This is a genomic window from Hwanghaeella sp. LZ110 (assembly GCF_048892525.1).
Lineage (GTDB): Bacteria > Pseudomonadota > Alphaproteobacteria > UBA8366 > Aestuariispiraceae > Pacificispira.
In genome coordinates, this window is sequence record NZ_JBLZHT010000006.1 from 170735 (window position 1) to 228405 (window position 57671).

Here is a 57671-nt window from a genome sequence, read left to right on the forward strand (position 1 = left end):
TGTCGGGTATTTTTGGGGTCGGGGGCGGCTTTCTTATGACCCCCCTGCTGATTTTTCTGGGCGTCCCAGCCCCGGTGGCTGTCGGCACGGGCGCAAATCAAATTATCGCCTCTTCCGTGTCGGGCGTTCTGGCGCATTGGCGGCGGGGCAATGTTGATCTGATGATGGGCCTGATGTTGCTGTCAGGAGGTGTGGTCGGATCGACACTGGGTGTTTTCGTTTTCAAATTCCTGCAAACGCTGGGTCAGATCGACCTGGTCATTAAGTTATCCTATGTGATTTTCCTGGGCATCATCGGCGGCCTGATGATGGCGGAAAGCCTGCGGTCCCTGCTGCGGTCCCGCAAGAAATCCGGCGGTCGCATGCAGCGCAAATTGCACCAGCACAATTGGATGCATGGCCTGCCGCTGAAGTTCCGATTTCGAAAGTCAAAGCTGTATATCAGCCTTCTTCTGCCCATCGGGATTGGCTTCCTGGTAGGAATCCTGACCGCAATCATGGGGGTCGGCGGGGGCTTTGTCATGGTGCCGGCAATGATTTACCTGTTGGGTATGCCGACCAATGTTGTGGTAGGGACATCCCTGTTTCAGATTATCTTCGTCAGCGCCAATGCGACATTCTTTCAGGCCACATTAAATCAGACCGTGGATGTGGTTCTGGCGATGTTGCTGTTAATCGGCGGAGTCATTGGGGCCCAGTTCGGAACGAAGATAGGGGCCAAACTGAAAGGGGAGCAGTTGCGCAGCCTGTTGGCCGTAATGGTGCTGATGGTCTGTGGTAAGTTGCTGTTTGATTTGGTCATCACGCCTGATGACGTGTATTCGATTGTCGCGGTTAGCGACAAGGCGGGGCCGCAATGATCGCAGTCCCGTCTCCCCCTGCCTTTCGATTGCGCCTGTCCTGGCCGCGCTGCATTCTGAGCCTGTTTTTATTGATCCCAGCATCACTCAGCGCGGATGAGCCTTTGGTCGCAGACCTGGACAACCATCTGGTCGCGATAACCGCAGGTTTCACCGGCGAGGAATTGTTGTTATTTGGAACGATGCAGGGCGATGGTGATATTGTCGTTGTCGTCCACGGGCCAAAACAAGATATCGTGGCGCGTCGGAAAGACCGAGTGGCCGGTATCTGGATGAATACAGAATCTGTTGAGTTCAAAGGTGTTCCGTCCTTCTACAGCGTCGCCACGACTGCAAAATCCGGACTGGATTTACCTCCCAGCGCATTGCGACGGCACCAGATCGGCCTGGAAAACATTCGCCTGCAAACCGATGATATCCTCAGTCAGAAGGACTATGACCAGTTTGCCGCCTCCGTCTTGCGAAACAAGGTCGCCATCGGCCTGTTCAGTCCAGATGCGGGCGTGGTTGAACGTCGGGGCCGACAGTTGTTTCGAGCCTCGGTCCTGATCCCCACCAATGTGCCTGTTGGGACCTATACGGTCGAAACATTGCTGGTGCGCGATGGTCAGGTCGCCGCAGCCCAGACAACGCCCCTGTTTGTGAACAAGGAAGGTTTTGGGGCGCAAGTCTACAGAACAGCTTACATGCAACCGGCCTTATATGGCCTGGCCGCGATCTTCATTGCCGGATTTGCCGGATTGGCTGCCAACTGGATCTTCCAGAAACTGTAACCGCGACGTCAGTATCAATTTGTTAAGGTAGGATAATGTCAGGACCCTTTACGACCGTTCAAGAGCAGGTGGATGTTACCCCAAACGCCATTGATCGGACCGAATACACAACATGCTATATGTGTGCCTGTCGCTGCGGTATCCGCGTCCATTTCAAAAATGATGAAGTCCGCTATATCGACGGCAATCCTGATCACCCGATCAACAAGGGGGTCTTGTGCGCCAAAGGGTCCGCCGGGATTATGAATTACAAATCCCCGGGGCGTTTGACAAAGCCCCTGAAACGCGTTGGTCCGCGCGGATCCGGGGAGTTTGAGGAAATTGAATGGTCCGAGGCGATGGACCTGGCGACAGACTGGTTGTCAGATGTCCGCAAAACAGACCCCAAGCGATTGGCTTTCTTTACCGGGCGTGACCAAAGCCAGTCGCTGACCGGCTGGTGGGCCGGGCGGTTCGGGACCCCGAACTTTGCTGCCCATGGCGGATTCTGTTCGGTCAATATGGCCGCGGGCGGGCTGTATTCCATCGGCAGTTCCTTTTGGGAATTTGGCGAGCCGGATTGGGAACGCACCCTGTATTTCATGATGTTTGGCGTCGCTGAAGACCATGACAGCAATCCAATCAAAATGGGCCTGGGCCATCTCAAAAGCCGCGGCGAGGCAAAGTTTGTTTCGGTAAACCCGGTAAAGACAGGCTATTCCGCGATTGCCGATGAATGGGTTGGCATTCGGCCTGGGACAGACGGCCTGTTCGCCGGGGCGCTGATCCATGAATTGCTGGCGGCGGAGAAGATCGATTGGGATTATCTGGCACGCTATACCAATGCCCCCTGGCTGGTCATTCAGGCACCAGGCACAGCCGATGACGGCCTGTTTGCCCGTGACCGCGATGGAAACCCCCTGATCCTGGACGGCAAAACCAACAAACTGGTCAGCGCCCTGGAAGCAGGCGGTTCCCCGGTGATGAGCGGCAGCGTCGATATTGCCGGTCAGCGGGCGGTCCCCGCCTTTCACCTGATGGCGAAACGGTTTCTGGATAAAAGCTATTCACCGGAAGAAGCGGAAAAATCCTGTGGCGTGTCCGCTGAAACGATCCGACGGATTGCCGCTGAATTGGCCCATGCCGCGTTTGAGCGCAGCATAGAACTGGATGTCGATTGGACCGATTGGGCCGGGCGCAAACAGACCAAGATTATTGGTCGACCCGTCTCCCTGCATGCCATGCGCGGTGTCTCCGCCCATTCCAACGGGTTTCATACCTGCCGCATCCTGCATTTGCTGCAAATGATCCTGGGCACGATTGATGTGCCAGGCGGTTTTCGCTCCAAGCCACCCTTCCCACGCCCGGTCCCGCCGGGACCAAAACCGGCCGGCCATAAATCAGAGGCCAACAAGCCCCTCGAAGGGATGCCATTGGGCTTTCCCACCGGTCCGGAAGACCTGCTGATCAATCCGGACGGCACGCCCAAACGCATCGATAAGGCCTATAGCTGGGAACATCCGCTGGCCGCCCATGGCCTGATGCAAATGGTCATTCACAATGCCTGGAAGGGCGACCCCTATCCCATTGATGTGCTGTTTATGTATATGGCCAATATGGGCTGGAACAGCTCGATGAATGTGCCAGGCGTGCTGCATTACCTGACCGATACCAATGAGGATGGCAGCTATAAGATTCCCAAGATCATCTATTCCGATGCCTTCTATTCGGAAACAGTGCCCTATGCCGATCTGGTGTTGCCCGATACGACCTATCTGGAGCGGTGGGATTGTATCTCTCTGCTGGACCGCCCGATCTGCAGTGCTGAGGGACCAGCCGATGCGATCCGCCACCCGGTCGTCCCGCTGGACCGCGATGTGCGGCCCTTTCAGGATGTGCTGATCGAATTGGGTGCACGCCTGAAACTGCCCGGTTTCGTCACAGCCGATGGTACTGCCGCTTATCCCGGCGGCTATCCAGATTATATCACCAATCACGAACGCGCGCCCGGCATTGGGCCGCTGGCCGGATGGCGCGGTGAGTTTGGCACGGATCAAGGCCGGGGCGCGCCCAATCAAGGCCAGTTACAGCGCTATATCGACAATGGTGGATTTTGGGAGGACCCCTTTACGGAATCCGAATCCTGGATGAAGCACGGCAATAAGGACTATCTGACCCGCGCCCATAAAATGGGCTGGATTCCGTCCACGGACCGCATTGTCATGCAGATATATTCCGAACCTTTGCAAAAGTTCCGACTGGCAGCCCAGGGATTTGGCCCCGCCGTGCCGCCAGACCGCCACAGGCACCGCGTCGAAACCTATTTCGATCCAATCCCCTTCTGGTATCCGCCGTTTGAAACTACGGCCACAGCACAGGACTATACCCTGCATGCCATCACCCAGCGCCCGATGCATATGTATCACAGTTGGGGGGGGCAAAATGCGTGGCTAAGACAGATCACCAATCAAAATCGCCTGTATCTGCATCCCGAAACCGCCGCGACCATCGAGGCCGGCGATGAGGATTGGGTCTGGATCATCAGCCCCCAGGGCCGCGTGAAAGCCCAGATCAAAACCATGCATGGCGTTGAAAAAGGCACCATCTGGACCTGGAACGCGATTGGCAAGCGTAAGGGGGCCTGGGGCCTGAAACCCGGTGCACCAGAGACGGAGAAAGGGTTCCTGCTGAACCACATCATACCGGAATTGCTGCCTGCCCAGGGCGACGGCTTCCGCTATGCCAATGCCGATCCGGTGACGGGCCAGGCTGCCTGGTATGATTTGAAGGTGCGCCTGGAAAAATGCCCCGAAGACGAGGCCGGGGCGACAGAACCTATGTTTGAGCGGTTTGAGGTGCCTGAACTGGCCCCAAGCGCAGTCTCCGCTGACGGCGTCTTGCGCTATGGCAAGGATCTGCACCCCGATCCATCCGGCAAACCCGCCGCCCCAATGGCGGAATGGATCGGCAATCAAAAAGGCCATAAAGAGGGAGGAAATCAATGACCGCCCCAATCCAACCACAAAGTGCCGTCATTCCCGCGAAGGCGGGAATCCAGAGCCGCATCGCACCAGTCTTCGGGCCGCTCTGGACCCCGGATCACGTCCGGGGTGACGAAGATAGGGGCCGGTGGGTTCCTCATAAGCGTAACACCACGGGAGGGACACAGTGACCGCCCCAATCCAACCACAAAGTGCCGTCATTCCCGCGAAGGCGGGAATCCAGGGCCGCATCGCACCAGTCTTCGGGCCGCTCTGGACCCCGGATCACGTCCGGGGTGACGAAGATAGGGGCCGGTGGGTTCCTCATAAGCGTAACACCACGGGAGGGACACAGTGACCGCCCCAATCCAACCACAAAGTGCCGTCATTCCCGCGAAGGCGGGAATCCAGGGCCGCATCGCACCAGTCTTCGGGCTGCCCTGGACCCCGGATCACGTCCAGGGTGACGAAGATAGGGGCAGGCGGGTTCCTCATAAGCGTAACACCACGGGAGGGACACAGTGACCGCCCCAATCCAACCACAAAGTGCCGTCATTCCCGCGAAGGCGGGAATCCAGGGCCGCATCGCACCAGTCTTCGGGCCGCTCTGGACCCCGGATCACGTCCGGGGTGACGAAGATAGGGGCAGGCGGGTTCCTCATGGGCGCAGGATCACGGGAGGAAATCAATGACCGCCCTTCCCTCTCAGACTCAGAAAAAGCTGGGCCTTGTGATCGATCTGGACATTTGCGTCGGATGCCATGCCTGTGCGGTGAATTGCAAGGAATGGAATACCGGTGGGCACAGCGCGCCATTGCCGGACAATGACCCCTATGGTGCGGATGCGTCGGGCGTATGGTTCAATCGCATCCACAGTTTTGAAGTCGTCCCGGAAGACGGTGGCGACAGTCGCATGGTGCATTTTCCGAAATCCTGCCTGCATTGCGAGGACGCGCCCTGTGTCACCGTCTGCCCGACCGGCGCGTCTTATAAGCGCGAAGAAGACGGGATCGTTCTGGTCAATCCCGATACCTGCATCGGCTGTAAGCTGTGCAGTTGGGCCTGTCCCTATGGGGCGCGGGAATATGATGACGATGCCGGGATCATGAAGAAATGCACCCTGTGCGTGGACCGGATTTATAATGAAACCCTGCCAGCGGACATGCGGGTTCCGGCCTGTGTATCGACCTGTCCGGCCGGGGCGAGGTCCTTTGGAGATTTTGGCGATCCCGACAGCGCGGTTTCCAAACTGTCTGCGGCCCGTGGCGGCTATGCCCTGATGCCGGAACAGAATTGCAAGCCCGTGAACCGATATCTGCCGCCGCGCCCGCGCAAATCCGTGGCGGAAGAGGCCATGGGCGGCGCAGGCCTGACCCCCGTGGCCGACAGCAGTGCCGGCGTCATGGCCCGGTGGCTCGATAAAATTCTTTCCTTATGAGGCGTTGTTATGCATCCGGCTAAATCGGTCATCTTTTTTACCACCGCATCGGGCGCAGGGTATGGCGTGTTGATTCTGTTCATCCTGATGGACATTGCAGGCCTGATTCCCGGTGGATGGGATGTCACGCTGATCAGCCTTGGTGTCGCCCTGGGTCTGATCACAGCGGGACTGTTATCGTCTACCGCCCATCTGGGTCATCCCGAACGGGCCTGGCGGGCCATGAGTCAATGGCGAACATCCTGGTTAAGCAGAGAGGGCCTGTTCGCCCTCATTACCTTTCTTCCCGTCCTGATCTATGGCGCAGGGCGGTTGGTCTATCCCGATATGACCACCCCCTGGCAGCCTGCAGTCGCTGCGCTGTCGGTCGCCCTGGCCCTTATCACGGTCTATTGTACGGCGATGATCTATGCCTCCCTGCGGCCAATTCCGGCCTGGTCCAACGGATGGACGCCGGTCTGTTACCTGACCCTATCGCTTTCCAGCGGGGCGGTCCTGCTAAATGCGCTGTCCTTCTTTCTGGGCTTTGCCAGCGTATTTTTGATTTTATTCAGCATTGTTTTGTTGTTGGCGGGGCTGATCGCGAAAGTGATGTATTGGCAGTCCATCGCATTGGCCAGCCCCCGATCCACTGCCGAAAGTGCGACGGGACTGGGCGGCATGGGCTCGGTGAAACTATTCGAGGCACCCCATCAGGGGGATAATTACCTGATGACGGAGATGGGGTTTAAGGTCGCCCGCAAACACGCCGCACGGCTGAAGCGATTGGCGATCCTGTGGGGCTTTGTCTTCCCCATCATCGCGATCTTTCTGACTCGCTATAGCGAAGGCGCGATCACCATTGGCCTGTTGGCGATATCCGTTCTGACCGCCGCGGTCGGCCTGATCGCGGAACGCTATCTGTTCTTTGCAGAAGCGAAACATTCCGTGACCCTGTTCTATGGCGAAAGCGCGGTCTGATAGTGTGGTGCGTGATTATTTGGAAGCACCACACTACTCCGTCTCTGACGTGCCGCCGATGCGGGCAATGCGCAGCAGATTGGTTTTGCCCGGTGTGCTGAAAGGCACACCCGCCGTGATCACGATGCGGTCCCCGATATTACCAAAACCGTCAATTTTCGCCTGATGGGTTGCGGTTTCCGACATATCGTCCAGGCTGGCGGCATCGGGCACCCGGGCAGGATGAACTCCCCAGACCAGCGCCAGACGCCGGGCGGTATCATCGCGCGGTGTCAGCCCCAGGATCGGTGCCATCGGGCGTTCCCGGGCGATGCGCAATGTCGTTGATCCTGATGTCGTATAGGTCGCGATTGCATTCACATTCAGCGTTTTCGCCATTTGTGCAGCGGCCGTCGCCACCGCGTCTGCGGTGGTTGGCTCCGGCTTCTGGCGCTGTGCCTCCATCCCTTCCCGATAGACCGAATCCCGCTCCACCCGTTCAATGATACGGTTCATCATCTCAACGGATTCAACGGGATAGTCCCCCACTGCCGTTTCTGCCGACAGCATCACAGCATCGGCCCCGGAATACACCGCCGTTGCCACATCGGACGCCTCTGCCCGGGTCGGGACCGGCCGTTCGACCATGGAATCCAGCATCTGGGTCGCAACCACAACCGGCTTCCCGGCCATACGGCACGCATTGATAATGCGCCGCTGCAGCACCGGCACGTCTTCCGGCGGCATTTCGACGCCCAGATCACCCCGCGCGACCATGATCGCATCCGCTGCGGCCACAATTGCATCCAATTCCGTGATGGCAGACGGCTTTTCCAGTTTCGCCAGAATACCAGCTTCCCCTTTGATCAGGGCGCGGGCTTCTTCGATATCTTCCGCACGTTGGACAAAGCTCAACGCAACCCAATCCACCCCCAGGCTGAGACCATATTTCAGATCGATCAGATCCTTTTCCGTCAGAGGCGACAGGGGCAACAGCACGCCTGGTACATTGACGCCCTTGCGTTCCGATAATGGCCCACCAACAGCGACGCGACATTCGGCAAATTCCGGCCCACAGGACGTCACCACCAGCCGGATGCGGCCATCATCCAGCAACAGTTCCGCATCCTTCTCCAGAGCCTGGAAGATTTCCGGATGGGGCAGGGTCACGCGGTTGATATCGCCGGGTTTGTCTTCCAGGTCGAGGCGGAACTGCATCTCCTCAACCAATTCAATCGGGCCATCCTTGAAGGTCCCGATCCGCAGTTTTGGGCCTTGCAAATCCATCATCACCGCAATGGGGCGGGCAAACTTCTGTTCCAATCCCCGAATGATGTCCAATCGGGCCTTATGTTCCGCATGGGCACCATGACTGAAGTTCAGCCGGAACACGTCCACGCCGGCTTCAAACAACGCCTGAATGGAGGCTTGGTCCCCGGTTCCAGGACCCAATGTGGCGACAATCTTGGTACGGTGCTGACGGCGCATGGCTGCGCTTCCCCTTTTTCGTGCTGAACATTCATAAGTGTCGTGTCGCCGCACTATAAGAGAGCGACGCGGTGTTTGCTTGCAAAAACCGCAGCCTTGGGTCAAATCATTTTATCGCCATTTCCACAGGGTGGAAAATAAGGAAATATCTGCCTTTATCCGGTTGGGTCGCTTCAGAGGGATATGCACGCATGGAAGAGAATGCCAAAGATCCGGACCACAAACCCAGGCGGGGGCGACCTGCCACAGGCCGGGATAGCGGAGGCGTAAAATCCAATGACAGTGATACCGGCGTCCGGTCTTTGAACCGCGCCTTGTCCCTGTTGGAAGATGTTTCGACCCAGCCCGAAGGGGCAGCGCTTGGGGATTTGGCGCATCGCGCCGGTCTGGCCCCGTCCACCGCACACAGGCTTTTGAAAAGTCTGGAACTGCGCCGGTTTGTTACCCAGGATGCGGAACGCGGACTGTGGTTCACCGGGGTTCAGGCCTTCATCACCGGCACTGGATTCCTGCGCAATCGGGATGTTGTCGCCATCGCGCGCCCCTATATGCATCGCGCCATGGAAGAAAGCGGTGAATCGGTGAACCTGGCCATTCTGGATGGGACCGAAACGATCTATCTGTCCCAGGTTGAAAGCCGCCAGATGATGCGCGCCCTTGCGCCGCCGGGTGGTCGCGCCCCGTTGCATGCCTCTGGCGTTGGCAAAGCGCTGTTATCCGGATTGAACCAACAGGCGGCGGAACAGCGCATCGCCAATCTGACCTTCACCCGATACAGCGATAAGACCATTCGGGAACCCGCTGCGCTGATGGCCAGTATCAAACAGGCAAAACTTCAGGGATACGCAGTGGATGACGAAGAACATGCTGTCGGGCTGCGTTGCCTTGCGGCCCCGATTTATAATGAATTTGGGGAACCGGTGGCGGCAATTTCCATATCCGGGCCTCTGGCACGGATTGAGGATTCGCGACTGCCGGTATTGGGCGAGCTGATCCGCAGCATCGCGCAGGACATCACCGCCGCCTTTGGCGGGGGGACGCCAGCTGGTCGGAACTGATGCCTGTTCCCTACTATCTTTCGGATTGAGCCGCCGATACGTCTTCGGTTTTCCACCGTCGCACCAGATCCGACTGGATGCCAAACAGATCCAGGACGCGCCCGACCGAATGATCGACCATATCGTCCAGACTGTCGGGCTTTGCATAAAAAGCCGGAACGGGCGGCGCGATGATGCCCCCCATTTCCGTCACGGTCGTCATATTGCGCAGATGAACCAGGGTCAGCGGCGTTTCCCGTGCCATCAGGACCAAACGGCGGCGTTCCTTCAAGACCACATCGGCAGCACGGCTGAGTAGATTTGCCGTCACACCGGTAGCGATTTCCGCCAGGGTCTTCATGGAACAAGGCGCAATCACCATGCCATCAGAGGGGAAGGACCCACTGGCACAAGGAGCCCCGACATCCCCGATAGCATAGGAAACATCGGCCAGTGCGCGCAAATCGCGCGGCTTCAGGTCGGTTTCATATGCCAGCGTCATCTCCGCTGCTTTGGACAGGATCAAATGCGTCTCAACCCCTGCGGTTCGCAGTGCCTGCAACAGCCGGATGCCATATACGACGCCAGAGGCGCCGCTGATTCCGACAACTAATTTGCGCTGCACCATCGATTTTCCTTCACATTCAAAGTGACTGTAGTAGGCTATTACATACCGCGTCTGGCGAATTATTCCAGTAGGGAGTGTTCGTCATCAAGAGTGCGGGACGGCGGGTTCCACTTGCCATTTGCAATGAGGCGCCTCGCCACAGGCCCAATCCCTTGATAACCGGCACGGTAACGTGAGGTAACGCATTCTCAGTAATGGGTTGCCGGGCGAGTGCTGAATCTGGCCTCAGGCATATAAGCCTGATTGGATTCGACACGCATCATTGATTGCTTTGCTCAAGGCGTCAGGAAAGGAGGCTCACTTCATCAGAAGAACCAGAACCCACCAATTTGGTGCATATGATTATGCTCTCTGCCTGGAAGTCAGGCGATTGGTGTTTCGGGTTTCGCCTTGGTGTCTTCCAATCGTTGATCGTGGCTTCGCTAACTCTGAACACTGGACCGTTATGGTCTTAACGTATGGGAGATTAGTCAAAAATGAGCACAGTTCACCGTATTGAAAGCCTGAAATCCAAACATGCTCAAATTGATAAGCGTCTTTCGGATGAAAGCGCGCGCCCGATGCCCGATGAAACAACCGTCCTGGCGCTCAAACGGCAAAAACTTCAAATCAAAGATGAAATCCAATCACTGACGGCGCATTGACGCCTGCATTTAAGGGTAAACACCCTTAAATGCGTGTATGATCGACGATGCGGTCGGTCCAATGACCTTTCAATTTGGACCGACCAACCGTCCCCCAAACGACGATGTTGGCACCTATGTGTCAATTTGCCACAGGCTTTTTTACAGCCACTTCGTGTTCTGGCATACCATATGCAACTTTTCAAAAAGCCCGTAAAAGGTGAATACCCGAATATTCACCGATTCAATTCTCTTTTTACGCGGTATTGCTGTCGGCAGCATCATTGTGATGGTATTTTTTGAGGAGGCTGGAACTTCTGGATCAAGGCGATTATTATAAAAAATGAGTAAAAAGCCGGCAATTTATTTCTCGCAAAGGTTTATAAATTTCTAAATTGATATACATATATAGTAAAGGTTGTCATTCTGCTTCTAAAAATAGTGTTTTGTAGAAGTATTTAATTTTAGATATTTTTTACTAACTAATAAATAGTGAGAAAAAAACTTAAACAATTTGAAAAGAAACAGAATCCTTGACTGAATGGCGTTTAGACATTTTGTAACAGCGTGAAGCAAGATCTGCTTCGTAAGTGTGGCGTGGATTGTGCATCCATGTTGCTGTGGTTGGTTATCAATAGTTCGCACAGCACCCGACCCCGGTGTAAGCAACTTAGAAAAGGTGGACAAATGCCTCATCCTGTAGACGTAACGGTTGGCAACCGTGTTCGCGAAATGAGAATTCGCAAAGGCCTCTCCCAGCAAGCCTTGGGAGAACAAGTCGGTGTAAGCTTTCAACAGATTCAAAAATATGAACGGGGCACGAACCGAATGGGGTCGTCACGACTGATTCAAATCGCCGATGTACTGGACGTGCCCGTATCGACCTTCTTTGAAGGCCTGGGCAAGTCCGAAGCGACCAATGTAAGCAGCGCCAGTGAAGAAGGTCCATTGAATGTCAAGGCGTCCAAAGTTGCCCGTGACTGGCAGCGCATCGGGGACGAGCGGTTACAAACCAAAGTCGCCGAGATGATGCGGGCCTTATCCCGGGGCTAGAGCCCTCTGCTGATTATCTAGATCCGTCTCCCATTTATACTGTCGGATATGAACCAACGGCGCGCTGGCTGAATTGATGTCGTAATCAAAAGCCGGTGCGCGTGGTTCCCGAACGCAAATGGGCGAGATACTGTGCCGCATAATCACACCCGACCAATTCAGTGAAAAGACCCATCAGACGTTTGGTGACCGGACCCGCATGGCCCAGGTAACTGCGTCCGTTCAGGCTTCTGACGGGGCACAGACATAAGCTGGTCGACGTGAAAAAAGCCTCTGACGCCGTCGCCGCCGTGTGGAGCGATACATCCTGTTCTGAGACATCGATCCCGTTATCGCGGCACAGGTCCAGCACCACGGCGCGGGTGACACCCGGCAAAATATTGTCTGCCTTGGGCGTGATGACACGGCCATCCCGGACAAAGAAGACATTGCACCCAACGCCTTCTGCCAGATTGCCATTCATATCCAACTGCAAAGCCCAGGCGCCAGGCTTGATCGCCGTGACCTCCCGCTGGGCCAGCATCGGATTCATGTAATTATTGATCTTCGCATTGGGGCTTAACGCGTCCGGCGGCACCCGTTTCAGGGGCGCTATGACGGCTTCAATCCCATCCCGAAACATTGCGGCCCTGGCCCGCAGAGGCAACGGGGTACATTCAATCACAATTGTTGCACCGTCTTGAATGGGCGGCTCTCCATCCAGGCCTATGACACCGTTGGAGATACGCTGCGATACCCAGTAATCCTCATCGGGCCCCAGCAGGGCACGGTTGCGAGCCACGACTTCTTCGGTCGTATCCATAATCTCCTGCCGGTCCATCTGAATTTCGATACGGGTATAGGCCAGGCTTTGAAACAGTCGATCCACATGCTGTTCCAGTCGGAAAATTTTGCCCTTGAACGTGCGCGCCGTATCAAAAACGCAATCGCCATAGACAAAACCGGAATCCCGAAAGGACAACAAGGCCCGGCTTTCCGGTAAAAAAGCCCCATTCAGGTAGACACAGCGTTCATTCGCGCGGGTTTCCATATCAACGCCCCCCTAAATCTCAGCCGTGCGGTCGCGCAGGGCAAATTTCTGCACCTTACCCGTGGACGTCTTTGGCAAAGGGCCAAAGACAACATGCCGGGGACATTTAAAATGTGCCAACCTGTCTCGAGCGAAAGCAATGATTTCCTCTGCACTTGCTGTTTCTCCGTCCTTCAAGGTCACAAAGGCGCAGGGCGTCTCCCCCCATTTCTCATCAGCCTTGGCGACCACAGCGGCCTCCAGGACCTTTGGATGGCGATACAGCACCGTTTCCACCTCGATGGTGGAGATATTCTCACCCCCGGAAATGATTACATCCTTGGATCGATCCTTTAGTTCGATATAGCCATCGGGATGCCAGACCCCCAGATCGCCCGAATGGAACCAGCCGCCGGCAAAAGCCTCCCGCGTCGCCGCTTCGTTCTTCAGATAGCCACGCATCACCACATTGCCCTTGAAGAAAACCTCCCCCATGGTGACGCCATCCTTAGGCACCGGCTCCAGCGTTTCTGGATTGGCAACCATCAAGGCCTCCAGCACATGATAATTCACACCCTGGCGGGCCTTCAGCCGCGCGCGCTCCTCCGCATCCAATACATCCCAGTCAGAGTTCCACTCACACACAACCGCCGGACCATAGACCTCTGTCAGGCCATAGACATGGGTGATGTGAAATCCTTCCTCCTCCATTCGTTGCAGGACGGAGGCGGGTGGCGGGGCCGCTGCGGTCATCGCTTCCACCGTTTGCGGCAGGATGCGCTTATCCTCCGGCTTTGCATTGACCACCATGTTCAGCACAATCGGCGCACCACAAAAATGCGTTACCCCCTGATCCGCGATGGCATCAAATATCGCCTTTGCCGAAACCTGCCTCAGGCACACGCTGGTCCCGCCAATCGCCGCCAAGGTCCAGGGGAAGCACCAGCCATTGCAGTGGAACATCGGCAGGGTCCATAAATACCGTGCCCCCGACCCCATCGTCCAGGTCACCACATTGCCCAGCGCCAGCAGATAGGCCCCCCGGCTGTGATAGACCACGCCCTTTGGGTTGCCTGTCGTGCCACTGGTATAGTTCAGACTGACCGCCTGCCATTCATCCGCAGGCGGGCCATAGGCAAACTCGGGATCGCCGGTTTCCAGAAACTGTTCATAAGTCATCTCCCCCAAGAACGGGCCAGGATTCCCGGCCAGGGGATCATCGATATCGATGACCAGAATATCGCGCCCTGCCTCTTCCAGTGCCGGCCCAACAATAGCGGCGAAATCCCGATCCGTGATCAGGACCTTGGCCTCCCCATGATTCAGGATGAAGGCGATGGTGGCGGAATCCAGCCGCGTATTCAGCGCATTCAGCACCGCCCCCACCATCAGCACCCCGAAATGCGCCTCATACAAGGCCGGGATATTGGGGGCCATGACAGCGACCGTATCGCCCAGACCAATGCCGCGCTGGGCCAGGGCGGACGCCAACCGGCAGCACCGCACCTCTGTCTCTGTCCAGCTATAGGACAGCGCACCGTGCACCACCGCTTCACGGTCCGGAAAAACCTGGGCCGCACGCTTTAGAAAACTCAGCGGTGACAAGGGCGTATGATTCGCCGGGTTCCGATCCAGCCCGGTCTCATAGATGCTCGGCTTTTCCATGCCCATTGGTCCGTTCCTCACCCTGGATTCTTATGCCACAAATTGCGGTCCCAAACAGTGCCCGATACGCCCCGTCCCTGCCAATCTCTTTCAGCAAGGCACCCCAAACCAGCCGCCTTGAGCCCACCGCATGACTTGGCTAATCCAACGCATAGGAATTGATCCCTTCCGCAGGATCCTATCTTGAGGCACGCCTTTAAGATGTGTATTCTCCAACACGGCGCATCCGCGATGACAACCGGGAAATCGCACGTCCGGTTCAGTTTGCACCAATGGTGCCATCTGCTACGTGGAGAGTGGCGTACCACCTTCGCGGATGCGCTACCCTCGCACCTGCGGTGCCTCTCAAGACATTTCAAACATACAAACGGCGCCACCATAACTTGAAACATTGCCCCGTTTAACCTAAGCTGAACCCCGGCGCATCCGCGATGACAACCGGGAAATCGCACGTCCGGTTCAGAGCGCATGGTTTTGCCATGCCGTCTGCTACGTGGAGAGTGGCGTACCACCTTCGCGGATGCGCCAGCCAATCACGACCGCTCTATAAAAGGCATCATATTTCTGTTCGATATCATTTTCCTTGAGCGTGCCTCCTACCCTGCATAGAGTCTCGCAACCACGGGGTGTACTGAAAGGACGCGGCGCATGGCGGTGGCAGAGGCGGCGAAGGTAGTGTTTCAGACAGCGCTGGCGGGCACTTTGGAGAGCAAGGGCTTCCGTCGGGTTTCTGACACCAATTATGTGATCGAAGGCGACGGCATCGAATGGCGCGTTGTCTTCGGGCCAGAATACAAGGACGCGCCCGGCACCTTTCTCGACGCGACCGGCATCTTCATTCCTGAGATCGACCGGCTCAATCTCGCCCTTCCAAACCAGACCAAACCTCTATCAGAGCCGATGGCCCGCACGAAGTACCGGGCGCATTTCAAAGATTACCTTAGTGGATTGACAGATCATCGCTTAAGCTCAGTCGACGACAAGAACTTCGATCCATGCTTTGTTAAGCTCGGGCAATCTCAAGAGAAACAAAGTCACTGGGATGCAGAAGATCAAGACTGGGAGGCATTGGGACATCGTATCGACAACTACTGGAAACTGGAAACTTGGCCCTGGTTGGAACACCGCCTTAGCCTGGAAACAGCGTGTGGTCCCTTGCCGAAAGAAGAGTGGCGGGCGAACGGCTTTCGGGGCTCCTGGGGTGATATATTAGGATGGTGGGTTTGCGGTCATAAAGACTATGTCATCGAGGAACTTGAAACGATCGAGCGGGATGCGAGACTCAGTGATGATGAAATCCGTCCCCTGATACGAGAACGCCTTCGGAGAAATAGTATACTGCCATTTGACTTGGTTCTTCGGCGCGTAAGACAAAGTGAGATCGATGAATGGCGAGATTATCGAGTTCGAGAAATGAGGCTCGCTCAAGATATTAAACGGGTTATTGGCTTGATTTAGCAAAAACTTAGTCTAGGAAAACCCAACAACGCCCACAATCCAATACTATAATCCAAGGCCTCCAGCGACCGTCTGTTACAATCACTGGAGGCAAGGATAATCTTATTCGGACTTAGAAGATGGCAATGTGGCACCTAGCATTGCTGACAATGCCAATAAGGGGATTGGATTGGACTTGCTACTCTGAGCTCGATAAGCCATCGCCCTTTGTAAAATTGTATCTGCTTCCTCCTTCGATAACTTTCCTTTTTTGACAACATTGCCAAGACGTTCAGTTAAGGAATCTTGTAGATACTTTGGATCAATTTGATCCAATCTAACACGAAGATACTTAACATCTTGAACACTGAATTTTTCGGCTTCTTTACCAATTAAAGCTCTTTTTTCCTTTGTACCAGTATCGTTAAACTTTTGGGATGGTTTCAACTCCGCCTTACCAGATTTCACTTCTATTGCAGTGCCTAGTTTCCTCTCATCAGGACGCCAAAAAATGCCCAACAAGTTATCGACACCTTCAGGCGTTGCTGCGTCATAAATTCTAGCACTCTCAGCAAGGTCATGCTTTTTACCCACAGCAAGGTATTTTCGTTCATCGACCACATTAAAACCTGCATCCTTCATTGCCTCAACAACCTCTCGCTCAGAACTGTCTCCCATAACACCATTCAGTAAGTTTTGTATTTTCTGCTTATTGGCTTCAGGTATTCCCTGAATCAGCTCCTTGGTATCGAAGGATTTGAACTTCTTGGGAAACTGACGTTCAAACTTTGCAAGGCGCACGCCCGCAACCAGTTTTCGGCCGCCTGCGGTGGTGCGCAGGCCGCGAACCAGGGCGGTGCGGGCGAGTTTGGCGACTTTCCCGACGCCTGGCGCGGCCCCCGCAACGGCCAATACGGCAAACAGACCGTTCTGACCGGCCAATTTCCAATCGCCCGCCTCAATTGCCTTGGTCATGGCAGCAAAATCAGTCACGGCATCCTGGGCGGAGCGGACCTCCCCGATGATGGGCAGCATGTCCAACAACAGGTCCCGCGCCAGCGCCAGATCCTCCGCACCGTCCAGCGCGGAACAGCAGATTCTTTGGTTCTACCTTGAGGTGCGACGCCTATTGGATTAATCTAAATTTTGGCGCATCCGCGATGACAACCGGGAATATCGCCGGTCCGGTTCAGTGCATGTGGGTTGCCGCATGGTCTGCTACGTGGAGGGTGGCGTACCACCTTCGCGGATGCGCCACCCTCGCACCTGCGGTACCTCTCAAGACATTTCAAACATACAAACGGCGCCACCATAACTTGAAACATTGCCCCGTTTAACCTAAGCTGAACCCCGGCGTATCCGCGATGACAACCGGGAAATCGCACGTCCGGTTCAGTGCATGTGGGTTGCCGCATGGTCTGCTACGTGGAGAGTGGCGTACCACCTTCGCGGATGCGCTGTTCATCTGCGGATGCCGAACTCTCCCTCGACATGAGTCATCAAACTTCTAATAGGGCTCATTTTCCTTGAGTGCATCCCCTGCCCTGCTTAGAGTTTGGCAACCACGGGGTGCATTGAAAGGATGCGGCGCATGGCGGTTGCTGAGGCGGCAAAGATTGTATTTCAGACGGCGCTGGCGGGCACGCTGGAGAGCAAAGGGTTTCGCCGGGTTTCCGACACCAATTATGTGATCGAAGGCGATGGCATCGAGTGGCGGGTCATCTTTGGACCGGAATACAAAGACGAGCCCGGCACCTTTCTCGACGCGACCGGCATCTTCATTCCAGAAGTCGACCGGCTCTGCCTCGCCCTGGAAAGCCAAAGCGCCCCGCTATCATTGCCTATGGCCCGTACCAAGTACCGAGCGCACTTTTCTTTTGAATGCAGTTCCATCATCGATCCTAAAAAACCCTACAATGAAAGAGAACATGACCCCTGTTACATTCCGGAACAAATCGGCAGCGATCGGCGTGGTCGTTGGGCGACTAAGGGAAAGGATTTGGAAGCACTGGGACAGAGAATAGATCATTATTGGCAACGAGACACTTGGCCTTGGCTAAGAGACCGCATGACCTTGGGAACCGCCTGCGGCCCCCTGCCTTCGATGGAATGGATTCCCGGAGACAGAAGGGGCACCTGGTTTGAGTTGTTACAATGGTGGGCCTGCGGTCACAGGGATTTGGTCATAAGCAAATTTTCAGATATGGAACGCGACGCAGCTCAGGATGACCACCAGATTTTTCAAATTCTTAAAGAAAAAAAACAAGTTGGTAGAAGTCTGTTCCTTGGTCAATTCATTCCATTTCTTTTTGGTGTTAAGGAGCAAAAAATTCGAGACTTAAGGCATCTTTACATGCAAAAGAATGAGCACATGCAGGAGATCATTGATTTGTTGAATGTAAGGCAAAATGTTGAAGAAAAAATGCGCGATTGGCGCTAAGCACCAACCGCGCACAACCAATACTACTCTAAAGTTTCAGCGGATATTGCGCCTCTGATCATTGCTGCAAGACCAATAACAGGAATTGGGTTCCTTTCACTGCTTTGAGCTTGATATGCCATTGCACGCTTAAGAATTATTTCCGAACTATACGGAGATAATTTCCCATTCCGAACGGCTGTATCCAGTCTTTTCTGTATAGCCAATTCAAGATGACGTGGACTGATCTGATCTAGTCGAACTCTCAGATATTTAACCGAATGGAGTGTGTACTCTTTTGCATCATGCGGCCTTGCCGTTGGCATCTCAAGAGGAATTGGTCCATCGTTTTTCCTTTGAGCAACATCCAATTTCGCGCTGCCTGACTTAACCTCATACGCGGTTCCAAGCTTATCTCTATCAGGTCGCCAAACCAGACCAAACAGATTATCAACCCCCTCAGGCGTTGAAGCATCATATATACGACTTCGTTTGGCAGTCTTATCAATTTTGCCGACAGCTCTCGCACCATAGTCATCATAGACATGAAACCCTGCCTCTTTCATCGCTTGCACCACCTCCCTTTCAGTCGCGTCCCCCATGGACATATTTAACAGAAGTTGGACTGCCTTCTGATCCGCCTCAGGTATTCCCTGAATCAGCTCCTTGGTATCGAAGGATTTGAACTTCTTGGGAAACTGACGTTCAAACTTTGCAAGGCGCACGCCCGCAACCAGTTTTCGGCCGCCTGCGGTGGTGCGCAGGCCGCGAACCAGGGCGGTGCGGGCGAGTTTGGCGACTTTCCCGACGCCTGGCACGGCCCCCGCAACGGCCAATACGGCAAACAGACCGTTCTGATCGGCCAATTTCCAATTGCCCGCCTCAATTGCCTGGGTCATGGCGGTGAAATCAGTCACGGCATCCTGGGCGGAGCGGACCTCCCCGATGATGGGCAGCATGTCCAACAACAGGTCCCGCGCCAGCGCCAGGTCCTCCTCGCGATCCGGCGCGTAAGCATTGACCAGAGTTTCGGCCATATCAGCCTTGCTGGCCCCTGATGCCTGCCCTTCGACAACGTCCAGCAGGGCAAGTTCCCGATCAATGGCTCCCTGATTACGGCTCCGACGGCGCGGCCCAAGCGACGTCTTATCGAACGCCCCTAATTCAGCCAGGCGACCTTCTATATCTTCGACACTCAGATCACCGGAAAGTACCTTGCGGATATCGTCTGCAATCGCCGGGTCTTGGGCCATGGCTTCTGCCAGGCGTTTGGTGCCAGTTGTGTCCAGGCCTTCCAGACGCACCCCGTCCCCAAAGTCCAGTACGGGCTCGGCGTCTGGCGCGCGCGTGATGGTGACCCCGGCTTTTTCTTTGGCCGCGGCATAGGTTTCCGACCCTTCGGCAAAGCGGCGCTTCTCAGCGGCTTCCTGATCCTGGGCGATGGCTCTGGCGATGCGGGCCTGGGCGGTGGGGTAATCTTCATCCTTCCGCTTTTGATAGCGCGCAGGATTATACGCCCCCGGATCACCAAGGCCGATCTTGGCCTGGCTAGACTCCAGTCCCCCCTTTTCCCCATCATTTGCCCCCGCATTCGCCCCCGCATTCGCCCCCACACTCGCCTGTTGCTCAGCGGCTTGCGCCCGATAGGCAGCAATTTCCCGATTGATGCCCGCATCAAACTGTCGGGCTGCCTGTGGATCGCTTTTGCCAACAGCCAGGCTGTGCAGGCGGGCAATTTCCCGCAATTCTGGAATGGCCGCCTCTCCACCGTCCTGCAAGGCGCGGCGGGCGTGATCGTAGTAATCATCATAGCGGGCGACCCTGGCCACGGCATCGGCCTCCCGTTGCAGCACCGCCTGGTCCTCTGCGGAGCGCGCCGGGCGCGGTGTCGCTGTGGAACGGATTGCCCCAGATACCGGTCGATGCGCCTGATCCAGGGGCTTATGGGCAACCTTGTCCACAGATCGCCCGGTTTCCTCAGGACGCGCACTATACCCATAGGGGTTCAGCACAGGCTCCTTTGGTGACACTGTCGGCTGGCTCTTTTCGGAAGGAGCGGTCCAGCGTTTGGGTTGGTCTGTCGGCTGGGACCCGTTGTCCCGTTCCGGGATTAGGGTCGATGGCTTCGGAAGGGCGGGCTGATTTTCATGCTTTGTCCCAATAGTCGTTCCAGCCTCTGCCCTGATCCGGGCCGCACCTTCGCCCCCGACAGAAATCGAGCGGGGCGTATAGGGTTGATAGCCTGTCGTCGGGTTAAGCCCCCTGTTTTCCAACCCTGGAACGGGCCCAGATAGCACACCAGACGGCACACCGGACAGCGAACCAGAGGACAGCGCACCAGGGGACGGTGAAGTCTTGGGCGTTTGGACAGTTGGTGCCTGCACTTTAGGCATTTGAATTGACGGCCCTGTGGCCGCAGGGGCATTCCACCCCATGCCAAAACTTGGCCCGGCCCCGGCGGCATTGCTGTTGACGGATTTGGGCGTTGGCGCCCCTTCTGAGGATCCCATCTTACATCTCCTTGGATTTTGATTTGATCAGGCTTTGCAGCAGATTTTGCAAAACTCCTGTATTTTGATTGGCTGGCAGGCCACCCTGAGCCTCCAGCACGCGCTGTTTCTCGCCAGACCGGCGGTAGACATAAATACCCAATACCGAGAGGCCCACGGTCCAGATCGTCCCCAGTGACGCGACGGCGGCGATGACCGGGGCGGCCTGTTGCGGGTCGGCGACCACGGTATAGGCAATTGCCCCCATCTGGGCGGCCCAGGTGAAGGCCATGATATAGCCAAAGGTCGGGCGCATGCGGCGGACATAGGCGTCGTCGCTGACACTCTCCGCCCGGATGGTCTGGTTGACCTGTTGCAGCCAGGTCTGGTCGGTATTGGCCTCCAGCGTGGCAAGGGCTTCCAGATGGCGATTGGCTTCTTTCAACTGGTCGCCATCCAGGCGACCCGTGGCGATTTCAGTATCAACCTGGCCCAGTGCGTCTCCCGCTGCTTTCGCGACAGAGTTGGAGGAATTGGACAAGGCTCCCCCGACGGCCTTTACCAGCAAGGGCAGGCCGATTTGAGCAAGTAACATTGGCAGCATAATGATGCTCCTTTCACGATAGGATTTGATAGAATTTGAATGACCCGATCCGGGCCTTAGGCTTGCGCCGTTCCGCCCATAGCGGATGTTCTCTGGGCCGTCGGTAATGCGTTGCGCCATAGGTCGGATCGACCAGCGCGCCCCGCACCGCCCGCGCTGCAATGCGGCGACAGACGGCGAGATCCGGGTCCGTGTCTGGGACCTGCATCAAGCTGGCGCGATACTCAGGCGTCAGGCGCCAGCAGGGAAATTGCCCACTGGCCAGGCAGGCTTCCACCACCGTGGTGCCCCACCAATCCTTGCCAAATCGCTGTTTCGCCAGACAAACGCGGTTCAGAACGACGGCCGCAATCGCTTCCTTGATGCGGACGGATTCAGCCCGGGCTTCGCCCCACAGGGTGCGGGCCAGGATATCAATGGCGGTTTCTTCCGCCTCCATATCCAAAGGTAGATTCAACAGAGTCATGACTCTCTCCTTGTCATATGTCTTGCAGAGGGTTTTTGGGAATCCAGCTTTGCTTCGATGCGCAGCAGGTGATCGGTCAGCCGCCCCTCCAGATCTTTCAGTTGAGAGGTTGAGGCATAGCTTTTGGCGACTTCCAATTTATAGGCGGAAAGCGCTTCCCGAAGCTGAGCAACAGCCGTATCCAACCGTTGGCGGTGGCGCTCTAACGCAATGTCCTGATCGCGCCGTGTGCGCCACATCAGCCACCACAGTCCGGTCAGCGCCGGAATTTCGACAACAGTGATCCACCAGATCACGTCAATGGACGTGCCCGTCATTTCATTTCTCCTTATTTTACACAATTTATGTTTTAGATATTGTCAGACGCTGAAATCAGCATCGGCGATGACACTGCCACCACCCCCCTGCCAGGATTGGCGACCGTAATGGGTGCTGGACCTGGGCAGGCGCACAGGTTCCATTGACAGGCACCCCGCCACCGCATCCAGCCCGTCATCGTGCCCTTTGCTGAGACCGCCCGCCTGCCATTCCCGCATTTCCATCGGAAAAGGCGTATCCCAAACGCTACGGTGACAGGCGATCTGACCAGCCGCCAGAACCGCATCAAAAGCTTCTAGAATGCGGGTATCCTTGGCCCTGGTTGAATGGCGCTCCTGCACCGCACAGGCGGTATGCAACACAGCCATTTCCCGGCGCAGCAGGCTGGGCAGAAATTTGCCGATCCCATTGGTCTCAATCGTGACAGAGGGCAGAAAATTCCGTCTGGCAAACCGCGCGACCGCCCGACATTGCTGACGCGCCTCGTCCAAATGCAAAGCGGGATCGGTGGTCAGATACTGAATGCGATGCAGTCGATAGATCCCGTCTTCGCCTGTAAAAACACAGGCCACGACGGAGGAATCCCCGGTTCCCGTCCCCCCATAGGCCGGGTCCCACCAGGCAGTGGCGGAGATCATCCGCACCCCGTCCAGCATCAGCATTGCCTCCCCGTTTCGCTCCACCAGATCCAACCTGGCCTGATACAGTTTCATGCGGTCCGGGTCCAAGCGACTGCCCACGATGTTCATGGGCTTGAGCATCATCTGACTTTGAAACTTTCCCTCCCCCTGGCGCAGCCGCAGCGCCTGGATCTCCTCCCGGCTATAGCGATCCGGCCAGGCGGACGTGCCGTCTGCTTTCAGAATCGGGACTTCCAGGCGCTTGTACCCCGCCAGAAATGGTTGAGCCTCGCCAATTTCTGACCGCGCCTCTTTTGCATAGATTGTGTAGTAACTATGTGGCGTACCGACATAAAGCTGCATGCCGCCCGGTACCAGAATGTAATCCGCCTCGCTGAGCCGGGCCCGCAGGTCCGCGCGCTTGGGAGCGGTATCACAGGTATTAGGCACTTCGACATCATCACAAATGATCAGGTCCGCCCGACTGCCGGTCAGGTTCGCCCCGATGCCCCGCGCCAACATGGAGGGATCACGCAGTTCCTTTAGCCGCTGCACCGTGAAACGATCAGACGCCCATTGATCCAACTGATCGGGCTTCAGCCCCTGGGTCAGCGGATGGCGTTCGATCAGGCGTTTCACATTGCGCACCATGCGACTGGCCAGGTCCTGCTCTGCCGCCAGAACCAGAATGCGCAGGTTCGGATCGCAATACAGTTTCCAGGCACAGAAAAGGCCGACAATCGTGGACTTCCCGGCCGCCCGGAACGCCAGCAGGATCAGGTGCCGATCCTGACTGCTTGCCCCGGCATTCACTCGGGCGTTCAACCAGCGACAGATGCGTCGATGCAGGACCGGCGTTTTCTGACCCTGTATTTCGTTCCATATCCACAGGAACTCCAGAAAGCTACAGGCTGTCATGCTGTGCCCCCCTGTTCCGTGTCAGACGGGATGGCGGAGTCAGAACTGTCTTCGTCCTCCTCATCATGAGCGAGTGCCGTTCGGGCGGCGCTAATCAATGTCGCGACCCCATCCAAATCCTTTTCCTGCGCTTCATCCTGGGTGGCGGCGGCTTCTGCCAGTTTGATGATCTGTTCGATATGGGCCAGGGCGGCCTTAGCCCCCGTATGGGCGGCAGCAAAGGATTTCGGATCTTCTGCAGGCCCATTCAGGGCAATCTGTTGATAGGCGGCGATGGCGGCATCCAGCATCGCTGGAAGCTTTTTCATCAACCGTTTCCGCATTGTGTTGGACTGTGGGCGACGGGTGCGTGGTGTACGGGATTGCGGGCGGCGGGCAGTGGCTTTCTTATCGACCATTTTAAGTACCTTCTTTGTTGAGTGCAGAAACGCGAAAGCCCCGCCACAGGGGCAGGGCTTTCGCAAAAAGCAGATATGTTACGCGGCAGATTACACAGTGACGCTTTCTGGTACGGGCCAATGCGCATCATCTGAGATGACAGTCGGTGGGTCTGTCTGCAATTGCGCAGAGACCGCAAGGCAGGCCTGGCGATAGTGTCGCATGGCATCAAAGATCAGACGGGCCTGTGCCTCGCTGGTCAGTGTCATCAAGACACCGGCCGCCGTGGCAAAACGCACCCCGTCCTCATCAATCAGCTCATCCGCAAACGCCTGAACAATTTCACCCACGCGCTGGGACGAGACCTCGTCACACCGAAACGGGCTGCCGTTGACAAATATGCCCTTGGTTATCCGGCGTTCCGCCTCAAAGCGGATCTGTCGCAAGGGGCTGGTCAGTTTTGCAATCTTTGTGATCGTTGGCATTTTTGTTCCTTTCAAATTAAGCTTCAAGCAAGGCTTGATCGCATTGGAAACCCCAGCGATGGAGAACAACATCTGCATCATTCTGGCAGTCCAGCTTCAAGCGTATGGATGTTCCACTGGGCTGCGATGACAGATCAACCGTGCCCGCTACAAGGGTGCGCCCGGTACTGGCCCATGTCTGCAATACAGTCGCAGATACAGCCGTCCAGGTTGTGCCGTCATCCCGACTGACCGACAGCACAAAATCCGTATTGATTTCTGGCTCCCCGTAGAGTTCAAGCTCCACCAGAACCCGTCCTTCCAAGGGGTCATTTTCCACCGTGATCGGGCTAGAGACGATTGTCATATCATTAATGACAGCGCCCAAAATCTGGATTTCTGTTATGACCGGAATATAAGTGTTAGCATTTGTGGTTCGAGATCCATCGGGACTGACGATGCGCACGTATCGGACCGTTCCGGCAATATCGACATGCTGCCATCCGGTGCTGTTTACAAAGGACCCTTCCCCAAGGACCACTGTATCCGCACCAAAGGCATTCGTTCTACAGCCGAGAACGCGCATATTGGCCATCATCGTCTGGTTCGCCAGCACATAGACAAGAAACCGGGTAACCGGCTTGATCGCACCCAGATCATATTGAACATAAAACCCGGATGTGAAGCTTGTGGCGGTGCCTTGCCAATATGCGCTTAAATTGCCATCTGTCGTAACCAATGGTGAATTGGCGTAGTTTCCGATTGGTGATACAGCATTGATACCACTGGACACGCTAGCCCCGGGGGACCGACAGTTATAGGAACCATCAATCGGGTTATAACTGTACCCTGATCCCGCCAGCGCACCGTCTTCGATGCCACTTTCGTCCGAGAAGTCATCGATATAGGTGTTGATCAACTGATACTCATTGACGCCATTTTCGATAGCCGAAGACCAAAGGAGCCGAAACTGAGTCTCCTCAAGGGCATTCAACTGGTTCCGAATCTCCGGCAAGGCCGTATCGTTGATCAAGTCCAGTGCCACGCCATCCGCCGCGATGTCTCGACCATCAACCGTATCGGGATCAACAATCGCATTGCCGTCCATGTCCAAAGACCCGGTCATCGCCACGGCACCATCCCGAGGCATGTAAATGTCATCGCCTACGAAAGTGGAGACCCAGCCCGACTGACTATACACCTGCATTGATTGTTCATCGGTATCGAAGAACAAGTCGCCTTGTTGCAGGGGCGAGCCGTTCAACCGCTGTGTCGGCGCTTGCGCGGTTGCATAAGACCCCAGATAGATAAGGGCGAATTGTGCTGTGGCCCCCATGGAATCCGGCACTTTTGTCACAGGGCGCCCATCGACATCAAAGCTCAGAAACATGCCCGCTCGATCCCGTGCCAGGGGAAGAACCAAGTCACTGTCAACGTCATACGGCAAGCGGTGAATGGAATCTCCGACCAGCGCCTCCGCCTGCTGCAACAACAGGGCTGTGCGATCCAGTTCGTCATTTAGTACTGCCGCACGCAGATCGGCCCCCGGCGAAAAGTCAGTGGTGCGTTGAAACGGCATATCCCGCCAGATTGAAATCCGTGCACCGCCACTGGGGCTCTGGCCAAAGACAATCGTCCCCCCCTGTTCCTGTCCAGTCCCCGTAATCGTATAGGCGGAAGAATCCAGGATCACGTCATCGACGGCCACGCGCAAATCCCCGTCACTAAGAATGGGGAATGGATAGTCGAATACAGACGTGCCCAATTCACCTTCTGCCTGCACATATTGAACGCGCGGACGCAGGTCATTGATAAGTATATCAGTCATTGTGTTTTGTTCCTTCGAGTGTGAGTTACTTTTCAAGAATGCCCGCGACCTGAGTGCCAATGCCAATCAGGCCTTTGGCGAGTTCAAGTCCCTGCGCCGCGCCGCCACCGCCGCCGCTGCCGGTATCATTCAGCAAATTCAAACCACTGACGGTCATGTCATACCCCTTGCGGCTGTCGGCCAGGGCCTCGTTGTAGTTCTTGTTCAAACCGCTGATCACAGCGGCGCCCGAACCGCTTGTTGAGCCAACCCCAGATGAGCCCAATCGCGCCCTGGAGCTGGCCACAGCGGATCGACGTTCCCGCTCCAACTGTTTTTCTTTCAAACGCTGTTCCAGGGTTCTTTGATCAAGGTCCTGTTGCCGCGCCAAAGCGGTTTGAGCCGTCTGAGCCTTTACCGCTTTCTTCTGCTGACTCATTTGGGCCTGGGTCTGTGCCACGCTGATTGCGGACATAACGACACCGATGACGGGTGCTGCTGCTCCCATTGTACTTCTCCTTCTATGGTGGTTGATTAGAGCAACGCCTGCGCAAACGGACTTGTCTACGATGACGTATTTGCTGAAAAAACAACGATGCTCTAAATGCTTGAGCTCATGCGACCGCATGATGCTCTGCATGTTTCAGCTCATGCGATCGCATGATGCTGTGTATGTTTGAGCTCATGCGACCGCATGATGCTCTGCATGTTTCAGCTCATGCGACCGCATGATGCTATGTATGTTTGAGCTCATGCGACCGCATGATGCTCTATCCGTTCGACGATATCTCATTGAGAACCGACAGAACGGTACAGGGCAGCGGATCAGATTGTTCGATCCGCCACAAAGGCACCGGCTCTCCCCGGGTCCATCCCAGGGCGCGCACGGTCTTATCTCCGGTCAACGGTGTGATTGGGGAATCCAACGCACCAGGTCCGAAGGTCTTAAAGGGCAAGGGGCGCAAGCCCTGGCCCGTATCCACTGTCAGGGCCGCTGTTTCCAGCAACCGGAAGGTAGCCCGAACCAATCGCGTGGCGCTGCCTTGCGTCACACCGGTCCCAGAGGGCTGATAGGCTGGTAAAGGCTCGATGATATGGGTGTAGGGTAAACCGATCTGAACCGATCTGGCGGGCTGGGCCAGGGTGATTGCCCCATCGATCACCGTCGCTTGATCCCGAACAATGCCATCGGCCACGACATCAACGGTCCTGTCATTCAAATGATCCAGACCAGACCAGACCGTCTTTCCATCCTCATCATCGGCAACCTGATCCGTCATCGCCGCATCGGTCAGAAGGGCATCATCAAACCGCTCTATTCGGTAGGTTTCCCCGCGATGCACCATCAGGTAAACATTCGATCCGACCACTGCGACCGCATGGAAAGTTCCATCGGTTTGCATCATGGACCAGGCCGTGACCTTCTCCTGCCGAAAGACGGTCACGCAGGCCAGCGTGCCATCACCATTGACCAGATAGAGGATGCGATCCGCCTTGTTGAAATCCTGATCCACGGGGTTGCGCATCATCTTATCCGACAACACGGCCAGGTCGTTGGACTGGTAAGCCTGTTCAACATCCGCAAACAGAAATTCCCGCAACTCAGTGCCACTACGCGATACAAACAAGGTTGCACCATCCACATCACGCGGCAGGATTGTCCGGTTCGCCAGCGAACCAATGCGGGTCTGTCGTTTCAACTGGATCGCAGAAGGGGTCAATGGATCCCCGGTCACCATCCATTCCGCACCGGATGTAAAGACCTGCAAGTGACGGCCGGAGAAAACCGCCCGGATCGCATTCACCTGATCCGACAGGATGGCAAATTCGATAGACTCATCATCCTCCGCCTCTCCCAGGTCGAAGTTGAACAGATCTGCCGATTTCGACAGCCACAACCGATTGGTCAGATCACGACTGCCACCAATGACCAATCGGTCCTGATGAAAGCAAACAGAGACAGGATAGCCTCGCACGGCGGAAAAGGATGCTTCCTCCCAATCCTTCACGGCGTCTGTTCCCGCAAGAGCCTCCTTCACGCTGGCTGTTGCAACGGTGGCGGAAGTCACGGCGGTAATCTCAATCTCTTTATCAGACACCCGGAATCGCACACCGACATGGTCTGCCTCAAAGACATCATCCGACGCGGTCAGGGTAATCGATCCCGTCGTCGCACTGGGCGTCAGTGTGACATCCTCATCGGCAAACTTGTAATAGGGTTGGAAGCGCCGATCGTCCTTTTCAAAGAATTTCCAATCGGTGATCGACCACAGTTCCGCACCCTTTCGCGTCAACCGCTTTGGGGGCACATCCGGATGGACAAGCAACAGGGTATCTGCGCTTTGTGTCCAGGCCAGATGCTTCAACTGATCCTCCGTCCAGGGCGATTCCAGCGTCACGACAAGAATGTCATTGGCATAAACCCGCACCTGCAAGTGCGTGAATACCAGCAAATACACCTGTTCAGTATTAAATTCGAACGGGACCAGCCGACCCGAACCCTCCGTCAGGGCAATGTGACGCAAGCCCCGCCGACGTGCGACACCCCCTGTTGGGGCAATTTTAACATTGCGCAGCGTGGCGGCCCCATTGCTGTAGGCTGTCAGATCGCCCCGCCCGACAAGACCGATGGAAATCTCACCGGCGGTGAAGTTTGTTTGAATGGTTTTGATCCGTGCCATTATCCGCGCACTCCTACCAATGTGTAATCTTCGAACCGGGGTGGAACATCCTGCTGGGCATCAATCAGCCGTGCCTGACGAAACTGATCATCCGCCAGCCGTTGCAGGGCCTCAGACCGGGTTGTGCTTTCCGTGATGGGCAAACAGAACTCCGCCGCCAAACGCGCGATCAGGGCCTGATCGAAGAAGGGAGGAAAGGCGGACTCGTTGGGCCGAAAGATATAAGTCAATGTCACTGACGCCGCATTCGTATGCAGACGCCGCTCCACAATGCGGTAGTCCAGACCACGCCCATAGCCCGCCTCCCCCGCAGACAGGGCGCGCAGAAAGTCGGACGGCAATTGATAGGCATAGTCATAATCCGCTGCCGGAACGCCCACCAATCGCGGCAGAACCCGCTGTGCGGTGGCAAAGCTCCAGGGATGGGCCGACAACATGGCATCGCGTGTTGAGGGATACAGCGTGGCGGCAACCAGGCTTTCTGCTGTGCCATCTTCGAAGCCGGAAATCGGTGTCGCGCCAATCTTGATCAGCGCACGGCTGGATAATTGAATACTGCTTAAGGCCATAAGAGCTCTCCTAGAAAAAGTGGCCGCCCGGAGAGTCCAGGCGGCCACGTGAGTTTGTTGAACAAAGGTCAGGATCGGATGTCGATCAGTCCGTATCAGCAGAACCGATCGCGGTCAGATCATCGACATCCACGACAGTTCCGGTATTCGACGATACATGCAGAATGCCGGAGCTTAACGTGCCATCGGTATCGGTATTGGCCAGGATCATGTCCCCAACGCGCAGCATGTCCGCTGCTTCGTTGAAGTATCCTGCCGTATCGACACTGGCGGCCGCGTCGGTCGTCGTATAGTGCCAAAGGGTGAAGCCGTTGGCGTAAGCGATAACGCTCAAGTCACGAGATTTATATGCCATTTTATCGGTCTCCTTCCGGCTTACGATTCAAGGCACGGCAGGCGCACAATGCCCGTCGCGTCGATGACACCAGCACCCTGGCTCATCATGTGGTTGATGAAGTGGGCTGCCCGGTCGCCATGCCAGGTGATGTCGGATTTCACATCCTTGCCAATGGCATGACCGATGGCGGTTTTGTGATACCAATACCCATTGCGCACGCCGCCAGACAGCACGAGGCCCGAATGCGGCATCCACAAGGTCCCCAGCCAGCGTTTCGCCTGGGTCCCTTTCCAGGGCAGGTCTTCATCGCCGACATAATCCGCGTTGGAGAATTCTTCGATATCCAGAAGATCGCTCCATTGCTTCCAGCCGATAATGGCGACCCGTTGACCATCATCCGGGACATCCTGGCCCCCCAGCATTTCAAACGCTTCCAGCACTTTGGCTTTGGTCAGGCCGGTCGTGCCGTCCTGAGAGTCCTGGGCCGAGGTTACGGTTTCCATGGCATCGATGATCAGATCATCCGTTTTCCGACCCAGGGCATAGGCCCCGGCATTGGTGACGACGGATCGTTCATCATGGGCCATCTTGATTTCATCCAGGGCATCCACCCAGTCACCGGCATAGTAATCCTGCAAGGCGATTTCGACCGGTGTATGGTCGATGTTCATCACCGGTACTTTGCCATGACGGGCCTTGGTGGATGCGGTGCCCTTGCCAACCTTCTGGAATGTCGTGGAAGAGCCCTTGATGTCATTCTTGGTGCGCACGGTATTCCGCAATTTTGACCCCATGCGCTGATAGGCCAAATGCACTTCGATCTGAAAGTGCCGGGAGAATGAGGTTTCCACAGTTGTGGACATGTCATCTTTCCTTTCGGTTTCGCGATATCCCAACCCAATGCGTGACGGGCCGGGCGCGGTGTTGCCAAATGAGTGTGACGTCCAGCGGTTATCGCTCGGCCCAGGCGCAGTTTTGCGCGGGACCAAACGGCCAGGCCGGGTCAACTCTGTTTCATATCTGAGAGAAAAGGGGCCGGTATGGGCCATCCCCGTGCCGCCAGTGTTTCTAACGCGATCCTGAGCGGTACCGATTGGCCATTTGAAGCCACACGCACGCGCCGATGCCTTAGGGAGACCTGACGATCCTTCGGGAACAGTTATCCGATAAACACGGACCCCTGAACGAAAAGTATTTGCTGACGGCTGGGAAGTGACTGGATTGTCCCCGCAGCAAACGGGGGTCCGATGGGCCGGTGCGATTTAGGCGCACTTGTGGCCCGCTCCCAAAGACCAATCTAATGACTAAAGAGAACAAGTCAAGATAAAATTTATAAACTTCATAAAAAAAAGAACATGATATGTCTAAAAATCTGTTTCGTGACCCCTCATTTGGTTGCGCTGGTGCGAGCCGCGCCATATTCTCCGATCACCATGATATATCATCTCGCCAAACTTGATGCCTGGACGGTGGCGCAAAGCACCGGGATTTATACGGGAAATCCAGCAGATCGCGCCGATGGATTCCTGCATCTGTCCACCGCCAGCCAGATTGAAGAAAGCGCCCGCCGTCACCGTGCTGGCGAAACCGATCTTGTTCTGCTGCATGTGGACGAGGCCCAACTGGATGCCCGCCTAGTTTGGGAGGAATCGCGCGGCGGGAAACTGTTTCCGCATGTTTATGGGGATATCCCGCTGTCAGCGGTAAAACAGGCAACACCGCTTTCCCTGAATGCTGATGGCATTCATCAGTTTCCAGAATTAGGGTCCGAAAATGGCGTTGACTGATTTCGTTCTGCCGCTGCTGCATCGACTGGATCCTGAACGCGCGCATCGATTGACCGTGCGCGCCCTGGCCTGTGGATTGGGGCCCAAACTGACGACCACCCCGGACCCCTGTTTGGCAAACGAGGTCTTTGGATTAAAATTCGCCACGCCGATTGGTCTGGCAGCCGGGTTTGATAAAGACGCAGAAGCCGTGCGGGCCTGTTTGGCGCTGGGTTTCGGGTTCGTGGAAATTGGCACGGTGACGCCCCGACCACAGGGCGGCAATCCAAAGCCGCGCCTGTTCCGCCTGACCCAGGACATGGCGGTCATCAATCGTATGGGGTTTAACAACGCCGGTGCAGACCGGGCCGCAACACGATTGGCGGCGGCACGGACGCAAAATCTGTCCGGACCGGTTGGGGTCAATATCGGTAAGAACAAAGACAGCGAGGATGCCGCCGCAGATTACGCAGCCTGCGCAACACGTCTGGCCCCCTATGCGGATTACCTGACAATCAATGTGTCGTCTCCCAACACGCCAGGCCTGCGGGCACTGCAATCCCCCGATCAGCTTCGGGTGCTGGTTGCCGCCGTAAGGGACGCCGCCGCCTCAGTGGGTGACGTCCCGCCCATTCTGGTTAAAATCGCCCCCGATCTGGAGGAGGCGGATCTGCGCGCAATCTCAGCGGTCGGGCAGGATCCGGATGTGGCCGGCCTGATTATATCCAACACCACGACCACCCGACCAGACACATTGCGGGATTCCCAGAAGGGACAGATTGGTGGGCTGAGCGGTGCGCCGCTGTTTGAACGGTCAACACAAGTGCTGCGGCGCGTCTATGCCCTGACGGAGGGAAAAGTGCCCCTGATTGGCGTCGGGGGCGTGGCTAGCGCGGAAGATGCCTATGCCAAAATCCGGGCTGGCGCGTCGCTGGTCCAGCTTTATTCCGCAATGGTCTATACAGGCCCGGAATTGGTCGGGCGAATCACCCAGACCCTGCCAGACCTGCTGCGGGCGGACGGATTTACCACGATCGCCCAGGCGATTGGCGCGGACTTTAAAGATTAGTGTAATAATTTCATAATCTTAGACACAGAACCCGCCCCGATCCCACGGATATGGCCTAAGGGCGTGTTTTGCTTGTAGATTTTTGCTATCGTTCAGCGAATAGTAACAATGGCAGACCGGATCGCGACGTGTCTGACCCGCAGCACTTTTTGGGAACCCCGCATGAGCCGATTTTGGCATATGCTGATCTTCTTTTGCTATGTCACCGTGGCCTCTGCTTTGGCGGTGTTGGGCCATCGTGTGATTCCCGGTGTTGATGGTGTCACGTCCCTTTTGATGGGGCTGACATTTTTCCTATGCTGCGCCTTGTTGCAGGAAACCTTCACCCGCCGCACGGATACCTTAAAGGCGATGCGCCGTCTGTTGCTGTTGAAACGCGCCCTGGACCGCGACCGCGAAGAAATGTCCGTTGCCCGCAATGAAATCCGCCGCCTGTTTGAAGCCGTGGAAGATGGCGGTGGGGAGCGGATGCTGGCCGCCCTGAACTCCCTGACCGCATCGGCGCGGGCGGAACAGGATGCCGCCAGTCCCCGTCGTCGCGCCCCCCAGCCGAACCGGTCGCAAGAGGAAACGGAGGCGCGGTCCCTGCTGGAGCGTATGGCCCTGGCGGAAGAAGACGAAGCCATCCCCGCCAGCCGCCCCAACCGGGCCAGGGCAGAGCCCGCGCGCCCAACCCGCGATCGTGCGGCCGAATCTGACCGATCCATGCGGGAGGCCAGTTCAGAAGTGCGCGTGCTGCATAATCTTGTCGAACAATTATATTCCGGTCGTGACAAACCCTCTTCTTCCTTATCAGAAGACTCGACGCGCCTTCAGGGCCGAAGCGACCCGCGTGAGCCTACGTTAGGCCGCGCCCCTGCCCAAAACAGGGTGGATCAGGATTTTGATGAGGAAGAAGACCGGGTGGCGGCCGGGGGAGGACTTGCGCGCGCCTTGCGCGGAGGGTTGCGGGTCGTCACCAATGGCGGCACAGCAGCAACCACCGGACAGCGCAGTGAAAACAACACCGGTGAAGACGCACTGCTGGGCACGATCCGCGATGCCCTGCGGGATGATCGCGTTGATCTTTATTTACAGCCCATTGTCAGCCTGCCGCAAAGAAAGCGCCGCTTTTATGAATGCTTCAGCCGTATCCGTTCTGCCAATGGCGAGGTGATCGGCCCGGACCGCTATATCCCCGTGGCGAAATCGGCGGGCCTGTTGACCGCCATCGACAACATGTTGCTGTTCCGCTGTGTGCAACTGTTGCGCAAGCTGCGGCGCAAGGATTTCAGCGCCGCCTTTTTCTGCAATATCGCGCCCCATACTTTGAAAGATCGGGAATTCTTCAGGGATTTCATCCAGTATATGGAATCCCATTCCGAACTGGCCCCTAATCTGGTTCTGGAATTCTCCCAGACCGATATTGGCCCCAATTTCCAGGGATTGGGCAGCGATTTCGACCGGTTGGGCGGCCTGGGGTATCGCTTTTCCTTAGATGGCGTTCGAAATTTGGACCTGGATCTGGACGCACTGGAGGAACGGCATTTCGCCTATATCAAGGTCGAGGCGGAAACGGTCCTGACCCGCCTGCAAAAGGGCGGTGGTCCGGCAACCGAACTGCGCGCGCTGAAACAGGAATTGGATCGGCGCGGCATCGACCTGATCGTCGACCGCATCGAAACCGAAGCGACGCTGGTGGAACTGCTGGATTTCAATATTGATTTCGGCCAGGGCTATCTGTTTGGTGAACCCAGATTAAGCAAGGAACCATCTGGGTCCTAACCCGCCTCTTGACCCGTCCGGGCGCAGCGGGCATAGGCAAGTCATGAGCCCAAAACAAATCCTCGGCCTGCGCGATATCGCAGATAAATACGCCCTGTTCGTCGTCGATCAATGGGGCGTTTTGCATGACGGGCATACACCACTGCCCGGTGCCATAGAGGCCTTGCGCGGCCTGAAAGAAACGGGTGCTGCGGTCACGTTACTGTCCAATTCTGGCAAGCGCGTGTCAGAAAGTTACAAAAGGCTGAGCGCCCTTGGATTTGACCGGTCACTTTACGACCTGGCCATCACATCGGGAGAACAGGTGCATCACGGCCTATCGACCCGCGACACACCCTTCTATGCATCCCTTGGGCCCCGCTATCTGATGTTCGCCTGGGACGAAAATCGCGGCATTGTTGAGGATACGGGATTTGAAGAAGTGGGCGATATTGACCAGGCCGACTTTATCCTGTGTGCGGGCACAGACCGCCGCAGCCTGGAAGACTATCAGCCCATCCTGGCCCGCGCACTGGAACGAGACCTGCCGCTGACCTGCGCCAATCCGGACCGCGTCAGTGTTCAGCCCGATGGCAGCCTGAAGGTTTGTCCCGGTGCCATAGCTGAGATGTATGAGCGCATGGGCGGGCGCGTTCAATGGCATGGCAAGCCTGGACTGGATGCCTATCACAGTATTCGGGAAATCACCGGTGTCAGCGGGCCTGGATTAGGGATTGGCGATTCTCTGGCCCATGACATTGCAGGGGCCAATGCAGCCGGGCTAGATGGATTGTTCATCACGGGCGGTATTCACCGGGGTGATCTGCCAACCCCACCGACAGGCGATGCGGTCGTGAATCTGGGGTCACAGTTCAATGCCATACCCGCTTACTTCAGTGAGGCCTTTCGCTGGTAATTCCTGACCCGGTCCTAATCAGGCAGCGCGCACAGCCTTAACGGCATGGACCAATCGATCAGCGTCTTCCATATCGTTATAGATATAGGCGGACAGGCGCAGCCATAGGCGGCGTTCAAAAGCCTGGATATCGATTTCCAGATTATGATCCTGTCGGATCCTGGCGCGCAGGGCATTGGCATTGTCCTGCTTTGCCGGTCCATATCCATCTGGCAGGGCCACTGTCATCATCGCCGCAGACATGCTCTTGGGAATACCGGTGCGGGTGCCCAACTGCCTGGCCACATGCTGCCCGGCCTCATAGGCCAATCTGTTGCAATAGGATCGGATCTGGTCCTCCCCATATAACGACCGATATTCCAGCGCGGCCGGAATCGTCAGATAGGGGGTAAAATCCTTGGTCCCCGGCCAGTCAAAGGCGGGAACATAGCCATCTGCGATAAAATGGCTGATGGTTGTCGGGCGCAGATAGGCCTGGCGCTCTGCGACGGTCCATAAAAAAGCGGACCCACGCGGGGCCCCCATCCATTTGTGGCAATTCCCCGTATACCAGGTCACGCCAAGAGATTCGATATTCAGGTCCAGCATGGCCGGGGCATGGGCCCCATCCACCAATATATGAATGCCACGATCGCGACATTCCGCTGCGATCTCAGCAATCGGCAGGATGCTGGCGGTTTTCGATGTCACATGATCAATCACCAGCAATCGGGTGCGGGGCGATATTGCCGCCACAATCGTATCCACGACGGTTTCAGCATCGATCATGGGATAATCAATATGCACCGGGATCAAACGCGCATCAGCCCGATCACAGACAAATTCCAATGTCCGCATCACCGCGCCATAGGTCAGGCTGGTGGTCAGAACCTCATCGCCAGGAAACAGAACCAGGGACCGCAGCACCGCATTGATCGCGGTTGTCGCATTGTCCTGAAAGACAATATCTTCTCCCTGAGCACCGACATAATACCCCAGTATCTGGGCGGACGCCCGCAATTCCTGGGAAAGCTGGGACGTCATAAAGCTGGACGGCTGACTCTCAATCTTCTCCCTTAAGGCTTGGGCTGCATCCATCACAGGGCGCGCGGTTGCGCCATAGGCCCCATGATTGAGATAGGTCAGTCCATCCTTGAACATAAAGTCTGAACGGGCACCGGCCCCAAACGCCTTATAGGACCCGCCCCCTGCGGACTCTTGCGAGGCGGCACGCGCGCTGGCTTTGGACGTCGCGGACGTACCGCGATTTTTCTGAGACTCATTATTTGGCGACAACAGGGCCATCTTCTTTCACAAAGAAAGTGGAACATCATGTAAATGAAGAAAAAGTGTCATCTTGCCGGGGCGCTGCGTCAAGCCGTAAACAGAATTTTTTTAAGACCTCGGGCCGGATAAACTAACACAGCTTGTCCATAAAACCTGTTAGCGCGCTTCCCGGTACCAGCTCATCGCCATCAATCCAGCTGCGGTCAAAAACAAGACCCAGCCCGGGATCATCGGTACGGAATCAAGTCCCACAACGGTGTAATCCTTATTCTCTACCAGCCCGATCCAACCCGATCCGCCCGTGGGTCGTCCTTTTGCGACACGTCGAACCTGTGGGACAGGTCCATCCGCCAGCCAGTGCAATCGCCCGCCACTATCCGCCACAGGTTGTTTCAGGATCGCATCAGTTGCAACCAGATCAGCAAATTCCAGCGAGTTCAATGCCCCCGCAGCGGTTCGCACCGTGCGCCCCCCTTGAGAAATTTCAAACAAACCGCTCTGCGTCAAGGGGATGGCTTGGGCATACAACCCTTCTGAAACCCGTTTCAAGGGGACATCCACCGTGCTGCCATCGGGGCGAACAACATTTGCCGTCGGGGGCTGGCGCAAGTCTTCCAGTGTGCGCATGCGAATTTCCAACTGATCATCGGAGGCTACGGCCTTCAGATCTTCTTCTTCCAGTTCCGGTTCTTTCATCAGCCAATGGGCCAGGCGGCGCAGCAGTTCTGCATGGGGACCACCCCCATCATATCCCCGCGCCCACAGCCAGATCTGGTCGCTGCTGATCTGAGCCACCCGACCATCCCCGACACGGTCCAGCGTGATCAAGGGCTGATCCCCGATCCCTGTCATGATGACATCCCCGGATCGTTGCGTCACATCGATCTGGCGCAACCAATCCCCCCAACTGGGACCGGAAGAGGCGGCATTTTGATCCGGTCCATCCGGCAGACCTGCCGTGACCGGGTGACGCAAACCTTTTTCCGTCACCTGTGGTTTGAAGGTCTGTTCTGAAACCCCGCCGCGTGGCTCCAGCGGCAGGATATCGCCCAGGGGCGTGCGATACAGGCTGAACGGACCCGCAAATCCAGGCCCTGCCGCATCCAATAATGCGCCGCCATTGCGCACGTAATCAACAATATTGCCCAGATAAAGGGTCGGCAGAACGCCGCGCCGTCGATAGCTGTCAAACACGATCAAATCGAAATCATTCAATTTGACTTCAAACAGCTCCCGTGTGGGGAAGGCGATCAGCGACAATTCATCAATCGGGGTGCCATCCTGCTTTTCCGGTGGGCGCAGGATCGTGAAATGCACCAGATCAACCGACGGATCAGATTTCAACAGATTGCGCCAGGTCCGCTCCCCTGGATGGGGTTCACCGCTGACCAACAAGACCCGCAGCCGGTCCCGCACGCCATTAATCGACAGAACCGCGCTGTTATTGACCGTCGACAACTCGCCGGGAAGTTCCGGCACTTTCAATTCGATGATGGATGCCCCGCGATGATCCAGCGACAAGGTAACCGTCACATCCTGATTGAAGGGCAATCGCTCAATCCGCTGCCCCACCCCGTCGATCAGCAAGGTTGGTCGGATGGTTTCTCCAGGACCAACGGTTGGGTCCGAAATCCGCAGGGTCAGTTCCAGCGGCTCATCCACAACCCCAAAACTGGGCGCCTTTACAATCTGCAGCCGACGGTCTGGCGTGTTGCGCGCGCCATCGATCAAGGCATGCAGCGGGCCCGGCGGCAGGCTGGCCAATTCCTGAGGGTCATGAATTTGTCCATCCGTGATCAGGATTGCACCGGCATACCGCCGTGCTGGCACATCCGCCAGCGCGTCGCGCGTCGCTTCGACAATCCGCGTTCCCGTCGCGCTGTCCTGAACGGTGTTATGCCTCAGCACAACACGCCGGACCTCCAAGGAGGGGGCGAATTTTGCCAATTGTTCCTGGACCTCTTCCGCAGCAGCGCGGGTTTCTTCCAATCGCCCAACGGCGCTTTGGGATGGTGTTTCATCGACGATCAACAGCGCGATATCGGGATTTAACTCTCTGCGCTCCTGCAACAGCGCCGGATTGGCAAGGCCCAACAGCAACAGCGCGGCCAGCCCCGCCCGAAACAGGGTTCCCGGCATCCGCCGGACCAGCAACCATCCGAACAATAGGATGGCGACAGCCGCCAGGATCAGCAGGCTCCAGACCGGCAAATAGGGCGCAAAGGCGATGGAATATTCCGTCATCATCCCTATTGCCCCAATCGTTCCAGAATGGACGGGATATGCACCTGATCGGCCTTGTAATTGCCGGTCAATGTGTACATCACCAGATTAACGCCAAAGCGATAGGCCATTTCACGGCGACGGTCATCTTCGCCACCAATGGCAAACATCGGTCGGCCAGACTCTTCAATCGCCCAGGCCGATGCCCAATCGGCATCCCCGACCACAACGGGCGATACGCCATCATTGCTGGCCGTCGCCCCGGTTTCGACCCAGACCGTCCCACCTTCCCAACGCCCGGGAAACTCCTGCAACAAATAGAAACTGCGGGTCAGCACATGGTCCGGTGAAACCGCCGCGATTTGGGGTATGTTTAACTGGCGCGCCAAACGCCGCAACATATCGGAACTGGCGGTCAATCCGCCGCCGGATACCTGCCCATTCCGGGTATCGAACAGGATCATTCCGCCCGTTGCCATGAAGCGATTGATACGATCGGCGGTCGGCGCGGTGATCCCCTGTTGATCATCGGAAATCGGCCAATACAACAGCGGATAAAACGACAATTCGTCGCGGTTGATGTCAACACCAACCGGATCGCCGGCCTCCACCGCCGTGCGTTGGCGCAAGATCTCCGTTAAACCGCGCAGACCCGCCGCGCTGACGCGATCAATCTCTGCATCTCCGGTAATGACATAGGCCAAGGTCGTGCTCAGCGCGCCGCTTGGGACCGACTGTGCCGGGGCCGGATAGGGCGCACCCATCCAGATTAGGCCAACCATCAGTGCGGCGGTCGCCACCCCGCCCCGTCGAGGCAGGGATGCAAAGCCCCGAAGGAACACGGTCACCACTGTATCCAGGAAAACCAGAATAAGCGCCGCCAATAACAAATAGGGCGCCAATGCCTGTTCTTCCTCTTTCTCAAACCCCAGTTTCACAGCCCCTTGGGGCAGGGTCGACAGCGGGGTCAGATCAGTCACGCGCGGCCCCAGATTGACCGCCACGCGAATTGCCTGGCTGCCATAGAATCCAGGCGGCGTAGTCGCGGAAACCTGCACTGTATCCAATGCTTCAACATTCAGTGGCCGTGCAGAATTTGGCGGATCCGTCAGGCGACCAAACCCATCCAACATACGATAGGGCGGGGCCAGACCTTGATCACTGGCGGCATCATGAACCCCCCGTCCCAGACTGCTGAGCCGTTCCAGCATACTGACAAACAGGCCGGACAAGGCCATATTCGACCAGTCCGTATTGGCGGTTGTATGAACCAGTACCAGCCATCCCTGACCGCGCTTTTCCGCTGTCACCAAAGGCGTGTCATCTGCCAGCCGCAGCCAGGTCTTGCCATCCAGATCCAGCGAGGGTTCGGCCAGAACCTGCCGTGAAATCGTCACATCCTTGGGAATTGAGATGCCCGCTAACGGGCCATCCGGATTAATGCGGCCGATACGGGCGGGTTCGCTCCACGCCATCGCCCCGGACAATTGCCGACCGCCACTGCGCAACTTCACCGGGATCAGTGGATCATCCACGGCCGCAGCCAACCGCTGGCCCGCAAACCGGATTAACATACCGCCTGTCTGTATCCAGTCATTCAGGGCCGCGCTGTCTTCACTTTCCAGCACCGTCTCATCCGGTAACAACAGGACGGATTGCGGGGTCTTCAACAAGATACCCAGGGGCCCGCGATCAATTGTCCCCAGCGGACGCAAGGCGCGATCCAGAAAATAAACTTCCGACAACAGCGGCAAGGCTTCCCGATTGCCGATATCTGCAATAATCCCAATCGGCCGGCGGCTCCAGCGTTCATCCAGCAAGGCAGTCGCCCCAACGCCAGACCGGTCTTCAAGGCTTAGGCGCGCAATGCTGTTTCTGAGTTCAACCGGCAGGGTCAGCGTTGCCTGTGTTTCGGTTTCTCCAGCCGCAAATTCAGCCTCCTGCCGAAACAGGGGGCGGTCATCATCGCCAAAGGCCAGAACAGCCACGGTTGCCGCCGCCTGCGCCGCCGGACGCCGCAATGTGACCACCAACGCAGCTTCTCCCCGGGCGGGCGGGTCTATCACCATTGGCCCCAAAGACAGATCAGGCGTTAATACCGTCATCGGGCCCAAGGCCGAAATGGCATCGATGAATTCTTCGGTCTCTTGTGTTTCCAACCCGTCGGAGAACCAGAACACATCACCCCGCACATCCTGATCTTGCAGGAGCGCGACCGCATTGGTCATCGCCAGACGGTCCACCGGCCATGGCTTTGGCGTCAGGGCAGCGATCACTTCCTGCGCATCATGGGCAGATAGCAAACGATGCGGTTCCAAAGGATTGCCATCCGCAGGGGGGGCGCCCAGAATCAAATGCACAGGCCGATTGGCCCGATCAGCGGTTTGCAGAAGGGTTGCGGCCCGATCCAGTCGATTTTGCCATTCAGGTGCCGCCGCCCAGCCATCATCCATCACCAGAATAATCGGCCCTTCGCCCGTTAAATCCCAATCGGGGTTCAGCACCGGGCGCGCCGCCGTCGCAATTACCAGCGCCGCAATCGAAAGGCGCAACAATGTCATCCACCAGGGGGCTGCTCTGGGCGTTGTTTCCTCCCCTTTCAATCCAAATAGCAGCCGGATCGCAGGGAAGCGAATGCGCTTTGGCGACGGCGGCATCAATCGCAGCAGAACCCATAATACAGGCAGAATAGCGACGCCCAGCAACATCCAGGGTACGGTGAAGGCCAAGGGACCAAGACTTAACATCCGTGCCGCTACCTCCGTCCTGCGTTCAAGGTATGGGACAGCGCGATATAGATCGCCATCATGGCCTGTTCCGGGGACCGATCCGTGTGATGCACCAAAAGATCCCATCCGGCAGCCCGTGCAGCATGTCGAATGGCATCACGATGCGCGCGGACCCTGTTCTGATAGGATGGGCGCAGTGTCTCGACTTTCTCTGCAATGAATTCGCCTTCATCCTCCATCCCCAGAAAGCGCGCACGCCCGGCGAACGGCAACGTTTCTTCCGCAGGGTCCAGCACCTGAACGGCCAGGCCCCGAACCCGTTGTTCGGCAAATTCCGCAAATCGTTTTTCCCAGGCCGCTGCAGGCCCCAGAAAATCACTGAACAAAAGACCCTGGCTGTATTTCGGCAAATCGACAGATGGCGGCAGGCCGCTGTGATCTTCCGGCATCGCATAAAAGCGCTCCGCCATGGAGCGCAGGCTCAACCGCCCCCCACTGGCGCGCCTGTCCAGGCCCAATAATCCCAAACGCTCCCCACCCCGCAACAGGGCGGCGCTGCTGGCCAACAGCAACAATGCCGCCCGCGCCGCCTTTGTTGATCGATTGGTGGAGGATTTATAGTGCATAGACGCACTGTGATCCGCCCACAGCCAAACGCTTTGCGACGCCTCCCATTCGGTTTCGCGCAGATACAGGTCATCGGACCGCGCGGACCGACGCCAATCAATGGAATGGGCGGAATCATGGGAGGCATAGGGTCTGTATTGCCAGAACGTTTCCCCGGTGCCGACGCGCCGTCTGCCATGGACTCCCTGCGCCACCGTGGCCGCCACCCGTTCTGCCGCAATCAACAGCGGGGGCAGGCCTTCCCCAATTGCTTCAGCCCGCGCAACGCGGTCTGCGGCAGTGACTGGAATAGTCGGGGTAAGAGTGGCGTTCATCGTCTCAGACGCTCGCCTGAACCAGGGCGTCAATGGTGGTGTCGATGTCATGGCCTTCGGCGCGGGCGGCGAAATTCAGCGCCATGCGATGCCGCAGGACAGGCTTGGCCAGGGCGACGACATCATCGCCGGAGGGCGCCAACCGCCCCTGAAGCAGCGCGCGTGCCCGACAGGCAAGCATCAGGGCCTGACTGGCGCGGGGTCCCGGCCCCCAGGACACCCGTTCCCGCACGATATCCAGATCTGTGGTTTCTGGCCGACCGGAGCGCACCAAGCGCAAAATTGAATCCACGACGCCTTCCCCAACCGGTACCTGGCGCGTTAAAGATTGCGCATGGGATAACTGATCGGCGCTTAACTTTTCTTCCACGCTGGCCAGCGTGATCCCGGTTGTCTTCAGCACAATTTCCCGTTCCGATGACAAATCCGGGTAATGAATCTGAATCTGGCACAAAAAGCGGTCCAGCTGTGCCTCAGGCAAGGGATAGGTGCCTTCCTGTTCAATCGGATTTTGCGTCGCCAACACATGGAACGGGCGCGGCAAATGGTGCGTATGACCCGCGACTGTAACCGTATTTTCCTGCATCGCCTGCAACAGCGCAGACTGCGTACGAGGGCTGGCACGATTGATTTCATCACCCATCAGCAATTGCGTAAAGATCGGGCCTGGCAGAAAGCGAAAACTGCGTTTGCCTTTCTCATCCTCTTCCAGCACTTCGGAGCCCAGGATATCGGCAGGCATCAAATCCGGGGTGAATTGAATGCGGCGCGATTGCAATCCCAAAACCTTGCTTAAGGTTTCGACCAGCAATGTCTTGCCCAAACCTGGCACACCAACCAACAGCCCATGACCGCCCGCCAACAAAGTGGTGAGGACCTGATCCACGACCTGATCCTGACCAAAGAAGACCCGGCTGACCTGCTCGCGCACCGCCAACAATTGTTCAGCCACTTGTTCCATGTCTTGCATCAGAACCTGGGCGCCCGCCGCAGCGGAGGCTTTTGCGGCGGCAGATGTGCTGGATTCAAAATTCTGTGTCACCTTAAAGTCTCCCTTATGCGGCAATGGGGGCCTGTCTTTCAAACAGTGCCAAAGGCACACGAAGAATGCCATGACTTTTCAAAATCAAATTTCCCTGTCGCGGCTTGCCTTTAACACTGTGCTCTTAACACTACGTAATAACAGGCATGATGGTTTCCCGGTGCGGGCAATTCACGCCATACTGAGAACCGTTCTTTGCCACCATAAACAAAGCTGAGGTTCTGACCATGCCGAAACAAGGGCCCCCCCGCAAATCTCTCAAGGAATTGATGAGAACCGGTGAAGGGTTAAGCGGGTTCGACTGGCCGGAAACCTATCGTGATTTCGACATTGCGATCTTGAGAGACGGCACCTGGACCTATCAGGGCGACCCGATCCGCCGGCACAAGCTGTGCCAGCTCTTCGCCACTGTCCTGCAGCGTGATGATGCCGGTCAATACTGGCTGGTCACACCAGGAGAGCGGGGCCGCATCACCGTAGAAGATGCGCCTTTCACCGCAGTGGAAATGCGGGAAGATCACGATGAGCAGGGACGTAAAACCCTGTCATTTCGAACGAATCTGGATTACTGGGTAACGGCGGGAGAGGATCACGCCATACGGGTGACCGAAAATCCTGAAACCGGGGAACCCGCTCCCTATATTGAGGTAAGAGACGGGCTGGATGCATTGATCCTGCGCCCCATCTTTTATGATCTGGTCGCCCGGGCCAAAGAAATTCCTGTTTCAGGCGGCATTGCCCTGGAAATAGAAAGCGCTGGCAGTCGTTTCTGCCTGGGGCGCGTTCCAGCGGCCGCCGCTGATTAAGAGTTGAGGACCGAATGGATATTTTGAGTATCGAAGAACGTTTGCGCCACGCCATGCTGAAGACGCCGACACCGCGCGGGGATTCTGATTTGAATCCCGGTATGCGCCCCTTGCGCCCGGATCTGATTGATGCCGCCGTCCTGATCCCCTTAATCCAGAGAGACGAAGGCCCGACCGTCCTGTTGACCCGTCGCACCGCCCATTTACGCGATCACGGGGGGCAGATCGCCTTTCCCGGTGGGCGGCGCGATATGACAGATGCGAGCCTGATCGAAACAGCACTGCGCGAAACAGAAGAGGAAGTCGCCATTGCGCGCCATCAGGTTCAGGTCCTGGGCGAAATGGTCCCCTATGTCACCCGCACCGGCTATACCGTCACGCCGGTCATTGGCAGCATCACCCCCCCCATTACCCCGCGCCCGGCGCCCCGGGAAGTGGACGAGATTTTTGAAGTCCCCTTACATTTCCTGCTGAACCGCACCAATCATCAGCGGCATTCCCAGGAAGTGGCTGGCGTTAAACGCCAATTCTATGCCATTCCATTTGGGAACTTCTATATCTGGGGTGCCACCGCTGGCATGATCGTCAACCTGACCGACATTCTGGAAACTGTTGCCGAAAAAGCCAAAGACGATACCGTTTCTAACATCGTGTGACGACACCACACAAAAGGGAGTTTACCGGGTATGACCCGCACCATTATCTCCATCCTTATCCCCTTTATCGCACCCTTCATTCTGTATGCGATCTGGGCATGGTTCACCAACCGCAAGAAAGAGGCCCTGGCCGATGGGAAACCCCTGGCAAGCTGGCAGACATGGCCCTGGGCAATCTTGTTTTCCGTTGGCAGTGTTCTGGCAACAGCGACATTGGTCGTTCTGTTTTTCTTTGGCGAACCGGTTCAGGAAGGGCGCTGGGTTCCCCCGACCGTGGTGAATGGTGAAATGATTCCCGGCCATTATGAGCCAATCCCCCGGCCCCCCACTGATGACTAGGGCATTTGATGGTTAAACCGGACTTATTTCTTCCCGACCAGGATTGGATGCAGGACCCCGACTTAATCCGCCTGTTCGACGCGATCCGCACCGCCGGGGGCGACTTGCGCTATGTCGGCGGTTGCGTGCGTGACGCGCTGTTGGGACGCCCGGTTCATGACATCGATATGGCCACCACGCTGGAACCTGTGGGCACCCAAGACGCCCTGACCAGTGCGGGGATCAAATCAGTGCCAACCGGTCTGGATTTTGGCACCGTCACCGCGGTTTTACCCAATCGCACGGTTGAGATAACCAGCCTGAGGCGGGATGTCGAAACCGATGGCAGGCGCGCGGTCGTCGCCTATACGACCGATTGGCGGGAAGACGCGCTGCGCCGGGATTTCACCATCAATGCGCTGTATGCGGACCAGCAGGGCCGTCTGTATGACGGTCATCAGGGATATGAGGATATTATCGCCAAACGCCTGCGCTTTGTCGGTGATCCTGATACGCGCATTCAAGAAGATGTTCTGCGCATCCTGAGATTCTTCCGGTTCCATGCGCAATTGGGCTTCAACCCGTTGGATCCCGATGGTCTGGCCGCCTGCACCCGTAACAAGGACCTGCTTGGCACGCTATCGGCGGAACGGGTGGCGGGAGAAATAATGCGCCTTTTGACGGCGAAAAACCCTGTTCCCGCCCTGATCGCACTGCGCGACGGATCGTTTCTGACCCATTGGCTGCCTGAAGCACGGGATATCAACGGCCTGATGCGCCTGATCGCCCAGGATGATGGGGAGCCCGATTGGATTTTGCGCCTGGCATGCCTGATTCCTGAAGACCCAGACGGCGCAGCGCATATTGCGGACCGGCTGAAACTGTCTGGTGCCGATCGCGCGCGATTGCAAACCCTGGCAGCCCCGATCAGCGCCCCCCCGGATGCCGTTGCGGCACGCCGGTTCATTTATTCTGTCGGCCCGGTTGCGGCACGCGACCGAGGCTGGATCGGTCTGGCAAGAGACGGGGAGGCCTGGCATACCCTGCTGACCCAAACCGGGGAATGGCACCCAACGCCGCTGCCGATCACAGGGAAAGATGCGCTGGCTCTGGGGATGGAACCGGGGCCGCATATGGGCCGATTGCTGAAAGAGGCAGAGGATCGGTGGATCGAGTCCGATTTCACCCTGTCCCGTACAGCGCTGATCGATTTCATGAAAAAAAGACTGGGGCAACCACAATGACCACCGTGCAAAGAATTTGCTTTTTCGGCGACAGCATCACCATAGGGACCGGCGACATTGCCTGTCGTGGCTGGCCGTCTTATGCCTGTGAACAGGAAGGTGTGGTGCGCGGGCATGATGTCAGTTGCTATAATTTGGGTATTCGTGCGGAAACATCGACGGATATCGCGCAACGCTGGCGGCATGAATATGCACCGCGCCTGCCGGCCCATGTCACCGGTCGGCTGGTTTTTATGTTCGGCGTGAATGATTGCGCCGATTTCAATGGAACCGGCGTCAGAGTTCCAAAAGGCGACTCCCTGGCAACGGCGGTTTCCATGCTGTCGCAGGCAAAGGACCTACTGCCAACACTATGGATCGGTATGACACCGGTACGGCGTACGCCCCCTGTGATTTCTCCAGGCCCCGGCGTCACCTATACATTTGATCGTTCACGCACGGCAGAATTGAACGACGCCTATCGCACCGCTGCGGCACAGATCGGCATCCCCTATCTGGATCTCCACACCCTGTTAGCGCAGGACCCGGACTGGAACGACATGCTGGATCAGGGCGATGGCGTTCATCCTGACGATGCCGGACATCGCCGCGTGGCAGAACTGGTCACTGAATTTGACGGATGGCGTGCCTGGTTCTGAAACAGCTCAATTTTCTGGGGTCTTAGGCATTTTTTAAAAGATCATACAGAATGGCGATTGCCACCAGGATCGCCGCTAACCGCAACATGGATCGCAAGGAAAACTGTCGCCAGGCGGACAGGCTGTGGCGATCTGACATTTCCTTGCGGTAATCCTGATACCCCTGCCAGGCGGCTTTTTTAATCGGATGTTGATCCGGCTTTTGCGGATGTTGGTTCATTTGTTCTCCGTTCCCTGGAACAGTCGACGCAGATTGACAGAGGATTTCTTGCCCAGATGCTGTAGATCCTTATCCGCCCATTTCTGAGCGGCGGCCCTTCCCATATCGCGCAGATGTTTCAGGAATGTCCATTCCGTATTCATCTTTGACGAGGCACCCAACGTGTCCAATTCCTGCTCCCCGATGATATGTACGCGTACGGCATTATACTGCTCGTGGCTCAGCCGTCCTTCTTCCAACAGTCTAGCGACGAAATCAATGGCGCGGAACTCTCTCAAAAGGCTTGCATTAAAGGTGATCTCGTTCACCCGATCCATAATCTCCCGTGCGGTCCTAGGTGCGCCTTTTCGATAGACTGGATTGATCTGCACGATTACCACATCGGAACAGCTCTTGGAGTCAAAGAAGGGAAACAGGACCGGATTCCCCATGTAGCCGCCATCCCAATAGGGAACGCCATCGATCTCCACGGCCTGAAACAAGAACGGCAGACAGGCAGACGCCAGCACGACATCCGCATTGATTTCCTTGCCCTTAAACACCTTCACCCGCCCGGTTTCCACATTGGTCGCAGACAGAAACAGCTTGAATTGATGACAGTTCCACACCGCCTCAAAATCAACCTGAGACTCCAGCAACCCCCGCAGCGGGTTCAGGTTCAGGGGGTTGGTTTCATACGGGGAAACAACCCGGCCCATTAAATCGGCCAGGACATAGCCCGGGGAATATTCCAGACTCCAATGCCCCATAAAAACATCCAGCAGGGTGCGCTGAACCGGGCTCCAGCGGCCCAAATCCGCCACCGATTCCCAGAATGTCGCCAAAGCTTCGCGCGCCCCGTCCGGACCCCCCAGATGAAACCCCTGCGCCAGGACGACGGTATTCATGGCACCAGCAGACGTGCCACTGATCGCCTCAATCTTCAGCAGATTATGTTCAAGCAGATAGTCCAACACCCCCCAGGTAAATGCCCCATGCGCCCCACCCCCTTGAAGCGCTAGGTTTGCGGGCTTTGGAGCGGCAGTTCCGGTGGTCTTAGGCATCGCTTACTCCTGTAGCAAGGCGCGCAGGCGATACAGCGCATCCAAGGCTTCTTTGGGGCTCAGGTCATCTGGATTTATCTCCGCCAGGGCAGCGTCACTGGCACTGGGGCCTTTTGCGGCTTTTGCCGGTTGAGCGGGTCGGCTGGCAACGCGGAACAGGGGCAAATCATCGACCAAACGCGTGACGGCGCCGGATTGTTCACCCTTTTCCAGGGCGCTTAAAACCTCTTCCGCCCGAACGATAACAGCGGCAGGCAAGCCGGCCAGCTTCGCCACATGGATGCCATAGGACCGGTCTGCGGCACCGGGGGCAACTTCGTGCAGGAATACGACTTGATTGTCCCATTCCTTGACCCGCATGCAATGCGGGCTGAGCGCGTCCAGTCGTTCCGACAGGGCGGTTAACTCATGATAATGGGTGGCGAACAGGGCGCGTGACTGCGCCGCCTCGTGCAGATGTTCGACACAGGCCCAGGCGATGGACAGGCCATCAAATGTCGCCGTACCGCGCCCGATCTCGTCCAGGATGACCAGAGAGCGCTGTGTTGCCTGATTGAGGATCGTCGCGGTTTCCACCATTTCCACCATAAAGGTGGACCGACCCCGCGCCAGATCATCCGATGCGCCAACCCGGCTGAACAGGCGATCCACAGCCCCGATATGGGCACGGCGGGCCGGCACAAACAGGCCCGCCTGCGCCAGGATGGCGATCAGGGCATTTTGCCGCAGAAAGGTCGATTTACCCGCCATATTCGGCCCGGTGATCAGCCACAGGCGCTGGTCGCGCCCCAGGTCACAGCCATTGGCGACGAAAGAGGCCCCGTCCCCCTGGCTGGCCAGGGCGGCTTCGACCACCGGATGGCGCCCGCCCTCGATGGAGAAGGCCAGAGACCCATCAACCTGTGGACGGCTGTAATCCCGCACGACGGCCAGGTCCGCGCTGGCGGCATATAGGTCCAGCAAGGCCAGAGACCGCGCGGCAGCGGCAATTTCCCGGTCCCTTTTGCGGGCTTCCTCTACCAGATCATCAAAAATTTCCAACTCGACCGCCAGGGCGCGATCGCGCGCCTCAGAAATGTTGCGGGCCAGTTCATTCAACTCAACCGTTGTATAGCGCACCGCATTGGCCATGGATTGCCGATGGATGAAGGGTTCGCCGATTTTTTCCGCATGTTTTACGGTGACTTCCACAAACCAGCCCAACACATTGTTGTGTTTGATGCGCAAGCCATCAACACCGGTATCCTTGCGATATCCAGCCTCAAGATTGGCAATCAGGCGACGGCCTTCCTCACGCAAGGTCACCTGTTCATCCAGATGCGGTGCATAGCCTTGCGCGATGAACCCGCCATCCTTTGCAGACAAGGGCGGTTCCGACTTCAAGGCGCGGGTATAGCGGTCGATCAATACATCATGCCGTCCCATATCCAGCACAGCCTGGGCAATTTCCATGGGCGGCGTTTCTGACCCCAGCAGCGCCTTGATCTTGTTCGTTAAGGCCAACCCATCCCGCAGGGCCAGCAAATCCCTGGGCCCACCGCGCCCAACGATCAGGCGACCCAGTGCCCGTTCCAGGTCTGGGGCGCCCTTCAGGATATCGCGCAGATCATTGCGCAGGGCCTCATTTTCCACAAAGAAACTGACCGCATCCAGCCGGTCCCCAATCCCGCCCGGATCGGTCAGGGGCGCAGACAGGCGCTGCGCCAACAGACGCGCGCCCGGGCCTGTCACGGTGCGATCCACCGCCGCCAACAGGGTTCCCGTCCGGTCCCCGGTCAAACTACGGGTGATTTCCAGATTACGCCTGGTTGCGGGATCGATTTCCAACAAGGCCCCCACCGCCAGACGCATCGGCGGTTCCAGCCGGGGCAGTTTGCCCACCTGCGTCAGATCCAGATATTCAACCAAGGACCCCAATGCTGCCAATTCTGCACGATCAAAATCACCATAGGCATCCAGGGCAGACACCCCAAAGGTATCCTTCAACCGTCGTTCGGCATTGGTGGAATCGAATCTGGAATCCGGTAAGGGCGTCAGGCGATCCCGCCATTCCCGGAACATCTCGTAGAACTGGGAGTCTTCCGCGACCAGCTTCTGGCCCAGAATCAACTCTCCCGGCGCGATCCGTGACAGGGCAGATGCCAGGCCTGCAGCCTCAACAGGCTGACACATTAACTGTCCGGTCGACATGTCACACCATGCCAGGGCATAGCCATCGCCAGCGGTGCGCGCCAGCGCGGCCAGATAATTATGGGATCGGGCATCCAACAGCGTGTCTTCGGTCAGGGTGCCCGGCGTCACGACCCGCACAATGGCCCGGTTGACGACAGATTTCCCACCCCGCTTTTTCGCTTCTGCCGGGTCTTCGGTCTGTTCACAGACCGCGACCCGGTGGCCCTTTTTAATCAGACGCGACAGATAGGTTTCCGCCGCATGCACCGGGACGCCGCACATCGGGATGTCTTCCCCCAGATGCTGGCCCCGCTTTGTTAAGGCGATATCCAGGGACGCCGCAGCCTCTTTCGCATCCTCGAAGAACAGCTCATAAAAATCGCCCATGCGATAGAATAACAGGCAATCGGGATGCGCTTCCTTAATGCCCAGATACTGGGTCATCATCGGGGTCATCTGGACGCTATTGTCTGCCGGTTTGCTCATGGGGCCAGACTAGCGATGTGACGCCTAACGGGAAAGACTTGATCCACCTATTATGGTGTCACGCGCACCGTATAGGTCAGAACCGTTTCCCCCTGTGCCGGAACCGGCACGATCCAACGCACGCTGTCGGCGGCTTTGGCTTCCGGTTCAATCGACGCATCAGAAATTGACCATTTCTGACCATATACTGCGTCGACCAAAGTCACCTCAACAGGCGTGTCGCGACCATTCTTCAGGGTGATTTCATGGGTTGCGCGATAAGGGTCCGGCCGGCGGTCCTGGCCGATCCCTGTTGTCTCATAGGAAACGACCTTACGCGCCGCTGTGACATCAAAGGCCTGGCCCAGGGACAGTTCCGCCGTGGCCCCGATGGGCAGGTGGGATATCGTGTCTTCCCCCAGAATAACCGCTGGCGCGGTCGGGCTGTCTTCAGCCAAAGACCCGTAAACCCGGACTGGCCCGGCAGGCAGAGCCTTGGCCAGGGGTCCATCCTTCCCATTCTTAAAGGACAGGCGCACGCTGGGGCGCAATCCTTCCACCGTGCCGGGTTGTCCCGGATGCACCATACCGCTGCCATCCAGGCGATATTTCATTGTTACCGGCAGGGTAACGGGATTCTGCAGGCTGCGTCGCACTGTCAAATCGCGCGGCAGATCGGTGACGCCGGGCACATCATAAATATGCACATCCCCCAATGTGGCTTCCCTGGGGGGACCGCCCGCGGCTGAATCCTGCGCAACAGACATCATTGCCGCCGGTTGCGCCCGTTGGACCAGCACTTCCTTGCGCATGGGCGCAACACGGTTTGTTTCCCCCGCGACAAGACGCAGAATGGCCTGTGTAAAATCGCGGTCAGTGTCATTGGTGATCAGATAATGCCCGCTTAATGTCAGGCTGGATTGATCCGCATTCAAAACCGCCGTGTAGTCTGCCGACCAGGACAGATTGGGCGTGACATAGCGTATATCGACAGGCTGTTCACCAGACAGGTCCGCTTTCGGTTCCGCCTGAATTTCCAGGCCGCCCGTCATGCCGTCTGGCAGGCGATCCAGGGCCAGGCGACCATTGGGTGGCATTGCCTCGTACCGATCCCCGACCTTCAAAATCAGGCCGCCGTCGACATTAACCAATGTGCCGCGAATCTCGCGTTCCGCACCGGAATCGCCAACTGGCACAAGCCAACTGATTTCCTGACCCACCGACCGCGCCAACAGGCCTTGTGGGGACAGCGTATCCTGGCGAATCGTGATGCTGTTCGCCGGTTCTGTGCCAATCACAATCGACAGGCTGGACATATCCAGGGCTTCTGGCAGATGGGGCAAAGAAACCCGCTGACCTGCCGTACCCAACAAAACACGGCGCTGCTCAGAGACAACCGACAGACCATCGGAATAGACCGATATCTGGGTATCAGCGACCGGGGCCGGAACAGACACGGTTTGGGCATGGGCGGTATGGGCAACCAAGATCAGCCCCAGAAAGGCTGAGCGAGTGGCAAGCTTCTTCATAATCAAAGGATCCCGTTGGCTTTCAAGAAATTCTGGAACAGACGCGGCGCGTCTGGCGTGGGGACATAATGATCCGCGATTGTGGCAGCTTTAGGACCCCAGGACTCGGTCATGCATCGATCCGATGCTTCGGGATGAAACTGCACCGATATCCAGCCCCGACCATAATCCAGCGCACAGTTTGGAATATCTGTTGCGGTCGCCAAAACGACGGCCTGCGGTGGGGCGCTGCTGACATGCTCTTCGTTTCCAAAATTGAACCGGGGGACAACACCATCGAATAAATAGCTGTCCCGACCCGCCTCAGTCAGATTGATCGGCAAGGTGCCAATTGCTGCTTCGCCAGGAAGCCCTTCGACCGTTCCTCCCAGAACCTGGCTCATCAATTGATGACCGCCGCATACACCAAAAACCGGGACCGGATAATCCGCATTGCGTATCGCATACAACCATGCGCGGATTTCATGCTGCCAGGGCAAGTCATCATGGACGGAATGAAAACTGCCCCCAATCACATAAGCATCCCCTTCAGAAGGATGCGGCAGGGGTTCTCCATAGCATATCCGCCGCCCCTCATAGGCGATTTTCTCTAACAGGCCCAAATCCGCCAGCATATGTTCAAACCACAGGATTTCATTATCCCCGCCCGGCTGATTGGCGAAAATGGCGGGATCATAACGACCAGGCGCGCCCATCTGGGCCAGGAAGATCAGTTTCTTTTTGGCTGTCATAAGAACGCAGGTTTCCTATACGGCTTGTCTTGATTTCAGCGCTGTCGCCAGCGTCCCATCATCCAGATAATCCAACTCTCCCCCAACCGGTACCCCATGGGCCAGGCGGCTGACAGACACACCGGATTGTTCCAGCCGTTCCGTGACATAATGCGCCGTGGTCTGCCCATCCACCGTCAGATTGGTCGCCAGGATCACTTCTTTAACCGGGGACTCCGGCCCGACGCGATCCAGCAGTGTGCCGATATTCAAATCTTCCGGCCCGATTCCGTCAATTGCCGACAGAACGCCGCCCAGCACATGATATCGCCCCCGAAAGACGCCTGTACGCTCCAAAGCCCACAGATCGGCGACCTGCTCCACAACACAGATGGTCGCGCTGTCGCGGCCCTGATCTGTGCAGATTGAACAGATCGGGGCTGTGTCCAGATTGCCGCACCGGTTGCAGGTCTGAATTTTCTCGGCCGCATCCGCCAGGGCCACAGCAAGCGGCTGCATCAGGCTTTCCTTGCGCTTGATCAACATCAGCGCGGCCCGCCGGGCAGACCGTGGACCAAGCCCCGGCAATCGTGCCAATAACTGGATAAGCCGTTCTATTTCCTGCATGATTTCCTATTTTAGATTGATCATAAAACTCAATCGAAACCACGATTAGCCCGACATTATGTCACCCCGAACGTGATCCGGGGTCCAGGGCAACTGGCACCCAACGGGCCTGGCTGCTCTGGATTCCCGCTTTCGCAGGAATGACGGAGACTCATCATTCCCTTAAAAAGGTAGCTTCATGCCCGGCGGCAGTTGCAGCCCCCCCATCAATTTCTGGGTTTCGTCCCGCATCCGCTCGTCCGCCTTTGCCTTTGCATCATTCACGGCAGCGACGATCAGATCTTCCATCACTTCTTTTTCCGCAGGATCAACCAGGCTGGGATCAATGTCCAGGCGGCGTAACTCGCCCTTTCCCGTAATCGTGACACTGACCAGTCCACCCCCGGCGCTGCCCTGCATTTCCAGATTTTCCATCTGGGCCTGCATTTCCTGCATGCGCGATTGCATTTCCTGGGCTTGCTTCATCATTGAACCAAGATTCTTCATCATACCCTCATTTCAATGGTTAGAGATCGTCTTCCGGATCAAAAAATTCCGACTCTGTGAAATCTGGGGCATCGGGATCTTCTGGCAAGTCATCGGAACGACCATTCACCCCTGCCGGTCCGTCCAGACCCAAACCGTCCAAGCCAGAGGACAGGTCCGATTCAGCCGCTGTCACGCGGGTGATCTGTGCGCCGGGAAAGGCCTTTTTCACGGCTTGAACCAGCGGATCCTTTTCTGCCCTGTCCCGACGGTCCAGATCAGCCTGAGCCTCCTGCTCCGCCAGAGTGATCGCGCCTTCCTGATTGGAAATACTGACCACCCAGCGCGTGCCGGTCCAATCGCTCAGCATTTTTCCGATCTGCCCGTGCAGATCTGACGGAGCATTGCGGCCCGGCCGAAATTCCAGGCGCCCCGGTTCGAAATGCACCAAATGAACGTCGCGCTTTAGATTGCTGGCCAGAATGCCCTTTCGCTTTTCTTCAAACAGCGCGACGACATCCAGAAATGTCTTTGGCAAAGCTGTATCAGCCTGTTGCGCGGATATCGCAGGGCTTCCCTGTTCCTGTGCCACCGCCGCAGTGCCCCGCCCGCCCCGAATGAGGGTTGGTTGCATCATCGCAGAGGTGCCCCCACCGGAGCCCCCCCCACCGGAGCCGCCTGACCCCCCACCAGCACCAGAGCCCGGCTGGAAATCCTTCAATTTGGCAACCAGATCACCAGGCGTCGGCATATCCGCCACATGGATCAAACGGATCAGCACCATTTCCGCCGCCTGGATCGCAGAGGGGGCCGCGCGCACCTCTCCCAATCCTTTTAACAACATCTGCCAAGCGCGCGCCAACACCGGCAGCGACAGGCGCTGGGCCATATCCTTGCCTCTTGTGCGTTCCAGTTCTGCCGTGGTCGGCCGGTCCAGGGCTTCTGGCACCAGTATGGCCCGCGTCAGAAAATGCGTGATATCCAACAGGTCTTCGATCACAACGACGGGATCAGCGCCAACGCCATATAGTTCGTCCAGCAAAGCCAGCGCCGTCTTGGCATCGCCCTGAATTGTCGCGTCAAACAGATCATATATTCTGCCACGATCTGCCAAGCCCAGCATGTCGCGAACCTGTTCCGTCGAAACAGACCCCGCGCTGAGTGCAATCGCCTGATCCAGGATCGACAAGCCATCCCGCACCGACCCGTCTGCTGCGCGTGCAATCATGCCCAGCGCGTCGGGTTCAATCGTCACGCCTTCTTTCTGGGATACGCCCTTAAAATGCGCCGCCAACTGATCCACCGGCACCCGGCGCAGATCAAAGCGCTGACAGCGAGACAGAACGGTGACCGGCACTTTTCTGATTTCTGTCGTCGCGAAGACAAATTTCACATGCTCTGGCGGCTCTTCCAATGTCTTCAACAACGCGTTGAACGCGTTCTTGGACAACATGTGAACCTCATCCAGCACATAGACTTTATAGCGGGCAGAGACCGGGCGATAGCGCACCCCGTCGATCAGTTCACGAATATCATCCACACCCGTGCGCGACGCCGCATCCATTTCTATGACATCAACATGGCGGTCTTCGGCAATCCCGACACAATGCTGACACACGCCACAGGGATGCACGGTTGGGCCCCCAGTGCCATCGGGACCGATGCAGTTCAGCGCCTTGGCAACGATGCGCGCTGTTGTCGTTTTGCCCACGCCGCGCACACCAGTCAGCATAAAGGCCTGGGCAATCCGCCCCGCCTCAATCGCATTGGTCAGGGTGCGGACCAGGGCTTCCTGTCCGATCAGTTCATCAAAATTTGACGGGCGGTATTTCCGCGCCAGCACGCGATAGGCCTTGCTGTCGGCCTTTTGCGGCGCAGCCGGTGTCACAGCCCCTGTTGAGGGGCCCCCAATTGATTGGGTCACAGGTTGGGGCGGCTCATCCAGACCCAGGCCAGGACCGGGGGGAGGCGCGTCGGTTTCGAAGGGTGGGTCGTCATCATCGCTCATACCCCCATCATCGCAAGGCGACGGGTTGCGCACAACCGCCAAAACCGCTTCAGCGGCTTTGTGAAATCAACTTTTTTGACTTGAATTCGGGAGAGAAGGCGGAAGACCGACGTTAAGCGACCCGGGCGAAAATCTCGTTGCGGCTGCTTCCTTCCGGACCTGACCGGGTTGGCGAGGCGCCCGTCCACCGTCGGCCTTCCTGCCGCCTTATATCGGCGCAAGGGGCGGGAATGCAAGAAAATTCCCAAATTGAGACCAAGATGAGGAGGAACAAGCATGCATGGCCAATCGAGCCAATCTTCGGATCGACGACATATACTGATTTGTAATTCTCAACTTTCCTGGGACACTTTTGTGTAACGCGTTGAAAAACCACATTCTGATCTTTTTTGTTACTGATCCCAAGCCCGACCCGCGATCCTGGCGGATATGGACCTTTGGCGCGTTCGGCACTGAAAACAGGTCATGCTCGGCATGACGGATTGGGCGTGAAGCAGGTGCTGTTTGACCATATTTCCCATACCCATCAAACTTCTCTAAATTGCGAATGAAAACGCCACTTAAATATACATTCATGAAAGTTATGGGCTATATGAGGATTCGTGGCTCGCTCAGGGTGACTTTTAAGGATTCAGTATGCCAACAGTGCTTGAGTTAACACAAATGCCGGGGTTCAAAGAAGTCGTTTCATTTGTCGACAATGAAACCGCCCTTGGCGACCCTCAATACATAAAAATCAAGAAGGCTTTTGATTTCTGGCAGTCATTACGGGAACATGGGCTTCCGTCCAGATCCCAAATTGATCCTGTCGCGCTGGGTGCAGACATCCTGCCGCATGTCGTCCTTATCGACGTAATTGATAATGGAAAAGACTACTGTTGGCGCCTATTCGGATCGCGCCACGAAGTAGAGCATGGCGTTAATCTTAAGGGTAAAACCCTCTCCGAGATTTCTAAAAAGGATGACGTTTCGGTGCAGTTCAAGATTCTTCTAGACGCCACCATAAACAATGGCTGTGCACGGTTTTTTAAAATCTCTTATTCAAACAGCAACGATGTTACGCGAACCGCGGTCGGGGCCATGATGCCGCTTTGG

The 57671-nt window shown here is 56.8% G+C and carries 52 protein-coding genes and 1 other RNA gene (2 of these 53 running past the window's edge); 20 read left to right on the forward strand and 33 right to left on the reverse strand.

Annotation, left to right across the window (positions count from 1 at the left end; genetic code table 11):
• The 3 genes in view from ACOSDM_RS13975 to ACOSDM_RS13985 are tightly spaced (at most 35 nt apart) and all read left to right on the forward strand, a layout consistent with a single transcriptional unit that may run on beyond the window.
• On the forward strand, positions 1–860 hold the 3' portion of the coding sequence (locus tag ACOSDM_RS13975; protein WP_420725150.1) for a sulfite exporter TauE/SafE family protein. 79 nt of this gene lie to the left of the window's left edge; the window shows 860 of its 939 coding nt (coding positions 80–939); the start codon falls outside the window, past its left edge; its stop codon occupies positions 858–860.
• On the forward strand, positions 857–1633 hold the full coding sequence (locus ACOSDM_RS13980; protein WP_420725151.1) for a TIGR02186 family protein: 777 nt from the start codon (positions 857–859) through the stop codon (positions 1631–1633). Before ACOSDM_RS13975 ends, ACOSDM_RS13980 begins: the two co-directional genes overlap by 4 nt.
• Before the next feature lie 35 nt (positions 1634–1668).
• Positions 1669–4617: a molybdopterin oxidoreductase family protein gene (locus tag ACOSDM_RS13985; protein ID WP_420725152.1), complete on the forward strand. Its 2949-nt coding sequence runs from the start codon at positions 1669–1671 to the stop codon at positions 4615–4617.
• On the opposite strand, the gene ACOSDM_RS13990 is transcribed toward ACOSDM_RS13985, so the two are convergent.
• Positions 4611–4754, reverse strand: a complete 144-nt coding sequence (locus ACOSDM_RS13990; RefSeq protein ID WP_420725153.1) for a hypothetical protein — start codon at positions 4752–4754, stop codon at positions 4611–4613. The genes ACOSDM_RS13985 and ACOSDM_RS13990 overlap by 7 nt on opposite strands.
• Positions 4755–5281: 527 nt before the next feature.
• Here ACOSDM_RS13990 and ACOSDM_RS13995 point away from each other — a divergent pair.
• Complete coding sequence (locus ACOSDM_RS13995; RefSeq protein ID WP_420725154.1) at positions 5282–6031, forward strand: 4Fe-4S dicluster domain-containing protein; 750 nt, start codon at positions 5282–5284, stop codon at positions 6029–6031.
• Positions 6032–6040: 9 nt separating this feature from the next.
• Positions 6041–6991 (forward strand): dimethyl sulfoxide reductase anchor subunit family protein, encoded by a 951-nt coding sequence (locus ACOSDM_RS14000; protein WP_420725155.1) that lies wholly within the window; start codon positions 6041–6043, stop codon positions 6989–6991.
• 33 nt (positions 6992–7024) lie between these two features.
• Here ACOSDM_RS14000 and pyk read toward each other — a convergent pair whose 3' ends face one another.
• Positions 7025–8458, reverse strand: a complete 1434-nt coding sequence (pyk, locus tag ACOSDM_RS14005; protein ID WP_420725156.1) for a pyruvate kinase — start codon at positions 8456–8458, stop codon at positions 7025–7027.
• Between the two features lie 191 nt (positions 8459–8649).
• Between pyk and ACOSDM_RS14010 the strand changes: the two genes are divergently transcribed.
• Positions 8650–9516, forward strand: coding sequence for an IclR family transcriptional regulator domain-containing protein (locus ACOSDM_RS14010; protein WP_420725157.1), 867 nt, complete (start codon positions 8650–8652; stop codon positions 9514–9516).
• 13 nt (positions 9517–9529) lie between these two features.
• On the opposite strand, the gene ACOSDM_RS14015 is transcribed toward ACOSDM_RS14010, so the two are convergent.
• On the reverse strand, positions 9530–10123 hold the full coding sequence (locus ACOSDM_RS14015; RefSeq protein WP_420725158.1) for a UbiX family flavin prenyltransferase: 594 nt from the start codon (positions 10121–10123) through the stop codon (positions 9530–9532).
• Positions 10124–10599: 476 nt separating this feature from the next.
• Here ACOSDM_RS14015 and ACOSDM_RS14020 point away from each other — a divergent pair, with 476 nt between their 5' ends.
• Together ACOSDM_RS14020 and ACOSDM_RS14025 are read left to right on the forward strand one after the other, a co-directional pair.
• Entirely contained in the window at positions 10600–10767 is a 168-nt protein-coding gene (locus ACOSDM_RS14020) for a YdcH family protein (RefSeq protein WP_420725159.1), read from the forward strand.
• Between the two features lie 666 nt (positions 10768–11433).
• Positions 11434–11799 carry a helix-turn-helix domain-containing protein gene (locus ACOSDM_RS14025; RefSeq protein ID WP_420725160.1) on the forward strand — a complete coding sequence of 122 codons (366 nt, stop codon included), beginning with the start codon at positions 11434–11436 and terminating at the stop codon, positions 11797–11799.
• 85 nt (positions 11800–11884) lie between these two features.
• Here ACOSDM_RS14025 and ACOSDM_RS14030 read toward each other — a convergent pair whose 3' ends face one another.
• Together ACOSDM_RS14030 and ACOSDM_RS14035 are read right to left on the reverse strand one after the other, a co-directional pair.
• On the reverse strand, positions 11885–12829 hold the full coding sequence (locus ACOSDM_RS14030) for an aminotransferase class IV (RefSeq protein WP_420725161.1): 945 nt from the start codon (positions 12827–12829) through the stop codon (positions 11885–11887).
• A gap of 12 nt (positions 12830–12841) precedes the next feature.
• Positions 12842–14473 (reverse strand): acyl-CoA synthetase, encoded by a 1632-nt coding sequence (locus ACOSDM_RS14035; protein ID WP_420725162.1) that lies wholly within the window; start codon positions 14471–14473, stop codon positions 12842–12844.
• Between the two features lie 648 nt (positions 14474–15121).
• On the opposite strand from ACOSDM_RS14035, the gene ACOSDM_RS14040 reads away from it, so the two are divergent.
• The gene (locus ACOSDM_RS14040) at positions 15122–15931 is read left to right on the forward strand and encodes a hypothetical protein (protein ID WP_420725163.1); all 810 of its coding nucleotides are present in this window, start codon (positions 15122–15124) and stop codon (positions 15929–15931) included.
• Between the two features lie 102 nt (positions 15932–16033).
• On the opposite strand, the gene ACOSDM_RS14045 is transcribed toward ACOSDM_RS14040, so the two are convergent.
• Positions 16034–16945, reverse strand: coding sequence for a hypothetical protein (locus tag ACOSDM_RS14045; protein ID WP_420725164.1), 912 nt, complete (start codon positions 16943–16945; stop codon positions 16034–16036).
• Positions 16946–17501: 556 nt separating this feature from the next.
• Between ACOSDM_RS14045 and ACOSDM_RS14050 the strand changes: the two genes are divergently transcribed.
• Complete coding sequence (locus tag ACOSDM_RS14050; protein ID WP_420725165.1) at positions 17502–18350, forward strand: hypothetical protein; 849 nt, start codon at positions 17502–17504, stop codon at positions 18348–18350.
• Positions 18351–18373: 23 nt separating this feature from the next.
• Here ACOSDM_RS14050 and ACOSDM_RS14055 read toward each other — a convergent pair whose 3' ends face one another.
• The 13 genes from ACOSDM_RS14055 to ACOSDM_RS14115 form a co-directional block, all read right to left on the reverse strand.
• Complete coding sequence (locus ACOSDM_RS14055) at positions 18374–20839, reverse strand: hypothetical protein (protein ID WP_420725166.1); 2466 nt, start codon at positions 20837–20839, stop codon at positions 18374–18376.
• Position 20840: 1 nt separating this feature from the next.
• On the reverse strand, positions 20841–21422 hold the full coding sequence (locus ACOSDM_RS14060; protein WP_420725167.1) for a 3TM-type holin: 582 nt from the start codon (positions 21420–21422) through the stop codon (positions 20841–20843).
• 13 nt (positions 21423–21435) lie between these two features.
• Positions 21436–21888 carry a cell wall hydrolase gene (locus ACOSDM_RS14065; protein ID WP_420725168.1) on the reverse strand — a complete coding sequence of 151 codons (453 nt, stop codon included), beginning with the start codon at positions 21886–21888 and terminating at the stop codon, positions 21436–21438.
• Complete coding sequence (locus ACOSDM_RS14070; protein WP_420725169.1) at positions 21885–22205, reverse strand: hypothetical protein; 321 nt, start codon at positions 22203–22205, stop codon at positions 21885–21887. Before ACOSDM_RS14070 ends, ACOSDM_RS14065 begins: the two co-directional genes overlap by 4 nt.
• 42 nt (positions 22206–22247) lie before the next feature.
• Positions 22248–23744 (reverse strand): phage terminase large subunit, encoded by a 1497-nt coding sequence (terL, locus tag ACOSDM_RS14075; RefSeq protein ID WP_420725170.1) that lies wholly within the window; start codon positions 23742–23744, stop codon positions 22248–22250.
• A complete protein-coding gene (locus ACOSDM_RS14080; RefSeq protein ID WP_420725171.1) occupies positions 23741–24142 on the reverse strand; it encodes a hypothetical protein in 402 nt (133 codons plus the stop codon). The genes terL and ACOSDM_RS14080 overlap by 4 nt, the downstream gene beginning before the upstream one ends.
• 90 nt (positions 24143–24232) lie before the next feature.
• On the reverse strand, positions 24233–24607 hold the full coding sequence (locus ACOSDM_RS14085; protein WP_420725172.1) for a hypothetical protein: 375 nt from the start codon (positions 24605–24607) through the stop codon (positions 24233–24235).
• A 16-nt stretch (positions 24608–24623) separates the two neighbouring features.
• Positions 24624–26414: a hypothetical protein gene (locus ACOSDM_RS14090; RefSeq protein WP_420725173.1), complete on the reverse strand. Its 1791-nt coding sequence runs from the start codon at positions 26412–26414 to the stop codon at positions 24624–24626.
• Positions 26415–26439: 25 nt separating this feature from the next.
• Positions 26440–26901 carry a hypothetical protein gene (locus tag ACOSDM_RS14095; protein WP_420725174.1) on the reverse strand — a complete coding sequence of 154 codons (462 nt, stop codon included), beginning with the start codon at positions 26899–26901 and terminating at the stop codon, positions 26440–26442.
• Positions 26902–27163: 262 nt separating this feature from the next.
• On the reverse strand, positions 27164–29074 hold the full coding sequence (locus ACOSDM_RS14100) for a hypothetical protein (protein ID WP_420725175.1): 1911 nt from the start codon (positions 29072–29074) through the stop codon (positions 27164–27166).
• Entirely contained in the window at positions 29074–29643 is a 570-nt protein-coding gene (locus ACOSDM_RS14105) for a hypothetical protein (protein ID WP_420725176.1), read from the reverse strand. The genes ACOSDM_RS14100 and ACOSDM_RS14105 overlap by 1 nt, the downstream gene beginning before the upstream one ends.
• A gap of 85 nt (positions 29644–29728) precedes the next feature.
• On the reverse strand, positions 29729–29998 hold the full coding sequence (locus ACOSDM_RS14110) for a hypothetical protein (RefSeq protein ID WP_420725177.1): 270 nt from the start codon (positions 29996–29998) through the stop codon (positions 29729–29731).
• A gap of 20 nt (positions 29999–30018) precedes the next feature.
• Positions 30019–30843: a phage capsid protein gene (locus ACOSDM_RS14115; protein ID WP_420725178.1), complete on the reverse strand. Its 825-nt coding sequence runs from the start codon at positions 30841–30843 to the stop codon at positions 30019–30021.
• 516 nt (positions 30844–31359) lie between these two features.
• Between ACOSDM_RS14115 and ACOSDM_RS14120 the strand changes: the two genes are divergently transcribed.
• The 4 genes from ACOSDM_RS14120 (at position 31360) to ACOSDM_RS14135 (ending at position 35474) form a co-directional block, all read left to right on the forward strand.
• Positions 31360–31767, forward strand: a complete 408-nt coding sequence (locus ACOSDM_RS14120; RefSeq protein ID WP_420725179.1) for a DUF952 domain-containing protein — start codon at positions 31360–31362, stop codon at positions 31765–31767.
• Positions 31754–32815, forward strand: a complete 1062-nt coding sequence (locus ACOSDM_RS14125; protein WP_420725180.1) for a quinone-dependent dihydroorotate dehydrogenase — start codon at positions 31754–31756, stop codon at positions 32813–32815. The genes ACOSDM_RS14120 and ACOSDM_RS14125 overlap by 14 nt, the downstream gene beginning before the upstream one ends.
• Before the next feature lie 162 nt (positions 32816–32977).
• On the forward strand, positions 32978–34579 hold the full coding sequence (locus tag ACOSDM_RS14130) for an EAL domain-containing protein (protein WP_420725181.1): 1602 nt from the start codon (positions 32978–32980) through the stop codon (positions 34577–34579).
• Between the two features lie 43 nt (positions 34580–34622).
• Positions 34623–35474: a TIGR01459 family HAD-type hydrolase gene (locus ACOSDM_RS14135; RefSeq protein ID WP_420725182.1), complete on the forward strand. Its 852-nt coding sequence runs from the start codon at positions 34623–34625 to the stop codon at positions 35472–35474.
• Positions 35475–35492: 18 nt separating this feature from the next.
• Here the strand turns inward: ACOSDM_RS14135 and ACOSDM_RS14140 are convergent, their stop codons facing one another.
• From ACOSDM_RS14140 to ACOSDM_RS14160, 5 genes are all read right to left on the reverse strand, one after another.
• Positions 35493–36758, reverse strand: a complete 1266-nt coding sequence (locus tag ACOSDM_RS14140) for an aminotransferase class V-fold PLP-dependent enzyme (RefSeq protein ID WP_420725183.1) — start codon at positions 36756–36758, stop codon at positions 35493–35495.
• Between the two features lie 138 nt (positions 36759–36896).
• Positions 36897–38987, reverse strand: coding sequence for a hypothetical protein (locus ACOSDM_RS14145; RefSeq protein ID WP_420725184.1), 2091 nt, complete (start codon positions 38985–38987; stop codon positions 36897–36899).
• A 2-nt stretch (positions 38988–38989) separates the two neighbouring features.
• On the reverse strand, positions 38990–41710 hold the full coding sequence (locus ACOSDM_RS14150; protein WP_420725185.1) for a DUF4159 domain-containing protein: 2721 nt from the start codon (positions 41708–41710) through the stop codon (positions 38990–38992).
• An 8-nt stretch (positions 41711–41718) separates the two neighbouring features.
• Entirely contained in the window at positions 41719–42633 is a 915-nt protein-coding gene (locus ACOSDM_RS14155) for a DUF58 domain-containing protein (RefSeq protein ID WP_420725186.1), read from the reverse strand.
• Between the two features lie 4 nt (positions 42634–42637).
• Positions 42638–43603 carry an AAA family ATPase gene (locus ACOSDM_RS14160; protein WP_420725256.1) on the reverse strand — a complete coding sequence of 322 codons (966 nt, stop codon included), beginning with the start codon at positions 43601–43603 and terminating at the stop codon, positions 42638–42640.
• A 341-nt stretch (positions 43604–43944) separates the two neighbouring features.
• Between ACOSDM_RS14160 and ACOSDM_RS14165 the strand changes: the two genes are divergently transcribed.
• From ACOSDM_RS14165 to ACOSDM_RS14185, 5 genes are read left to right on the forward strand one after another with little or no spacing between them, the layout of a single operon-like run.
• Complete coding sequence (locus ACOSDM_RS14165; protein ID WP_420725187.1) at positions 43945–44481, forward strand: DUF1285 domain-containing protein; 537 nt, start codon at positions 43945–43947, stop codon at positions 44479–44481.
• A 14-nt stretch (positions 44482–44495) separates the two neighbouring features.
• The gene (locus ACOSDM_RS14170) at positions 44496–45137 is read left to right on the forward strand and encodes a CoA pyrophosphatase (RefSeq protein WP_420725188.1); all 642 of its coding nucleotides are present in this window, start codon (positions 44496–44498) and stop codon (positions 45135–45137) included.
• Between the two features lie 30 nt (positions 45138–45167).
• Entirely contained in the window at positions 45168–45476 is a 309-nt protein-coding gene (locus ACOSDM_RS14175; protein ID WP_420725189.1) for a hypothetical protein, read from the forward strand.
• Positions 45477–45484: 8 nt separating this feature from the next.
• Positions 45485–46699 carry a CCA tRNA nucleotidyltransferase gene (locus tag ACOSDM_RS14180; protein ID WP_420725190.1) on the forward strand — a complete coding sequence of 405 codons (1215 nt, stop codon included), beginning with the start codon at positions 45485–45487 and terminating at the stop codon, positions 46697–46699.
• Positions 46696–47337 carry a GDSL-type esterase/lipase family protein gene (locus tag ACOSDM_RS14185; protein WP_420725191.1) on the forward strand — a complete coding sequence of 214 codons (642 nt, stop codon included), beginning with the start codon at positions 46696–46698 and terminating at the stop codon, positions 47335–47337. The genes ACOSDM_RS14180 and ACOSDM_RS14185 overlap by 4 nt, the downstream gene beginning before the upstream one ends.
• A gap of 22 nt (positions 47338–47359) precedes the next feature.
• On the opposite strand, the gene ACOSDM_RS14190 is transcribed toward ACOSDM_RS14185, so the two are convergent.
• From ACOSDM_RS14190 to ffs, 9 genes are all read right to left on the reverse strand, one after another.
• Positions 47360–47557 (reverse strand): hypothetical protein, encoded by a 198-nt coding sequence (locus tag ACOSDM_RS14190; protein ID WP_420725192.1) that lies wholly within the window; start codon positions 47555–47557, stop codon positions 47360–47362.
• Positions 47554–48600, reverse strand: a complete 1047-nt coding sequence (locus ACOSDM_RS14195; RefSeq protein WP_420725193.1) for a patatin-like phospholipase family protein — start codon at positions 48598–48600, stop codon at positions 47554–47556. Before ACOSDM_RS14195 ends, ACOSDM_RS14190 begins: the two co-directional genes overlap by 4 nt.
• 3 nt (positions 48601–48603) lie before the next feature.
• Positions 48604–51258, reverse strand: coding sequence for a DNA mismatch repair protein MutS (gene mutS, locus ACOSDM_RS14200; protein WP_420725194.1), 2655 nt, complete (start codon positions 51256–51258; stop codon positions 48604–48606).
• A 50-nt stretch (positions 51259–51308) separates the two neighbouring features.
• Complete coding sequence (locus tag ACOSDM_RS14205; protein WP_420725195.1) at positions 51309–52766, reverse strand: DUF4139 domain-containing protein; 1458 nt, start codon at positions 52764–52766, stop codon at positions 51309–51311.
• A gap of 2 nt (positions 52767–52768) precedes the next feature.
• Positions 52769–53497 carry a type 1 glutamine amidotransferase gene (locus tag ACOSDM_RS14210; protein ID WP_420725196.1) on the reverse strand — a complete coding sequence of 243 codons (729 nt, stop codon included), beginning with the start codon at positions 53495–53497 and terminating at the stop codon, positions 52769–52771.
• Positions 53498–53512: 15 nt separating this feature from the next.
• A complete protein-coding gene (gene recR, locus ACOSDM_RS14215; RefSeq protein WP_420725197.1) occupies positions 53513–54103 on the reverse strand; it encodes a recombination mediator RecR in 591 nt (196 codons plus the stop codon).
• A 162-nt stretch (positions 54104–54265) separates the two neighbouring features.
• Complete coding sequence (locus ACOSDM_RS14220; protein ID WP_420725257.1) at positions 54266–54589, reverse strand: YbaB/EbfC family nucleoid-associated protein; 324 nt, start codon at positions 54587–54589, stop codon at positions 54266–54268.
• Between the two features lie 19 nt (positions 54590–54608).
• Positions 54609–56576, reverse strand: a complete 1968-nt coding sequence (locus ACOSDM_RS14225) for a DNA polymerase III subunit gamma/tau (RefSeq protein ID WP_420725198.1) — start codon at positions 56574–56576, stop codon at positions 54609–54611.
• Positions 56577–56676: 100 nt separating this feature from the next.
• Positions 56677–56773: signal recognition particle sRNA small type (gene ffs / locus ACOSDM_RS14230), an RNA gene on the reverse strand.
• Between the two features lie 439 nt (positions 56774–57212).
• Between ffs and ACOSDM_RS14235 the strand changes: the two genes are divergently transcribed.
• A protein-coding gene (locus ACOSDM_RS14235) for a PAS domain-containing protein (protein WP_420725199.1) crosses the window boundary here: on the forward strand, positions 57213–57671 show its 5' portion. It continues 69 nt past the right edge of the window; only the first 459 of its 528 coding nucleotides appear in the window; the start codon lies at positions 57213–57215; its stop codon lies beyond the right edge, outside the window.

What these genes read in the sequence shown, in the direction of transcription:
- ACOSDM_RS13980 (WP_420725151.1), top strand. Translation starts at nt 857, where the DNA reads ATGATCGCAGTCCCGTCTCCCCCTGCCTTTCGATTGCGCCTGTCCTGG.
- ACOSDM_RS13985 (WP_420725152.1), top strand. Translation starts at nt 1,669, where the DNA reads ATGTCAGGACCCTTTACGACCGTTCAAGAGCAGGTGGATGTTACCCCA.
- ACOSDM_RS13990 (WP_420725153.1), bottom strand. Translation starts at nt 4,754, where the DNA reads ATGAGGAACCCACCGGCCCCTATCTTCGTCACCCCGGACGTGATCCGG.
- ACOSDM_RS13995 (WP_420725154.1), top strand. Translation starts at nt 5,282, where the DNA reads ATGACCGCCCTTCCCTCTCAGACTCAGAAAAAGCTGGGCCTTGTGATC.
- ACOSDM_RS14000 (WP_420725155.1), top strand. Translation starts at nt 6,041, where the DNA reads ATGCATCCGGCTAAATCGGTCATCTTTTTTACCACCGCATCGGGCGCA.
- pyk (WP_420725156.1), bottom strand. Translation starts at nt 8,458, where the DNA reads ATGCGCCGTCAGCACCGTACCAAGATTGTCGCCACATTGGGTCCTGGA.
- ACOSDM_RS14010 (WP_420725157.1), top strand. Translation starts at nt 8,650, where the DNA reads ATGGAAGAGAATGCCAAAGATCCGGACCACAAACCCAGGCGGGGGCGA.
- ACOSDM_RS14015 (WP_420725158.1), bottom strand. Translation starts at nt 10,123, where the DNA reads ATGGTGCAGCGCAAATTAGTTGTCGGAATCAGCGGCGCCTCTGGCGTC.
- ACOSDM_RS14020 (WP_420725159.1), top strand. Translation starts at nt 10,600, where the DNA reads ATGAGCACAGTTCACCGTATTGAAAGCCTGAAATCCAAACATGCTCAA.
- ACOSDM_RS14025 (WP_420725160.1), top strand. Translation starts at nt 11,434, where the DNA reads ATGCCTCATCCTGTAGACGTAACGGTTGGCAACCGTGTTCGCGAAATG.
- ACOSDM_RS14030 (WP_420725161.1), bottom strand. Translation starts at nt 12,829, where the DNA reads ATGGAAACCCGCGCGAATGAACGCTGTGTCTACCTGAATGGGGCTTTT.
- ACOSDM_RS14035 (WP_420725162.1), bottom strand. Translation starts at nt 14,473, where the DNA reads ATGGAAAAGCCGAGCATCTATGAGACCGGGCTGGATCGGAACCCGGCG.
- ACOSDM_RS14040 (WP_420725163.1), top strand. Translation starts at nt 15,122, where the DNA reads ATGGCGGTGGCAGAGGCGGCGAAGGTAGTGTTTCAGACAGCGCTGGCG.
- ACOSDM_RS14045 (WP_420725164.1), bottom strand. Translation starts at nt 16,945, where the DNA reads ATGCTGCCCATCATCGGGGAGGTCCGCTCCGCCCAGGATGCCGTGACT.
- ACOSDM_RS14050 (WP_420725165.1), top strand. Translation starts at nt 17,502, where the DNA reads ATGGCGGTTGCTGAGGCGGCAAAGATTGTATTTCAGACGGCGCTGGCG.
- ACOSDM_RS14055 (WP_420725166.1), bottom strand. Translation starts at nt 20,839, where the DNA reads ATGGGATCCTCAGAAGGGGCGCCAACGCCCAAATCCGTCAACAGCAAT.
- ACOSDM_RS14060 (WP_420725167.1), bottom strand. Translation starts at nt 21,422, where the DNA reads ATGCTGCCAATGTTACTTGCTCAAATCGGCCTGCCCTTGCTGGTAAAG.
- ACOSDM_RS14065 (WP_420725168.1), bottom strand. Translation starts at nt 21,888, where the DNA reads ATGACTCTGTTGAATCTACCTTTGGATATGGAGGCGGAAGAAACCGCC.
- ACOSDM_RS14070 (WP_420725169.1), bottom strand. Translation starts at nt 22,205, where the DNA reads ATGACGGGCACGTCCATTGACGTGATCTGGTGGATCACTGTTGTCGAA.
- terL (WP_420725170.1), bottom strand. Translation starts at nt 23,744, where the DNA reads ATGACAGCCTGTAGCTTTCTGGAGTTCCTGTGGATATGGAACGAAATA.
- ACOSDM_RS14080 (WP_420725171.1), bottom strand. Translation starts at nt 24,142, where the DNA reads ATGGTCGATAAGAAAGCCACTGCCCGCCGCCCGCAATCCCGTACACCA.
- ACOSDM_RS14085 (WP_420725172.1), bottom strand. Translation starts at nt 24,607, where the DNA reads ATGCCAACGATCACAAAGATTGCAAAACTGACCAGCCCCTTGCGACAG.
- ACOSDM_RS14090 (WP_420725173.1), bottom strand. Translation starts at nt 26,414, where the DNA reads ATGACTGATATACTTATCAATGACCTGCGTCCGCGCGTTCAATATGTG.
- ACOSDM_RS14095 (WP_420725174.1), bottom strand. Translation starts at nt 26,901, where the DNA reads ATGGGAGCAGCAGCACCCGTCATCGGTGTCGTTATGTCCGCAATCAGC.
- ACOSDM_RS14100 (WP_420725175.1), bottom strand. Translation starts at nt 29,074, where the DNA reads ATGGCACGGATCAAAACCATTCAAACAAACTTCACCGCCGGTGAGATT.
- ACOSDM_RS14105 (WP_420725176.1), bottom strand. Translation starts at nt 29,643, where the DNA reads ATGGCCTTAAGCAGTATTCAATTATCCAGCCGTGCGCTGATCAAGATT.
- ACOSDM_RS14110 (WP_420725177.1), bottom strand. Translation starts at nt 29,998, where the DNA reads ATGGCATATAAATCTCGTGACTTGAGCGTTATCGCTTACGCCAACGGC.
- ACOSDM_RS14115 (WP_420725178.1), bottom strand. Translation starts at nt 30,843, where the DNA reads ATGTCCACAACTGTGGAAACCTCATTCTCCCGGCACTTTCAGATCGAA.
- ACOSDM_RS14125 (WP_420725180.1), top strand. Translation starts at nt 31,754, where the DNA reads ATGGCGTTGACTGATTTCGTTCTGCCGCTGCTGCATCGACTGGATCCT.
- ACOSDM_RS14130 (WP_420725181.1), top strand. Translation starts at nt 32,978, where the DNA reads ATGAGCCGATTTTGGCATATGCTGATCTTCTTTTGCTATGTCACCGTG.
- ACOSDM_RS14135 (WP_420725182.1), top strand. Translation starts at nt 34,623, where the DNA reads ATGAGCCCAAAACAAATCCTCGGCCTGCGCGATATCGCAGATAAATAC.
- ACOSDM_RS14140 (WP_420725183.1), bottom strand. Translation starts at nt 36,758, where the DNA reads ATGGCCCTGTTGTCGCCAAATAATGAGTCTCAGAAAAATCGCGGTACG.
- ACOSDM_RS14145 (WP_420725184.1), bottom strand. Translation starts at nt 38,987, where the DNA reads ATGATGACGGAATATTCCATCGCCTTTGCGCCCTATTTGCCGGTCTGG.
- ACOSDM_RS14150 (WP_420725185.1), bottom strand. Translation starts at nt 41,710, where the DNA reads ATGTTAAGTCTTGGTCCCTTGGCCTTCACCGTACCCTGGATGTTGCTG.
- ACOSDM_RS14155 (WP_420725186.1), bottom strand. Translation starts at nt 42,633, where the DNA reads ATGAACGCCACTCTTACCCCGACTATTCCAGTCACTGCCGCAGACCGC.
- ACOSDM_RS14160 (WP_420725256.1), bottom strand. Translation starts at nt 43,603, where the DNA reads ATGCAAGACATGGAACAAGTGGCTGAACAATTGTTGGCGGTGCGCGAG.
- ACOSDM_RS14165 (WP_420725187.1), top strand. Translation starts at nt 43,945, where the DNA reads ATGAGAACCGGTGAAGGGTTAAGCGGGTTCGACTGGCCGGAAACCTAT.
- ACOSDM_RS14170 (WP_420725188.1), top strand. Translation starts at nt 44,496, where the DNA reads ATGGATATTTTGAGTATCGAAGAACGTTTGCGCCACGCCATGCTGAAG.
- ACOSDM_RS14175 (WP_420725189.1), top strand. Translation starts at nt 45,168, where the DNA reads ATGACCCGCACCATTATCTCCATCCTTATCCCCTTTATCGCACCCTTC.
- ACOSDM_RS14180 (WP_420725190.1), top strand. Translation starts at nt 45,485, where the DNA reads ATGGTTAAACCGGACTTATTTCTTCCCGACCAGGATTGGATGCAGGAC.
- ACOSDM_RS14185 (WP_420725191.1), top strand. Translation starts at nt 46,696, where the DNA reads ATGACCACCGTGCAAAGAATTTGCTTTTTCGGCGACAGCATCACCATA.
- ACOSDM_RS14190 (WP_420725192.1), bottom strand. Translation starts at nt 47,557, where the DNA reads ATGAACCAACATCCGCAAAAGCCGGATCAACATCCGATTAAAAAAGCC.
- ACOSDM_RS14195 (WP_420725193.1), bottom strand. Translation starts at nt 48,600, where the DNA reads ATGCCTAAGACCACCGGAACTGCCGCTCCAAAGCCCGCAAACCTAGCG.
- mutS (WP_420725194.1), bottom strand. Translation starts at nt 51,258, where the DNA reads ATGAGCAAACCGGCAGACAATAGCGTCCAGATGACCCCGATGATGACC.
- ACOSDM_RS14205 (WP_420725195.1), bottom strand. Translation starts at nt 52,766, where the DNA reads ATGAAGAAGCTTGCCACTCGCTCAGCCTTTCTGGGGCTGATCTTGGTT.
- ACOSDM_RS14210 (WP_420725196.1), bottom strand. Translation starts at nt 53,497, where the DNA reads ATGACAGCCAAAAAGAAACTGATCTTCCTGGCCCAGATGGGCGCGCCT.
- recR (WP_420725197.1), bottom strand. Translation starts at nt 54,103, where the DNA reads ATGCAGGAAATAGAACGGCTTATCCAGTTATTGGCACGATTGCCGGGG.
- ACOSDM_RS14220 (WP_420725257.1), bottom strand. Translation starts at nt 54,589, where the DNA reads ATGAAGAATCTTGGTTCAATGATGAAGCAAGCCCAGGAAATGCAATCG.
- ACOSDM_RS14225 (WP_420725198.1), bottom strand. Translation starts at nt 56,576, where the DNA reads ATGAGCGATGATGACGACCCACCCTTCGAAACCGACGCGCCTCCCCCC.